The 57,671-nt window shown below is 64.4% G+C and carries 51 protein-coding genes and 1 tRNA gene (2 of these 52 only partly in view); 21 read left to right on the top strand and 31 right to left on the bottom strand.

What is annotated here, in order from left to right; translation table 11 throughout:
* From ISM_RS02875 to ISM_RS02890, 4 genes are all read right to left on the bottom strand, one after another.
* Positions 1-676, bottom strand: partial view of a molybdopterin-dependent oxidoreductase gene (locus ISM_RS02875; RefSeq protein ID WP_009812606.1) — the beginning only. Its footprint begins 1,565 nt before the window's first position; the window shows 676 of its 2,241 coding nt (coding positions 1-676); its start codon is at positions 674-676; the stop codon falls past the left edge of the window.
* Between the two features lie 121 nt (positions 677-797).
* On the bottom strand, positions 798-2,126 hold the full coding sequence (locus ISM_RS02880; protein WP_040617794.1) for an aspartate aminotransferase family protein: 1,329 nt from the start codon (positions 2,124-2,126) through the stop codon (positions 798-800).
* Positions 2,123-2,881 carry a beta-keto acid cleavage family enzyme gene (locus ISM_RS02885; protein ID WP_009812608.1) on the bottom strand — a complete coding sequence of 253 codons (759 nt, stop codon included), beginning with the start codon at positions 2,879-2,881 and terminating at the stop codon, positions 2,123-2,125. The genes ISM_RS02880 and ISM_RS02885 overlap by 4 nt, the downstream gene beginning before the upstream one ends.
* A 3-nt stretch (positions 2,882-2,884) precedes the next feature.
* A complete protein-coding gene (locus tag ISM_RS02890; protein ID WP_040617795.1) occupies positions 2,885-5,275 on the bottom strand; it encodes a GcvT family protein in 2,391 nt (796 codons plus the stop codon).
* A gap of 157 nt (positions 5,276-5,432) precedes the next feature.
* On the opposite strand from ISM_RS02890, the gene ISM_RS02895 reads away from it, so the two are divergent.
* The 4 genes from ISM_RS02895 to ISM_RS02910 all read left to right on the top strand — a co-directional run bounded on the left by ISM_RS02895 (position 5,433) and on the right by ISM_RS02910 (position 10,521).
* The gene (locus ISM_RS02895) at positions 5,433-6,320 is read left to right on the top strand and encodes a MurR/RpiR family transcriptional regulator (protein WP_009812610.1); all 888 of its coding nucleotides are present in this window, start codon (positions 5,433-5,435) and stop codon (positions 6,318-6,320) included.
* A gap of 92 nt (positions 6,321-6,412) precedes the next feature.
* Positions 6,413-7,384 (top strand): TAXI family TRAP transporter solute-binding subunit, encoded by a 972-nt coding sequence (locus ISM_RS02900; protein ID WP_009812611.1) that lies wholly within the window; start codon positions 6,413-6,415, stop codon positions 7,382-7,384.
* A gap of 96 nt (positions 7,385-7,480) precedes the next feature.
* Positions 7,481-10,096, top strand: a complete 2,616-nt coding sequence (locus ISM_RS02905) for a TRAP transporter permease (protein ID WP_009812612.1) — start codon at positions 7,481-7,483, stop codon at positions 10,094-10,096.
* Positions 10,093-10,521: a universal stress protein gene (locus ISM_RS02910; protein WP_009812613.1), complete on the top strand. Its 429-nt coding sequence runs from the start codon at positions 10,093-10,095 to the stop codon at positions 10,519-10,521. Before ISM_RS02905 ends, ISM_RS02910 begins: the two co-directional genes overlap by 4 nt.
* Before the next feature lie 129 nt (positions 10,522-10,650).
* Here ISM_RS02910 and ISM_RS02915 read toward each other — a convergent pair whose 3' ends face one another.
* Both ISM_RS02915 and ISM_RS02920 read right to left on the bottom strand, forming a co-directional pair.
* A complete protein-coding gene (locus ISM_RS02915; protein ID WP_009812614.1) occupies positions 10,651-11,412 on the bottom strand; it encodes an ABC transporter permease in 762 nt (253 codons plus the stop codon).
* Complete coding sequence (locus ISM_RS02920) at positions 11,409-12,338, bottom strand: ABC transporter ATP-binding protein (RefSeq protein ID WP_009812615.1); 930 nt, start codon at positions 12,336-12,338, stop codon at positions 11,409-11,411. The genes ISM_RS02915 and ISM_RS02920 overlap by 4 nt, the downstream gene beginning before the upstream one ends.
* Before the next feature lie 224 nt (positions 12,339-12,562).
* Between ISM_RS02920 and ISM_RS02925 the strand changes: the two genes are divergently transcribed.
* Positions 12,563-13,543: a DMT family transporter gene (locus ISM_RS02925; RefSeq protein ID WP_009812616.1), complete on the top strand. Its 981-nt coding sequence runs from the start codon at positions 12,563-12,565 to the stop codon at positions 13,541-13,543.
* 94 nt (positions 13,544-13,637) lie between these two features.
* Here the strand turns inward: ISM_RS02925 and ISM_RS02930 are convergent, their stop codons facing one another.
* The 3 genes from ISM_RS02930 to ISM_RS02940 form a co-directional block, all read right to left on the bottom strand.
* Positions 13,638-14,012, bottom strand: coding sequence for a cupin domain-containing protein (locus ISM_RS02930; protein ID WP_009812617.1), 375 nt, complete (start codon positions 14,010-14,012; stop codon positions 13,638-13,640).
* Between the two features lie 30 nt (positions 14,013-14,042).
* Complete coding sequence (locus tag ISM_RS02935) at positions 14,043-15,284, bottom strand: NAD(P)/FAD-dependent oxidoreductase (RefSeq protein WP_254655637.1); 1,242 nt, start codon at positions 15,282-15,284, stop codon at positions 14,043-14,045.
* 121 nt (positions 15,285-15,405) lie between these two features.
* A complete protein-coding gene (locus ISM_RS02940; RefSeq protein WP_083780885.1) occupies positions 15,406-16,185 on the bottom strand; it encodes an IclR family transcriptional regulator in 780 nt (259 codons plus the stop codon).
* A 256-nt stretch (positions 16,186-16,441) separates the two neighbouring features.
* Between ISM_RS02940 and ISM_RS02945 the strand changes: the two genes are divergently transcribed.
* From ISM_RS02945 to ISM_RS02955, 3 genes are all read left to right on the top strand, one after another.
* Positions 16,442-17,440, top strand: coding sequence for a taurine ABC transporter substrate-binding protein (locus tag ISM_RS02945; protein ID WP_009812620.1), 999 nt, complete (start codon positions 16,442-16,444; stop codon positions 17,438-17,440).
* Between the two features lie 109 nt (positions 17,441-17,549).
* Entirely contained in the window at positions 17,550-18,356 is an 807-nt protein-coding gene (locus ISM_RS02950; RefSeq protein WP_040617797.1) for a taurine ABC transporter ATP-binding protein, read from the top strand.
* Positions 18,353-19,627 carry an ABC transporter permease gene (locus tag ISM_RS02955; RefSeq protein ID WP_009812622.1) on the top strand — a complete coding sequence of 425 codons (1,275 nt, stop codon included), beginning with the start codon at positions 18,353-18,355 and terminating at the stop codon, positions 19,625-19,627. The genes ISM_RS02950 and ISM_RS02955 overlap by 4 nt, the downstream gene beginning before the upstream one ends.
* Before the next feature lie 137 nt (positions 19,628-19,764).
* Here ISM_RS02955 and ISM_RS02960 read toward each other — a convergent pair whose 3' ends face one another.
* A complete protein-coding gene (locus ISM_RS02960) occupies positions 19,765-20,697 on the bottom strand; it encodes a LysR substrate-binding domain-containing protein (protein WP_083780886.1) in 933 nt (310 codons plus the stop codon).
* Between the two features lie 95 nt (positions 20,698-20,792).
* On the opposite strand from ISM_RS02960, the gene ISM_RS02965 reads away from it, so the two are divergent.
* The 5 genes from ISM_RS02965 to ISM_RS02985 all read left to right on the top strand — a co-directional run bounded on the left by ISM_RS02965 (position 20,793) and on the right by ISM_RS02985 (position 26,632).
* A complete protein-coding gene (locus ISM_RS02965) occupies positions 20,793-22,076 on the top strand; it encodes a TRAP transporter large permease (protein WP_009812624.1) in 1,284 nt (427 codons plus the stop codon).
* 32 nt (positions 22,077-22,108) lie between these two features.
* Positions 22,109-23,089 (top strand): TRAP transporter substrate-binding protein, encoded by a 981-nt coding sequence (locus tag ISM_RS02970; RefSeq protein WP_009812625.1) that lies wholly within the window; start codon positions 22,109-22,111, stop codon positions 23,087-23,089.
* A 25-nt stretch (positions 23,090-23,114) separates the two neighbouring features.
* Positions 23,115-23,648, top strand: coding sequence for a TRAP transporter small permease (locus ISM_RS02975; RefSeq protein WP_009812626.1), 534 nt, complete (start codon positions 23,115-23,117; stop codon positions 23,646-23,648).
* An 87-nt stretch (positions 23,649-23,735) separates the two neighbouring features.
* Complete coding sequence (locus tag ISM_RS02980; protein WP_009812627.1) at positions 23,736-25,214, top strand: N-acyl-D-amino-acid deacylase family protein; 1,479 nt, start codon at positions 23,736-23,738, stop codon at positions 25,212-25,214.
* A complete protein-coding gene (locus ISM_RS02985; protein ID WP_009812628.1) occupies positions 25,211-26,632 on the top strand; it encodes an amidohydrolase family protein in 1,422 nt (473 codons plus the stop codon). The genes ISM_RS02980 and ISM_RS02985 overlap by 4 nt, the downstream gene beginning before the upstream one ends.
* 121 nt (positions 26,633-26,753) lie before the next feature.
* Here the strand turns inward: ISM_RS02985 and ISM_RS02990 are convergent, their stop codons facing one another.
* The 11 genes from ISM_RS02990 to ISM_RS03040 all read right to left on the bottom strand — a co-directional run bounded on the left by ISM_RS02990 (position 26,754) and on the right by ISM_RS03040 (position 40,339).
* Positions 26,754-28,175, bottom strand: coding sequence for an AMP-binding protein (locus ISM_RS02990; protein ID WP_009812629.1), 1,422 nt, complete (start codon positions 28,173-28,175; stop codon positions 26,754-26,756).
* Entirely contained in the window at positions 28,168-29,013 is an 846-nt protein-coding gene (locus ISM_RS02995; RefSeq protein ID WP_009812630.1) for a hypothetical protein, read from the bottom strand. The genes ISM_RS02990 and ISM_RS02995 overlap by 8 nt, the downstream gene beginning before the upstream one ends.
* On the bottom strand, positions 29,010-30,341 hold the full coding sequence (locus ISM_RS03000) for a hypothetical protein (protein ID WP_156783298.1): 1,332 nt from the start codon (positions 30,339-30,341) through the stop codon (positions 29,010-29,012). Before ISM_RS03000 ends, ISM_RS02995 begins: the two co-directional genes overlap by 4 nt.
* A complete protein-coding gene (locus ISM_RS03005; RefSeq protein WP_009812632.1) occupies positions 30,338-31,438 on the bottom strand; it encodes a BtaA family protein in 1,101 nt (366 codons plus the stop codon). The genes ISM_RS03000 and ISM_RS03005 overlap by 4 nt, the downstream gene beginning before the upstream one ends.
* Positions 31,425-33,887, bottom strand: coding sequence for a PEP/pyruvate-binding domain-containing protein (locus ISM_RS03010; protein ID WP_009812633.1), 2,463 nt, complete (start codon positions 33,885-33,887; stop codon positions 31,425-31,427). The genes ISM_RS03005 and ISM_RS03010 overlap by 14 nt, the downstream gene beginning before the upstream one ends.
* On the bottom strand, positions 33,887-34,795 hold the full coding sequence (locus tag ISM_RS03015; protein ID WP_009812634.1) for a UbiA family prenyltransferase: 909 nt from the start codon (positions 34,793-34,795) through the stop codon (positions 33,887-33,889). Before ISM_RS03015 ends, ISM_RS03010 begins: the two co-directional genes overlap by 1 nt.
* Positions 34,792-35,979 carry a hydroxymethylglutaryl-CoA reductase gene (locus ISM_RS03020; protein ID WP_254655639.1) on the bottom strand — a complete coding sequence of 396 codons (1,188 nt, stop codon included), beginning with the start codon at positions 35,977-35,979 and terminating at the stop codon, positions 34,792-34,794. The genes ISM_RS03015 and ISM_RS03020 overlap by 4 nt, the downstream gene beginning before the upstream one ends.
* Before the next feature lie 605 nt (positions 35,980-36,584).
* Positions 36,585-36,661, bottom strand: a tRNA-Arg gene (locus ISM_RS03025).
* 70 nt (positions 36,662-36,731) lie between these two features.
* A complete protein-coding gene (locus ISM_RS03030; protein ID WP_009812636.1) occupies positions 36,732-38,123 on the bottom strand; it encodes an ATP-binding protein in 1,392 nt (463 codons plus the stop codon).
* A gap of 46 nt (positions 38,124-38,169) precedes the next feature.
* Positions 38,170-39,588 (bottom strand): dihydrolipoyl dehydrogenase family protein, encoded by a 1,419-nt coding sequence (locus tag ISM_RS03035; protein WP_009812637.1) that lies wholly within the window; start codon positions 39,586-39,588, stop codon positions 38,170-38,172.
* Between the two features lies 1 nt (position 39,589).
* A complete protein-coding gene (locus tag ISM_RS03040) occupies positions 39,590-40,339 on the bottom strand; it encodes a TVP38/TMEM64 family protein (RefSeq protein WP_009812638.1) in 750 nt (249 codons plus the stop codon).
* Between the two features lie 327 nt (positions 40,340-40,666).
* Here ISM_RS03040 and rpmH point away from each other — a divergent pair, with 327 nt between their 5' ends.
* From rpmH to yidD, 3 genes are read left to right on the top strand one after another with little or no spacing between them, the layout of a single operon-like run.
* Entirely contained in the window at positions 40,667-40,801 is a 135-nt protein-coding gene (gene rpmH / locus ISM_RS03045; protein WP_005980833.1) for a 50S ribosomal protein L34, read from the top strand.
* A gap of 28 nt (positions 40,802-40,829) precedes the next feature.
* Complete coding sequence (gene rnpA, locus ISM_RS03050) at positions 40,830-41,225, top strand: ribonuclease P protein component (protein WP_040617799.1); 396 nt, start codon at positions 40,830-40,832, stop codon at positions 41,223-41,225.
* A gap of 4 nt (positions 41,226-41,229) precedes the next feature.
* Entirely contained in the window at positions 41,230-41,448 is a 219-nt protein-coding gene (gene yidD / locus ISM_RS03055; RefSeq protein ID WP_009812640.1) for a membrane protein insertion efficiency factor YidD, read from the top strand.
* A gap of 81 nt (positions 41,449-41,529) precedes the next feature.
* Here yidD and ISM_RS03060 read toward each other — a convergent pair whose 3' ends face one another.
* The 9 genes from ISM_RS03060 to coxB form a co-directional block, all read right to left on the bottom strand.
* Positions 41,530-42,114 carry a GNAT family N-acetyltransferase gene (locus ISM_RS03060; protein WP_009812641.1) on the bottom strand — a complete coding sequence of 195 codons (585 nt, stop codon included), beginning with the start codon at positions 42,112-42,114 and terminating at the stop codon, positions 41,530-41,532.
* Positions 42,114-43,376 carry a M16 family metallopeptidase gene (locus ISM_RS03065; RefSeq protein ID WP_040617800.1) on the bottom strand — a complete coding sequence of 421 codons (1,263 nt, stop codon included), beginning with the start codon at positions 43,374-43,376 and terminating at the stop codon, positions 42,114-42,116. Before ISM_RS03065 ends, ISM_RS03060 begins: the two co-directional genes overlap by 1 nt.
* Positions 43,373-44,761, bottom strand: coding sequence for a threonine synthase (gene thrC / locus ISM_RS03070; RefSeq protein ID WP_009812643.1), 1,389 nt, complete (start codon positions 44,759-44,761; stop codon positions 43,373-43,375). Before thrC ends, ISM_RS03065 begins: the two co-directional genes overlap by 4 nt.
* Complete coding sequence (locus ISM_RS03075; protein ID WP_009812644.1) at positions 44,758-45,444, bottom strand: SURF1 family protein; 687 nt, start codon at positions 45,442-45,444, stop codon at positions 44,758-44,760. Before ISM_RS03075 ends, thrC begins: the two co-directional genes overlap by 4 nt.
* Positions 45,445-45,549: 105 nt before the next feature.
* Positions 45,550-46,350, bottom strand: coding sequence for a cytochrome c oxidase subunit 3 (locus ISM_RS03080; RefSeq protein WP_009812645.1), 801 nt, complete (start codon positions 46,348-46,350; stop codon positions 45,550-45,552).
* A gap of 23 nt (positions 46,351-46,373) precedes the next feature.
* Entirely contained in the window at positions 46,374-46,955 is a 582-nt protein-coding gene (locus ISM_RS03085; protein WP_009812646.1) for a cytochrome c oxidase assembly protein, read from the bottom strand.
* Positions 46,955-47,140 (bottom strand): hypothetical protein, encoded by a 186-nt coding sequence (locus ISM_RS03090; RefSeq protein WP_009812647.1) that lies wholly within the window; start codon positions 47,138-47,140, stop codon positions 46,955-46,957. Before ISM_RS03090 ends, ISM_RS03085 begins: the two co-directional genes overlap by 1 nt.
* Entirely contained in the window at positions 47,127-48,068 is a 942-nt protein-coding gene (gene cyoE, locus ISM_RS03095; protein ID WP_009812648.1) for a heme o synthase, read from the bottom strand. Before cyoE ends, ISM_RS03090 begins: the two co-directional genes overlap by 14 nt.
* A gap of 151 nt (positions 48,069-48,219) precedes the next feature.
* Positions 48,220-49,104 (bottom strand): cytochrome c oxidase subunit II, encoded by an 885-nt coding sequence (coxB, locus tag ISM_RS03100; RefSeq protein WP_040617802.1) that lies wholly within the window; start codon positions 49,102-49,104, stop codon positions 48,220-48,222.
* A 221-nt stretch (positions 49,105-49,325) separates the two neighbouring features.
* On the opposite strand from coxB, the gene tldD reads away from it, so the two are divergent.
* The 4 genes from tldD to ISM_RS03120 all read left to right on the top strand — a co-directional run bounded on the left by tldD (position 49,326) and on the right by ISM_RS03120 (position 55,841).
* The gene (tldD, locus tag ISM_RS03105) at positions 49,326-50,747 is read left to right on the top strand and encodes a metalloprotease TldD (protein ID WP_009812651.1); all 1,422 of its coding nucleotides are present in this window, start codon (positions 49,326-49,328) and stop codon (positions 50,745-50,747) included.
* A 382-nt stretch (positions 50,748-51,129) separates the two neighbouring features.
* The gene (gene dprA, locus ISM_RS03110; protein WP_083780888.1) at positions 51,130-52,299 is read left to right on the top strand and encodes a DNA-processing protein DprA; all 1,170 of its coding nucleotides are present in this window, start codon (positions 51,130-51,132) and stop codon (positions 52,297-52,299) included.
* A gap of 173 nt (positions 52,300-52,472) precedes the next feature.
* Complete coding sequence (gene topA / locus ISM_RS03115) at positions 52,473-55,079, top strand: type I DNA topoisomerase (RefSeq protein WP_009812653.1); 2,607 nt, start codon at positions 52,473-52,475, stop codon at positions 55,077-55,079.
* Positions 55,080-55,256: 177 nt separating this feature from the next.
* Positions 55,257-55,841: a L,D-transpeptidase gene (locus ISM_RS03120; RefSeq protein WP_040617803.1), complete on the top strand. Its 585-nt coding sequence runs from the start codon at positions 55,257-55,259 to the stop codon at positions 55,839-55,841.
* Positions 55,842-55,858: 17 nt separating this feature from the next.
* Here the strand turns inward: ISM_RS03120 and ISM_RS03125 are convergent, their stop codons facing one another.
* Positions 55,859-56,800 (bottom strand): DMT family transporter, encoded by a 942-nt coding sequence (locus ISM_RS03125; RefSeq protein ID WP_009812655.1) that lies wholly within the window; start codon positions 56,798-56,800, stop codon positions 55,859-55,861.
* 176 nt (positions 56,801-56,976) lie between these two features.
* Here ISM_RS03125 and ISM_RS03130 point away from each other — a divergent pair, with 176 nt between their 5' ends.
* Positions 56,977-57,671: the 5' portion of a CoA transferase subunit A gene (locus ISM_RS03130; protein WP_009812656.1), read on the top strand. Its footprint extends 1 nt past the window's final position; only the first 695 of its 696 coding nucleotides appear in the window; the start codon lies at positions 56,977-56,979; its stop codon straddles the right edge of the window (only 2 of its three bases are visible, at positions 57,670-57,671).

A 57,671-nucleotide genomic window follows, 5' to 3' on the forward strand; every position in this document is an offset into this window, starting at 1 on the left:
CGCCCCGCTGCGGCGCCACCAGCACGAGCTTCATCCCCTGCGCGATGAACCCCTCGCACCAGCCCCGGGTCTGATGCCGCGTCACCCCGCCCATATTGACCTGTGAATTCTTCGGATTGATGCCGCCGAACATCACCAGCGTCTCGGTATGATCGCGGATGGTGGGCCAGCTGTTCTGATAGCCATAGGTGAGTTTGAGGAAATTCTCGCCAAGGACATGCGGCATGATCGCCTGCGCCGCTCCGGTCGAATAGCTGCCAAAGGATTTCACATAGCCGCCGATGCAGTTGAGAAACCGGTGCACCTGGCTCAGCGCATGGTGAAACCGCCCCGCCGAGGCCCAGCCATAGGAGCCGCCGAAAATCGCCTCATTGCCATGGGCATCGATCACCCGGCGCAGCTCTTCCGCCGCCAGATCGAGCGCCTCATCCCAGGGCAGCTCGACATAGTCATCGGTGCCGCGCCCGTCGCGCCGCCGCCCCTCGAGCCAGCCGCGCCGCACCGAAGGCCGCAGCACCCGGTTCGCGTGATGCACCGCCTGCGGCAGGATGTTCGGAATGGGCGACGGATCGGGATCGGCGGCAAAGGGGGCCACATCGACGATACGGCCGCCTTCGGTGGTCACGTCAAAGGCGCCCCAATGGCTGGTGGTGGTGCGGGTCTGTCTGTCGCTCATGGCGTCCTGTCCTCTGTGCCGCCCGCCACCGCTTGCACGCAGCGGGCCGCCCAGAACTGGCACCGGTTTCATGCTATCTCAAGCCCTAAAATGTACCCCATACATGGGCGCGCCTACCCCGTCACACAGAGGCAAGCACCCGGTCCACCGCCCGCCCCAGCGCGTCGAGCGCACCGTCAAGCTCGGCCTCGCTGGCAATGAACGGCGGCGCGAGCAGCACATGATCGCCCTGCCGCCCATCCCGCGTCCCCGCCATCGGGTAACAGACAAGCCCCTCGTCAAACGCCGCTTTCTTGAGCTTGCCCGCCACGCCCAGCGCCGGATCAAAGGGCGTCTTGCCGTCGCGCTCGGCCACGAACTCGATCCCCCAGAAAAGACCCCGCCCGCGAATATCGCCGACATGGGGATGCTGGGCAAACCGCGCCCGCAGCGCCGTCTCGAAATACGCGCCCCGCGCCTGCACCTGCGCCACCAGATCCCGGTCGAGCAATTCCTGCAGCACCGCAAGCCCCGCCGCCGCCGCCACCGGATGCCCCAAATAGGTATGCCCATGCTGGAAAAACCCGCTACCCCCGGCAATCGCGTCATAGATCGCCTTGCTGCAGAGCATCGCGCCAATCGGCTGATAGCCCGCGCCAAGCCCCTTGGCGATACACAGGATATCCGGCGCGATCCCCTCCGCCTCGCAGGCAAAGAGATGCCCGGTCCGCCCCATGCCGCACATCACCTCATCAAGGATCAAGAGCACGCCATACTTATCGCAAATCTCCCGGATGCGGGCGAAATACCCCGGCGCCGCCGGCACCGCCCCAAGCGTCGCGCCGACCACCGGCTCGGCGATAAAGGCCATAACCGTTTCCGGCCCAAGCCGCAGGATCTCCGTCTCGAGCGCATCGGCCGTGCGTTGCCCATAGGTCTCGAGGCTCTCGCCCTCGCGCCGCTCGGCATATTCATAACAGGCGTCGATATGGCTCATCTCGGTCAAAAGCGGCGCGAACTGCGCCCGCCGCCAAGCGTTGCCGCCCGCCGACAGCGCCCCGAGCGTGTTGCCATGATAGCTCTGCTTGCGCGCGATGAGATGCCGCCGCTGCCCCTCGCCCCGCTCGAGGTGGTACTGCCGCGCCAGCTTGATCGCGCTTTCCACCGCCTCCGACCCGCCGGAGACGAAGAACACCCGGTCGAGATCACCGGGCGCGTGCGCGATCAACAGATCGGCCAGCGCCTCGGCCGGCTCGGAGGTGAAAAACCCGGTATGGGCAAAGGCCAACCGCTCCACCTGCGCCTTGATCGCCGCCACAACCCGTTCGTTGGAATGCCCGAGACAGGACACCGCCGCCCCGCCCGAGCCGTCAAAATAGCGCTTGCCGCTGGCATCGATGAGAAAACAGCCGTCGCCGCCCACCGCCACCGGATTGTCGCTCTTGCAGTGCCGGGGAAATACATGGCTCATGATTTGTCTCCTTCGATCGTTTGCAGCAACCGGCGCACCGAGGCCGCGTTATCCGCATGGGGGACGCCCTCGGCATCCACCAACGCGTTTTCAAACCCCACCCGCAGCGCGCCGCCCAGCCGGGCCGCCTCTGCGAGACAGGCATGTTCCGCCGCGCCAAAGGCGCAGATCATCCAGTCACCCACCCCCGGCAGCGCCTCCAGAAACGGCGCAATCCCCTGCGGTGTCGAGGCCGGGCCATCCTCATAGCGACCCAGGACAAAGATCACGCTCTCCTTCCCCGGCCGCACGGTGCCCCGCGCCTGCCAGTCGCGCAACAAAGCGGCATCCGCCGTGTCGTAAAGGATATGCTGTATCTCGATCCCTTCGTCCGCACAGAGCCCATAGAGCCGCTCGGCAAGCTCCGGCGCCCGCGCCATCTCGCGCACCGAGACCGAGGCCCAGCCCGGCCGCAGCGCCTCGAGACAGGCGAGCTGATCCGCCACCTCGAACATCCCGGCCGATTCCGTGGTGATCTGCACCCGCATCTCCGGCAGCACCCGGGCCATCTCGGCCAACGCCTCGGCATAGAGCCCGGGATCGAGCGCATGCCGCCCCGCCGCATCGCGCACATGCAGGTGCAGCGCCGCCGCACCCTCGGCATGACAGGCCGCCGCCGCCGCCACCGTCTCTTCGATGCTCACCGGCAGGGCGGGATGATCCGCCTTGCCGCGCCGCGCCCCGTTCGGGGCGACCATGATAAAGGGTTTCTCCATGGCTCAGCCTTTCATCCATTGTCCCTCGGGATCGACCAGCGGCCCCCGCGTCACCGTCGCATCAAAAAGCTTGCGCGCAATATCCACCTGCACCCGCGCCCCAGAGGCGAGCGTCCGCCCCACATGCGCCAGCGCCACGGGCCGGCCCACCCGGTGACCAAAGGCACAGGTGGTGGTCTGGCCGATGAGCTCGCCGTCGAGATAGATCGGCTCATGGCCCAGCGGCTGCGCCTCCACATCGTCAAGCGTCAGCGAGATCACCCCGTTGACCGCCCCCTTGGCGCGGCGCGCCTCCAGCGCCTCGAACCCGGTGAACCCGCCCGCTTTACGGCAGGCAAACTCGAGCCCCGCCTCGATCGGCGACACATCACTGTCGAGCTCATGCCCCATGGCGCAGAACCCTTTTTCCACCCGCATCGCCGTCTGCGCATAGAGCCCGGCAGGCACCGCCCCCGCCGCGGTCAGCGCAGCATAGAGGGCCGGCGCCTCCACCGCCGCCACGGTCAACTCCCAGCCCGCCTCGCCGACATAGGACAGCCGCGCCCCGCGCAGCGCGATGCCCGCCAGCGTCGCCATCCCATGTTTGAAATAGCCAAGCTCGCATAGCGCCTCGCCGCCAAGAGCACGGGCGATCTCCACCGCTTTCGGCCCCATCAGCCCGAGCACCGCCCAATCCTCGGTCACATCGGAGACCGAGACATCGAACCCCTCGCTGGCGCGGCTGAACCAGGCCAGGTCCCGCTTGATCGCATTGGTGCCGGTGAACAGGCGATAATGATCCTCCGCCAGCCGCTGCGCGGTGATGTCGCTCTCGAACGTGCCCCGCGCGTTGAGCACGGCACTATAGATCACCGACCCCGGCTTGCGCCCCATATAGCCGGCACAGGCTTGCAGCAGGAAGGCCTCGGCCTCCGGGCCGCGCACATCGATCTTGCCAAAGGGCGAGGCGTCGAAAATCGCGGCCCCCTCATGGGCGGCGCGCACTTCGGCGGCGACATTGCCGAACCAGTCGGGCCGCTCAAAGCTCATCCGCGGCTCGGCGGTCTTGTTGAAATAGAGCGGCCGCTCCCAGCCATAGACCTGCCCGAAATGCGCCCCCGCCGCCCGGTATTCGGCGTCAAGCGGCAGCGCCCGCAGATTGCGCGCGGTGGCGAGCTGACGACCGGGATAGGCGATCTCGTAATGGGTGCCGAGGATTTCGGGCGCCCGCGCCATCAGATGATCGAGCGAATTGAACACCGGGGCAAAGCGCTTGGCATCCGCCTCGCCAAGATCATAGGCGGTGTGGCCATGCACGATGCAATGCGCCAGGTTCATCCCGGCGCCGCCACCCGAGGCCATGCCGACCGAATTGAGCCCACAACCGAGAAACAGCCCCCGCGTCTCCGCCGTCTCGCCGAGCATGAACATGCCATCGGGGGTAAAGCTCTCGGGCCCGTTGAGCAGCATCTTGACCTCGGCCGTCTCCAGCGCTGGCAGCCGGTGCAGCGCGTTCATCATCATCGGCTCGAAATGGTCCCAATCCTCGGCCAGAAGACCGAATTCGAAACTCTCGTCGAGAATGCCGGGCGCGATCGGCTTGCCCATCGGTTCGAAACAGCCGACCAGCAGACCGCCGCTGTCGTCCCGGATATAGAGATGGTTGTCATGATCGCTGAGCGTCGGCGTGTTGCCGACAATGCCCTCGATGGGCTTGGTCAGCAGGTAGAAATGTTCGCAGGCCAGCGCCGGAACCTCGGCCCCCGCCATCGCCCCCGCCTCGCGCGACCAGAGCCCGGTGCAGAGCGCAATCGCATCGCACATGATCGTGCCCTGGCTGGTCTCGACCCCGACGACCCGTCCGTTCTCGGTCAGGATGCCGGTGACGCCCGTATCCTCGAAAATCTTCGCGCCAAGCCCCTTGGCCGATTTGACCAGCGCCGCGCAGACATCCGAGGGCGACACCCGCCCGTCATCGGGCGACCAGACCGCGCCGATCACATCCTCGGCATTCATCAAGGGCCAGCGTTCCTTGGCCTCGCCCGGGCTGATCGAGCGTGCATCGATCCCATAGGCATGGGCCAGCGCCTCTTGCCGCAGGATATGGGTGAGCCGCCCCTCGCTGGTGGCAATCGACAGGCTGCCCTTCTGAATCCAGCCGACATTCTGCCCGGTTTCCTGTTCGAGCTGCGCATAGAGATCGACGGAATACTGGATCATCCGGGTCAGGTTGCGCGAATGGCGCAGCGCCCGCACCTGCGCCGCCGAATGCCATGTGGTGCCGCTGGTGAGCTTGTTGCGCTCGACGAGCACCGCATCGGTGACCCCCATCTTGGCAAGGTGGTAGAGCGTCGAACACCCCATGATGCCGCCGCCGATGACGACGACCGAAGCGTGCGAAGGTAATGCGGCCATGTCGGATAATCCCATTGAATTCATGTGTGCGGGCCACCGCCTGTCGACCGACCCGGATTGCGTGTATTTACCCTTGATCGGATTACAAATCCGGTCAACTCTCACATAAAATAACAGATGTTATGAACACTCGAGACCGCGAAAGGCGACGATTCCCATGGACCCGGCCCAGAAAACCCGAACGATTTCAGCCCTCAAGGAGGCGCTCCCCGACCTCTCGCCACGGCTGCGCATCGTCGCCAAATACATCGTCGACCATCCCTCGGACTTCGGACTCGACCCGATCCGCGAGACCGCGCGCAAATGCGGGGTGAGCACCTATACCCTCGTGCGCATGGCGCGACGCATGGGGTTTGGCGGCTATGAGGAGCTGCGCGAACCCTTCCGTCAGTCGCTGGTGCTGTCCAATGTTCTGGTCGAACGGCCCGGCTGGCTGGAAGAGCTGCGCGAACGCGGCACGCTCGGCCGGGTTCAGGCCGATGCCGCGCTCAATTCCATGGCCATCGTCCAGCGCTCGCTGCATCAGCAATCGCCGGCCCAGATGGAACGGGTCGCCGCCATGCTGCTCGAGGCGCGCCATGTCTATCTCACCGCCGTGCGCGCCAGCTATGCGCTCGCCTATTACTTCCATTATGTCGGGCGTATGGCCCTGCCATCATTGCAATTAATTCCGCGTCACATGAACAGCGCCATCGACGAGCTCAACTACGCCAGCGATCAGGACGTGATGATCGCCATCACCTTCACCCCCTATTCGCGCGAAACCATCGAGGCCTGCAAATTCGCCCGCGCCAAGGGGGTCAAGCTCATCATGCTCTCCGACAGCGATGTGATCTCGCCCGAATTCAGCGCCGATGAAACGCTCATCGCCTCGGTGCTCTCGACCCATCATTTCGGCTGTTACTCCGGCGCCTCGGCGATTATTGAGACCCTTCTCGCGCTGCTCGTCGAACAGGGCGGGAGCGACGCGGTGCGTCGAATCAAATCGTATGAGGACTTACGGATCAACAACAACGCCTACTGGATCGCGCAAAAAAAACATTAGTTTTCAGGTGACAATGAAAATAACTTCATCGACCCTCGCAAGACGCAATCCAGTCGTGGATTCGAGTGACGACTTCAGGGAGTAACCAAACAATGCACATCAAACACACTGTCTTTGGCGCGCTGACCGCCGCGGCCCTCGGCCTCGTCGGCACGGTAGCCGCTGCCGAACAGCGCTTCATCACCATTGGCACCGGCGGTGTCACCGGCGTCTATTACCCCACCGGCGGCGCGATCTGCCGTCTGGTGAACAAGGGCCGCAAGGAACACAACATCCGCTGCTCGGTCGAATCGACCGGCGGCTCGGTCTACAACGCCCGCACCATCCGCCAGGGCGAGCTCGATTTCGGCGTGGTTCAATCGGACGTGCAATTCGCCGCGCTGCAAGGCACCGGTGCCTTTGCCGAGGACGGCGCCTTCGACGGGCTGCGCGCCCTCTTCTCGGTCCACCCCGAGCCGATGCATGTGATGGCCCGCGCCGACAGCGGCATCACCGACACCGCCAGCATGAAGGGCAAGAAGGTCAACATCGCCAACCCCGGATCGGGCACCCGCGTTCTGGCCGAAACCCTGCTGAAATACGAAGGCATCTCGCCCGATGATTTCGCCCTCGCCGCCGAGCTGAAATCCTCCGAGCAATCAGCGGCGCTCTGCGATGGCAAGATCGACGCGACGATCTGGGCCGCCGGCCTGCCCAATGGCTCGAGCCAAGAGGCCACCTCCTCCTGCGAGGTCACGATCATCCCGCTGCAAGGCGAAGGCATCGACAAGCTGCTCGCGGAAAACCCGGCCTATGCCAAGGCGACCATCCCCGGCGGCATGTATCCCGGCAACCCCGACGACATCCCGTCCTGGGGCCCCAAGGCGACCTTCGTGACCTCCGCCGACACGCCCGATGACGTGGTCTATGCGCTGGTCTCGGCGATCTTCGAAAACTTCGAGGATTTCAAACGCCTGCACCCCGCCTTCTCCAATCTCGTCGAAGCCGAGATGATCAAGGACGGTCTCACCGCGCCTCTGCACCCCGGTGCCGAGAAATACTATCAGGAACGCGGCTGGAAGTGAGCCGTGCCTGCTAGGCAATGATCTGGCCTTGGGCGCCCTCGCCGGTGCCCGGGGCCTTTGCGTTTCAGATAACAAGTAAAAAAATGGGAGAGGGACATGGGGAAACCGCTAGATAACGGCACCGGGGATACCGGGCCGGACGACACCAACCTCGAAGATTTCGTCGCCGACAGCGACACCGGCGGCCGCCAGCCACAGGACGCATTCGGCCGTGCCGCGCTCTGGTATATCCCGCTGGTCTGGTCGCTCTATCAGCTCTGGATTGCCTCGCCGCTGCCCTTCATTCTCGGCGTTGGCGTGTGGAACGACACCCAGACCCGCGCCATTCACCTCGGCTTTGCCGTGCTCCTGGCCTTCCTCGCCTTTCCCGGCCTGAAATCGAGCCCGCGCCACCATATCCCCGCCGTGACCTGGGTCGTGGCGATCATCGGCGCGCTGGCCGCCTCCTATCTCTTCTACGCCTATAGCGGCGTCGCCGCGCGTTCCGGCGCGCCCAACACCACCGACATCATCGTCGCCGTGATCGGCATCGTGCTGCTGCTCGAAGCGGCCCGGCGCTCGCTCGGCTTCCCGCTGATGGGGGTGGCGCTCTTCTTCCTCGCCTATGTCTTCTTCGGCTCCTGGTCGGGCCTGCCCGAAGTGGTGCAGTGGAAAGGCGCCTCGCTCGAAAAGGCGATGTCGCATATGTGGCTCACCACCGAAGGCGTCTTCGGCGTGGCGCTCGGCGTCTCCTCGGGCTTTGTCTTTCTCTTCGTGCTCTTCGGCGCGCTGCTCAACCAGGCAGGGGCCGGCAATTACTTCCTGAAACTCGCCTTCGCGGCATTGGGCCACCTGCGCGGCGGCCCGGCCAAGGCGGCCGTCATCGCCTCGGCGGCGACCGGGCTGATCTCCGGCTCGTCCATCGCCAATGTGGTGACCACCGGCACCTTCACCATCCCGCTGATGAAAAAGGTGGGCTTTCCCGCGACCAAGGCGGGCGCGGTCGAGGTCTCGAGCTCGATCAACGGCGTGCTGACCCCGCCGGTGATGGGGGCCGTGGCCTTCCTGATGACCGAATATGTCGGCATCTCCTATGTCGAGGTGGTCAAGACCGCCATCGTCCCGGCGGCGATCTCCTATATCGCGCTGGTCTATATCGTCCATCTCGAAGCGCTCAAGATGGGCATGACCGGCACCAGCCGGATGCACCCGCTCAAATTCATGCTCGGGGCGATCTTCATCATCGCCATCTCGATCGTCATCGCCGGCGGCACGCTCTTTCTCTGCGGCGTGATCGTCGATGTGATGCAATCCCTGCTGGGCGAGGCCTCGACCTGGGTGATCGTGGTGCTCATGGCGGTGGCCTATCTCGCCGCCGTGCGCTTTGCCGCCAAGGGGCCCGATCTCGACGCCAGCGCCGAGAGCATGGAATCGCTGCCCCCCACCGGCGAGATCTTCAAGACCGGCATCCATTACATCATGCCGATCCTGCTGCTCATGTACCTGCTGATGATCGAGCGCAAATCGCCCGGCCTCTCGGCCTTCTGGTCCTCCATCGCGATGCTGGTGATCCTCGCCACGCAAAAACCGCTCAAGGCCTTCTTCCGCGGCCAGACCGACGTCATGGCGCGGCTCCGCGAAGGCTATGACGACATCACCGAAGGTCTGATCATCGGCGCCCGCAACATGATCGGCCTCGCCGCCGCCATGGGCGTCGCGGGCATTATCGTCGGCGCCGTCACCCTCACCGGCATCGGTCAGGTCATGGCGGAATTCGTCGAATTCCTCTCCGGCGGCAATCTGCTCGCGATGCTGTTCTTCGTGGCGCTGATCTCCATCGTCCTCGGCATGGGCCTGCCGACCACCGCGAACTATATCGTGGTCAGCTCGCTGATGGCCGGGGTGGTGGTCGAACTGGGCGCGCAGAACGGGCTCATCGTGCCGCTGGTGGCGGTGCATATGTTCGTCTTCTACTTCGGGATCATGGCGGATGTGACGCCGCCAGTGGGGCTGGCAAGCTTTGCCGCCGCCGCGATCTCCAAGGGCGATCCGCTGCGCACCGGCTTTCAGGCCTTCTTCTACTCGATCCGCACCGCGCTGCTGCCCTTCCTGTTCATCTTCAACACGGATCTGCTGCTGATCGACGTCGGCCCCTACAAGGCGGTGTTCATCTTCGTGGTGGCCACCATCGCCATGCTGCTCTTCGCGGCGGGGACGATGAACTATTTCCTGGTGCGCTCGCGCCTCTGGGAAAGCGCGGCGCTGCTCCTGGTGGCCTTCACCCTGTTTCAGCCGGGCTTCTTCCTCGACCGGCTGCAGCCTGAATTCGCCACCCGCGCCCCGGGCGAGATCTTCACCCTGGCCGAACAGGCCCCCGATGGGGCCTCGGTGCGGGTGCGCCTGATGGGCGAGGACCTCAACGGCGACCCGGTGGATGCGCGCTACCTGCTGCCGCTGGGCGAGGCCGGCGGCGATGGCGCGACCCGCCTCTTCGACGGGGCCGGCATCGAATTCCGCGAGGAAGACGGCGATCTCTTCGTCGACAACCTCAACTTCGGCGGCCCCTCGGAACAGCTCGGCATCGACTTCGACTGGCAATTGGCCGAACTCGAAGTCCCCGCCGACCGGGTCTACAAGGAGGTGTTCTACCTCCCGGCCCTGCTGCTTCTGGGCCTGATCGTCCTGCTGCAGCTGCGCCGCAAACGCCACGCGCCGGAAGGAGTTCCCGCATGACCAAACACATCCTCTGCGCCGTCGATCTGTCGCATATCGACACCGAAGACAAACTGCTGCGCGCCGCCGCCGATCTGGCCAAATTCTACGGCGCCTCGCTGAGCGTGGTGAGCGTGGTGCCCGATTACGGTATGTCCATCGTCGGATCCTATTTCCGCGATGGCACGATGAAAGAGGCGGTCGCCGCCGCCGACCAGCAGCTGCATGATTTCGTCCGCGACACCCTGCCCGATTTCGGCCGGGTGCAGCATATCATCGAGGTCGGCACGATCTATGAAATGATCCTCGGCGCGATCAAGAAGTCCAAGGCCGATCTCGTGGTGGTGGGGGCGCATAAACCCGACCTCATCGACCGGCTGCAAGGCCCGAACTCGGCCCGCGTCGCGCGCTACGCGCCGTGCTCGGTGCTGGTCTACCGCGGCTGATCCACCGCCCCACAACCGCAAAACGCCCGGCGCCTCTCAGGCTTCCGGGCGTTTTCTTTTGCCGCGCCTTCTTCTGGCCAGATACATCCCGGGGGAGGCCGCAAGGCCGGGGGCAGCGCCCCCAGACCCTCAGCTCCGGATGCGATAGCCGGTGCGGAAAATCGCATAGACCGCCAACAGGCACAGCCCGGTGAAGATCGCAATCGCCGCAAGGCTCGCCGCCACCGGCACATCCGCCATGCCAAAGAACGCCCAGCGGAACCCCGAGACGAGATAGACCACCGGGTTGAACAGCGTCACGGTCTGCCACGCCGGCGGCAGCATCGAGATCGAATAGAACGCGCCGCCGAGAAACACCAAAGGCGTGATCACCAACAGCGGGATGAGCTGCAATTGCTGGAAATTCTCCGCCCAGATCCCGATGATGAACCCAAAGAGCGAAAACGACACGCAGGTCAGGATCAAAAAGGCCAGCATCGCCCCGGGATGCGCGATCCGCAGATCGACAAAGAACCACGCGGTCAGCAGGATCACCACCCCGATCATCAGCGCCTTGGTCGCCGCCGCCCCGACATAGCCGATCACCACTTCGAGGAAATTCACCGGCGCCGACAAGAGCTCGAAGATCGTGCCGATGAATTTCGGGAAATAGATGCCAAAACTGGCGTTGCTGATGCCTTGGGTCATCACGCTGAGCATGATCAGACCCGGCACGATGAACGCGCCATAGCTCACCCCTTCCACCTCGGAAATCCGGCTGCCGATGGCCGCGCCAAACACCACGAAATAGAGCGTGGTGGAAATCACCGGCGACAGCAGGCTCTCCATCAACGTGCGAAAGAACCGCTTCATTTCATAGACATAGATCGCCCAGATCGCGTGCCAGTTCATGCCCCGCCCTCCTTGATGAGCCCCACGAAAATATCCTCAAGACTGCTCTGCGTCGTCGCCAGATCGCGCAGGCCGAGCCCCGCGGCGCTCAGATCCTGCAAGAGCCGGGTGATGCCGGTCCCCTCGCCTTGCGTGCTATAGGCATAGATCAACGTCTCGCCCCCCGCCCCAAGCCGCAGATCCCACCGCGCCAGCGCCTCGGGCAGCGCCGCCACCGGCTCGGTCAGCTCGATGGTCAGCTCCTTGCAGCCCATCCGCCGCATCAGCGCCGCCTTCTCCTCGACGAGCAGGATTTGCCCGCCATTGATCACCGCCACCCGGTCGGCAATCGCCTCGGCCTCTTCGATGTAATGTGTCGTCAGGATGATCGTGACGCCCTGCGCCTTGAGCTCCGCCACCACGTCCCACATGTCGCGGCGCAGCTCGACATCGACCCCCGCCGTCGGCTCGTCGAGAAACAGCACCCGCGGCTCATGGCAGAGCGCCTTGGCAATGAGCACCCGCCGCTTCATCCCGCCCGACAGCTCGCGGATCCGGGCATGACGCTTGTCCCAAAGGCTGAGCTGACGCAGGATCCGCTCGATGAGCGCCTCATCCTTGCCGTAGCCAAACAGACCGCGCGAAAACCGCACCGTGTTGATCACCTTCTCGAACGGCTCGAGCGCCACCTCCTGCGGCACCAGCCCGATCATCGCCCGCGCGCCGCGATAGTCCTCGACCACGTCAAACCCGCCGACCCGCGCCGTGCCGCCCGTCGGCTGCACGATGCCACAGAGCGCCGAGATCAGCGTCGTCTTGCCCGCCCCGTTGGGACCGAGCAGCGCCAATATCTCGCCCTCTTCAATGGCGAGATCGACACCCTTGAGCGCCTGAAACCCGCCCTTATAGGTCTTGGTCAGACCCGAAACCTCTACGATCGCCGTCATGGCCCTGCTCCTGCTGTGCTGCCAAAGGCCTAAGCCATCCGGTCGATGCGCGAAAGAGAGGATGTCGCAGGGGTCACCGTGCAGCCCTGCACAGATCCCCGCTGCTGATCCCACCTGTCAGCAGCCTCCCTTAGGCCCGCTCAGACCCGGGCCGCCAGACCCCGCCCACTTGCCGCGTGACAGCCCCGCCACCCCCGCCTAGTGTGACCGCGAAAGGAGCCCCCATGCACAGCGACGCGCCCAACCCCGCCATCGGCATCGCCTTCATGCTGATCGGCATCACCGCGATCTCGGTCAATGACATGCTGATCAAGTTCCTCTCGGGCGGCTACCCGCTGCATCAGATGGTCTTCACCCGCTCCGCCATCGGCATCCTCTTCAGCCTCGCGCTGGTCCGCTACGAAGGCGGCTGGCACCTCCTGCGCACCAAACGCCCCGGCCTGCATATCCTGCGCGGGCTGATGATCGTGACGGCCAACATGTCCTTCTTCACCGCGCTGGCGGTGCTCGATCTGGCGGAAACAACCGCGATCTTCTTTATCTCGCCCTTGCTGATCACGCTCCTGAGCATCCCGTTCCTGGGCGAAAAGGTCGGCCCCTACCGGATCGGCGCGGTGGTCGTGGGCCTCATCGGCGTGATCATCGTGACCCGGCCCTGGGCGGGCGGCGCCGAACGTGACGCGCCCTTCTTCGTCTATCTCTTGCCGGTGATCGGCGCGCTCGCCTATGCCATCACCCAGCTTCTGACCCGCAAGCTCGGCGTCACCACCCGAGGCTCGGCCCTCGCGGTCTATCTGCAAGGCATGTTCCTGATCGTCGGCGCGCTCTTCTGGCTCGTCGCGGGCGATGGCCGCTATCACGACATGGTCGAGGCCGAGAGCCTGCGCTTTCTCCTGCGCCCGTGGATCTGGCCCGAGGGCAATGACCGCTGGCTCTTCCTGACGCTGGGGCTTGTGGCGGGGGTGGTGGGCTATTCCATGTCGCAGGCCTATCGCCTCTCGAACGCCGCCACCGTCGCGCCCTTTGAATACACCGGCCTGCCGCTGGCGATCTTCTGGGGCTTCATGATCTTCGGCAATCTGCCGGGGCTGAGCACCAGCCTCGGCATCGCGCTGATCCTTGGCGCGGGGCTTTTCGTCTTCCTGCGCGAACGCCGTCTTGGCCGCCCCATCGCCGCCGCGCGCCGCACGCAAAAACGGCTCTGAGAGGTCTCGCAGGGGCACCGACGCGATACCGACGTAGTACCGCCGCGCTGCCGATGCCCCGTTTTCACCGGGTTTTCACCGGGGAGGCATCGCCTCAGACGAGGCTGCTCACCACGAAGGATTTGCGGATATAGCGCGGCACATGCCACTCCATCTCGAGCCCCGCCTGCATCACGAAACTGTCGCCCGCCTTGACGGTCCGGGTCTCGCCACTGGCCAAAACGGTGATCTCCGCCTCGCCCTCGAGGATGTGACAGAACTCGGTATAGCCCTCCATGGTGACCCGGAACCGCCCCTCGGTACAGTCCCACTGACCGAATTTCGACCCGGTCTGCGCATCGTCACAATAGAGCCAAACGCCCTCTTTCGCCTCGCCCGACACGAGCCGCTCGGTCGTCGGTTTCGTCACCTTCTCCACCTCGGGCTGCCCGAAAAGGACAAAGGCAGGTGCTGTCGCTTGATCTTTCATCTCACTGGTTTCCTTATGTAAATCGCGGGCCTACCGCGTTTCCAGATAATCCATCATCTTCATCGTCCAGATCGCCGGCCCCATGCCGAGCCGCTTGATCCCGCGCCACGGCACAGGCCGGATCGGCGTCACCGGAAAGGCCAGACTCTCCGCCGGCGCGCCAAGCGCCCGCTCCGCCAGAACCCGCCCCATCACCGACGACAGCGCCACGCCCCGCCCGTTATAGCCGAACCCCGCCAAGAGCCCCGGCTGCGGCTCATGCAGATGCGGCAGGTGATCATCGGTGAGCGCGATATGCCCGCCCCAGCGATACTCCCAGCGCACCCCCTTCAGCATCGGATAGACCCGTTCGGCATCGCGCCGGAGCCAGTCGAACCCGGCAAAGACATCCGGCTTCACCAGCCGCCCCATGCTGCCATAAACGATCCGATTGTCCGGCTCTCTGCGGCCAAACATGATGACCCGGCGGCTGTCGGAAATCGTGTGGCCTTGCGGCAGTATCTCATTGATAACACTGTCTTCCAGAGGCTCGCTGGCGATCTGCACCGGCGTCGCGGGCAGAAGCGAGCGGCGCAACCCGGGCACCAGATCGCTGCTATAGGCGTTGGTCGCCACGATCACCATCGGCGCCCGCACCACCCCCTCTTTGCTCCGCAGCTCCCAGACACCGCCAGAGGCCCGGCTGAGATCCGTCACCGGGCTCTGGCCAAAGATCCGCGCCCCATGTCGCCGCGCCGCCTCGGCAAAGCCCTGCGCCAGCATCAAGGGCTGCACCGCGCCGCCGCGCGGGCTCACCACCCCCGACCGATAGGCCCGCGTGCCCGCCATCGCCCACAGCGCCTCGCCCTCGACCAGCTCGAACTCCGCCCCCATCGCCCGCCACGCCGCCACATCGCGCAGCGCCGCCTGATGCGCCTTGGCCGAATGGATCACCCGGAGCCAGCCGTTTTGCCGCGCCTGACAGTCGATGCCATGCCGCGCGATCGTGTCAAAGAGATCATCCGCTGATTTGAGCGAGGCCTCCGCCAGCCGCTCGAAATGCTGCGCCCCGAGCAGCTTGCGCAGCTGTTCCGGCCCGTTGAACGGCATCATCGGGTTGACCTGCCCGCCATTGCGCCCCGAGGCACCCCAGCCGACATCGCCCGCGTCCACCACCACCACGTCGCTGCCCGCCTGCGCCAGCTCCAACGCCGCGCGCAAACCGGTGAACCCGGCGCCGATGATGGCCACATCGGCCCGTTGCTCTCCCTCGAGCCGGGGACTCGGGGCCACGAAGGGCGCGGTGGCCCGCCAAAGCGACTCTGGCCAGGGGCCTGCGATCCGGGGCGCTGCCATGATGATCTCTCACATTGCGGAACTGCCCTATCATTATGTGAGAGTTACCGGCTTTGCGTCAAGCCTCTTCCTCTTCCGGTGCCCAGCCGATCTGCTGCGAGATCCGCTTGACCCCGTCGAGCAGATCCCCCGCCCGCGCGATCACCGCCTCGGGGCTCGCATCCCGGTCCAGAGACCACAGCGACACGGCCGCGATCACATCGCCTTTTTCGTCCCGAACCGGGGCCGCCATGCCGGTGATCTGCAGGAACTCTTCGCGCAGCGCCGTGCCATAGCCCCGCGCCTGCGTCAGCAGCAGATCGCGCTCCACCTGCTGCCGCGAGGTGAGCGTATATTCGGTATATTTATCATAGGTGATCTGCCCCAGAAGCTCGTCCCGCCGGGCCGGGGGCGCAAAGGCCAGAAACACCTTGCCCGCCGCCGTACAATGCAATGGCGCATGGTCTCCCGCCCGCGCCGCGAGCCGGATCGGCACATGGTCTTCGGTGCGCAGATAGAGGATCGAATTGCCGTCCAGAATGGACAGCGCCGCGTTGAGCCCGGTCACGTCATTGAGCCGCAGCATCTCGTCCCCCGCGAGCTTTTGCAGATCGATTCGCCGCCAGGCCGAACGCGCCCATTGATGCAGCCGCGTCCCCGTCCGATAGGTGCGATTCGCCGTGTCATATTCCGCCAGCCCCTCGCTGATCAGCACCGCGAGGATGCGGTGACAGGAGGATTTTACGAACCCCGTAGCTTCGACGACTTCGGAAAATTGCATCGGCGTTTTTGCGACGGACAAAACATCCATCACCTTGGCGCATTTGCTGACGATTGAACTGCTTGGTGCTTTTGCCATGACATCGACCTCCCGTAATACGGAACTACTGGACATATGATTTCCTGACAAGTGGGTATTTAATGATGCCAGTTTTACGATTTCACTGCTCAAGTCGCCCGGCGTCTGCCCCAACGGCATTGACGGCGCTAACAGCGACAAACTAATCTCGCCCATCGGAATAGCATTCCGCAATGCGAAATAACAGATCGGGTCCTCCGGTGCGTGCCATGCGGCACAATCACCGGGCAAGCCCAACAGGAGAGAGAGAATTAACATGAAAAAATTGATGTCCGCCCTCGTGGCCGGCACGGCGCTGACCCTGTCGATGCAGGCCACCACCGCCCAAGCCATGGAAGAACTCACCGTCGGCTACTTCCTCGAATGGCCGATGCCCTTCCTCGCCGCCAAGGCCGATGGCTCCTATGACGAAGCCCTCGGCATGAAGGTCAACTGGGTGAGCTTCGAGACCGGCACCGCGATGAGCGCCGCCATGGCCTCGGGCGATGTCCAGATCTCGGTGAGCCAAGGCCTGCCGCCCTTCGTCGTCGCCACCTCCGGCGGCCAGGACCTGCAACTGGTCGACGTCGCGGTGAGCTATGCCGAAAACCAAGGCTGCGCCGTGCGCAAAGACCTCGAAATCACCAAGGACTCCGCTGGCGAACTGGCGGGCAAGAAAGTGGCCGTGCCGCTCGGCACCGCCGCGCATTACAGCTTCATCCGTCAGATGGACCATTTCGGCGTGCCGCTCGACAGCCTGCAGATCGTCGACATGCCGCCGCCCGAAGGTGGTAACGCGCTCGCTCAGGGCGCCGTTGACTTTGCTTGCGGCTATGGCGGCGGCTGGGCCACCATGCGCGAACATGGCGACGTCCTCCTCACCGGCCCGGAAAAGCAGGAAATCGGCATTCTCGTCTTCGACGTGACCTCGGTTCCCGCCTCCTTTGCCGCCGAAAACGGTGAAACCCTGGCCAAATTCCTCAAAGTGACCGCCGACGCCAACAGCGCTTGGAACGACGGCAAGAGCGACGAGATGCTGGCCGTCATCGCCGAGCAATCGGGTATGGATCTCGAAGCCGCGCGCAGCGCAATCGGCACCATGTCCTTCCCGACCATCGAAGAGCAGCTCTCCGAAGCCTGGCTCGGTGGCACCGCTGCGGGCTTCATGAAAGGCGTCGCCGATGTCTTCGTCGAAGCCGGCTCGATCGACTCGGCTCTGGACAGCTATGAAGGCGCGCTCAACATCGAGCCCCTGAAAGCCGCCCAAGGCATGTAAGGCCAAACCCACCGGCACCGGGTCTCCCGGTGTCGGTGACACCCCAACATACGGATGCGGGGGCCGCCTCGCCCGGGACGACTATAAAACGGAAACAGGTGGGGCCTTTATGACCGGACTTTCCATAGAAAACCTTTCCATGCGCTTCGAGCTGCCCGACGGCAGCGCGGTCCAGGCGCTCAAGAATGTATCGCTGCACCTCAAAGAAGGTGAGTTAATGAGTGTGCTCGGCCCCTCGGGCTGCGGCAAGACCACGTTGTTGAATATCGTGGCTGGGTTCCTTGCGCCCACCGAAGGCAAGCTGGTGATGAACGGCCACACGATCTCTGGCCCCGATGCCGAACGCGGCATGGTGTTCCAGAAGGGCGCGCTGTTCGAATGGATGTCGGTGCGCGAAAACGTGGGCTTTGGCCCCTCGATGAAGGGCATGCCCAAATCCGAGAAAGACGAGATCGTCAATCATCTGCTCGATGTCGTGGGCCTTCAGGACTTCAAGGAAAAGGCCGTCTACGAGCTTTCGGGCGGGATGCAGCAGCGCGTGGCGCTGGCCCGTTGCCTCGCCAATGACCCGGACGTGATCTTGATGGACGAACCGCTCGGCGCGCTCGACGCGCTGACCCGCGAAAAGATGCAAAGCCTCGTGCTCAAGCTCTGGAAAGAGACCGGCAAGACCATCATCCTCATCACCCACTCGGTGGAAGAGGCGCTGCTCTTGGGCGAACGGCTGGTCGTCATGGCCCCGCGCCCCGGCCGCATCCACAAGGAATACCGCCTGCCCTTCGCAGAGCTCGGCGTCGGCGCCGACCTGCGCGAGGTCAAGAAACATCCCGATTTCGGCCCCAAACGTGAGGAAATCCTCTCGATGATCTGGGACATGGAAGAGGAAATCATGGGCCGCACGGAGAATGCAGCATGACCGGGTTTTTCGTTCTCGCCATTTATGTGGGCATTTTCGTCGGCGCCTATCTGATTGTCACCAAGGTGATTCAGCGCGCCACCCTGCGCGACTACACCTCGCTCAAGACCGTGACCTTCGGCGATGAAAGCGCCGTGCGTCCGAACCGGGCGGCCGGGATCATCTCGATCTTCACCATCTTCTTCATCTGGGGCATGTTCACCGGCTCGAGCCTGCTGCCTCGCTTCCTGCACGCGCCCGCGCCTTTTGTCGGCACGGCCGAGTTCACCTACACCGCCGAGGCCAATGGCCAGCGCGATGACGCCACCGTCACCGTGGTGGTCTATCCGCGCGACGAAAAGGTCGACGCCCCCGAGGTCGATCCCGGCGACGGCTTTGCCAAGAACGATTCCGAGGCGATGGCGCAATGGCGTTCCGGCCTGATCCGCGTCGATGCCAATGACGAGATCAGCAAGAGCGACGGCGCCGAAGTGGTGGCCATCAACGGCCAGCCCATCACCCGTGGCGGCACCGTCAAGATCGACAGCGGCACGGTCACCCTCTCGGACAAGGGCACGCCCAACTATGCGCCGAGCCGGGGCTGGCAGATGGAGCCGCTCTACCTGCCGCCGCCCGAAGAGGTCTGGACCCGCACCATCCGCGTGCTCGACGAAGGCTTCCGCAACTTCACCCTCTGGGAACATCTCGGCTATTCGCTCTTCCGCGTGGTCGTGGGCTTCTTGATCGGGGCGCTGGTCGGCATCCCGCTGGGCTATGCCATGGGGCTGAGCAACTGGTTCCGCGGCTGGTTCGACCCGATCGTGGAATTCATGCGCCCGGTGCCGCCGCTTGCGCTGATCCCGCTGGTGATCATCTGGTTCGGCATCGGTGAGGCGGGCAAGATCATCCTGCTCTTCCTCGCGGCGCTCTGGATCATGGCCATTGCCGCCCGCTCCGGCGTGTCCGGCGTGGCGATCTCCAAGGTGCATGCCGCCTATTCGCTCGGTGCGAGCAAATGGCAGATCATGCGCTATGTCATCATCCCCAACTCGCTGCCCGAGATCTTTACCGGGGCGCGGGTGGCGATGGGCGTCTGCTGGGGCACCGTCGTGGCCGCCGAACTGGTCGCCGCCGAACAGGGCGCCGGCATGATGATCATGGTCGCCTCGCGCTTCCAGAACACCGATATCGTGATCCTCGGGATCATCCTCATCGGGGTCATCGGCTTTGGCATCGACATGCTGATGCGCTGGGCCGAACGGGTGCTCGTCCCCTGGAAGGGCCGCAGCTGATCCAACCGGTATCACGAGACAGCAAAGGCGGCCTCCGGGCCGCCTTTTTTATGTTCTCGCCCCCCGATTTGCGCACAGTCGCAAGACCGACGTGTTACCGACGCACTGCCGACAGGCCATTTTCGCGGCTTGTCCCCTCAGGCCGGCGCCCCGTCCCAATCCCTGAGCAGGGCCCGCAGATGCCCGACAAAGCTCTCGGCGGCGATCGACCGCTCGGATTGCGCATGGAATATCGCTGAAATATCAAAGGTCAGCTCATGGCTGAGCGGCCTCAGCCGCAGGCTCGGCACCGGGTGGTTAAAGGCCGTGTACTCATCCACCACCACCGCCCGCCCCAAGGACGCCGCCAGATAGGGCGCCGTGAACAGCGAATGCCCCATAATCTGCCGATCGAACGACAACCCCCGCTCCGCCAGCGCATCTGACAGGACTCGCCCGATCGGCCCCCGCGCGGTGAGATTGACCGTCGGCCGGTCGCAGAGATCCGCTAGATCAATCTCGGCCTTTTCCGCCAGACCCCAGCTCTCGGGGATCAGCGCCATGAGCCGCCCCTCCCCCAGCTTTTCCGACTGGATATCCGAGGTGAACACACCACCCGCCGCCAGCCCGATATCCACCTGACCATTGCGCAAAACCGAAAGCTGCTGCGACAGAATGCCGGTGTTGACCGAGAAATCCAGCGCCGGCATGTCCCGCAAAAGCCGCAAAATGGCCTGCGGGATGAAATAGGGCATCATCAGCGTCACCCCCATCACCGCAAGCCGCATCCCCGAGCCCTGCCGGATCGACGCCACCCGGCTTTCCAGCCGCGAAATCCCCTCGTCGAGAAACCGGCTGCTGTCATAGAGCGCATCCGCCGCCTCGGTCGGGACAAGCCTGCCCTTGTCCCGCAGAAACAGCGTGAGATTCATCACTGCCTCAAAATCATGCAAATGCCGGCTGACCGTAGGCTGAGACAAAAACATGTCCCGCGCCGCCTGCGAGATCGAGCCCGCTTTGTAGACCGCGCAAAACACCTGCAAACGTTGAAGAGTCACGCCTTTCATAGGCCGATGTCCCAGATAACCCATAGCAATATGCTATGGGACTACCAAAAGTTTTCTATTTTGTCATGCGCCACTTCCTCGCAGGCTCAAGCAACACTTTCCCAGGTCTGGATCCCGCCTTGCCCGTCTCCTTCATTCTCTTCGGCACCGCCGTCGCCCTCTTCGCCGGAACGGCCATCGCCTATCTGATCGGCGCCTCGGCGATCCTGACCTTCGTCGCCGTCGACAAGGCCCAGTTCATCGCCGTGCTGCCCCAGCGGCTCTTTAGCCAGCTCGACAGTTTCGCCTTCCTCGCCATGCCGCTTTTCATCTTTGCGGGCGATTTGATGAACCGGGGCGGTGTCGCCGCCGCGCTGATCGATTTCTGCATGTCGCTCTTCGGACGGCTCAAGGGCGGGCTCGGCCATGTGAACATCGCCACCTCGGTCTTTTTCGCAGGCGTCTCCGGCTCGGCCACGGCGGACGCGGCCGCGCTCGGCAATTCCCTCGTCCCCGAGATGGAGCGCCGCGGCTATACCCGCGAATATGCCGCCGCCATCACCGGCGCCTCCTCGATCATCGGGCCGATCATTCCGCCCTCGTCGATCATGATCTTCTACGGCGCGCTGATGGGCACCAATGTCACCGCACTCTTTGCCGCGGGCATCCTGCCGGGCCTCCTGCTGGCCGCGGTGCTGATGGCGATGAACGCCTATTTCGCCCATCGCGACGACCATCCCGGCGGCAAGGGCATGGACCTGCCGGCGCTCTGGCCGTCCTTCCGCCGCGCCGTGCCGGCGATGCTGCTGCCGGTGATCATCCTCGGCGGCACGCTCTTTGGCATCATGACCCCGGCCGAGGCCGCCGCCGTTGCGGTGCTGGCGGCGCTGCTGATCGGCATTGGCTATGGTCAGCTCAAATGGGCCGACATCCGCGAGAGCCTGGTGCGCACCGGCGTGATGCTCGGCGGCGTGTTCATCCTGCTCTGCGCGATCTCGACCTTTTCCTATATCGCCGCACTCCTGCAATGGCCGCAGGCCATTCAGGCCGTGGTCGAACGCTGGGGCCTTGGCCCGCTCGGCTATCTGATGCTGATCAACGTGATCTTTCTCGGCGCCGGCATGGCGATGGACGTCAAGGCCGCCGTCGCGCTCTTTGCGCCGATCTTCGTGCCCGCCGCGCTGCTCATGGGGATCGACCCGGTGCATCTCGGCATCGTGATCTGTTTCAACATCACCGCCGGGCTGCTGTCGCCCCCCTTGGGCGCGGTGCTGCTGATCCTGTCGACCGTGGTCAACATGGATTACTGGCGGCTGATCCGCGCCACCTTGCCGTTCTTCTTCGTCGAAGTCCTGATCCTCATCGTCCTGACTTTCGTCCCCGAAATATCCCTCGCACTGCCACGCGCGCTGGGATTGCGCTGACCCCGAACCAACAGAGAGAGAAAGAGAAAAAAATGAAACTGCTCAACACTTTGACCGCCATCGGGCTGACCATGATGACCGTCGCCCCGCTGCAGGCCGCAGAGATCAAGATCGCGATGAACTCCGTCGACGATCCCACGGTAAGCGGCGAGGCCGCCTTTGCCCAAGGCTTTGCCGCCGCTCTTGAAGGCACCGATTTCACCGTTGAAATGTACCCGTCCAACACGCTGGGCAAGGAAAAGGAACGGCTCGATCAGGTCGCCCAAGGCCTGCTCGAGGTCAATCTCGCGGCGGCCTCCACCGTCTATTCCATGTCGCCGCTGCTCAAGGGCGTGATCCTGCCCTTCTATTTCGCCTCGGATGCCGAAATGGATGCGACCATCGAGGCCGGCAAGCTGATGGATGAGTTCAACAAGCCGCTGGTGGAAAGTGGCATCCGCCTCGTCGGGCTCAACTACATCGGCACGGCCATGGGCATCCACAACTCCAAAATGCCGATCAGCACGATGGACCAGATGGCAGAGCTGCGCTTTCGCGCGCTGAACCCCGAACAGATCAAGCTGCAAGAGGCCATCGGCAGCAGCGGCACCGTCATCGCCTGGGCCGAGGTCGCCAACGCGATCCAGACCGGCGTCGCCGACGGCTATTTCAACCCGCCCAGCTCGGCCATCCGCAACGGGCACACCTCCTTCCTGAAATACTACACCCCCGCAGATCTCTGGCCGTCGTCGCGCGCCATCGTGATCTCTGAGGATTGGTATCAGACCCTCTCGGACGAGGAAAAAACCCAGATCGACGCCGCCGTTGACGCGGGCCTCGCCGCCAACCGCGACTGGGTGGCCGAATGGTCGACCTCGGTCACCGAGAAACAGGTCGAGCTGGGCGTGACCATCACCCCGCTGGCCGAAGGCGAACGCGACAAGATCATCGCCGTCGCGAAACCGCTCTGGTCCGAGACCCTGACCGCCGAACAGCTTGCCCTCTGGGATCAGGCCAAAGCCGCGGCCCAGTAAGCCGCTCACGAAAAGGACGCGCGCCATGACAGGCAAGATACAAACCACAGTTCTGCGCATCAGCGGGGCGATCGACGTGGTGGCCAGCATCATCACCTCCTTCGCGATCATCGTCTTGGTCGCTGCGGTGCTGTTGCAGGTCGTGGCGCGCTATATCTTCCAACAGCCCCCGCCCTATACCGAAGAGCTCGCACGCTATGCGATGATCTGGGCGGGGCTGATCGGCGCCAGCATGGCGTTCAAACGCCGCTTTGACCCGGCCTTGATGAACGGCGTGAAAAACGGCCCGCCCTGGATGCAGGTCGCGGCCGAGATCATCCGCTCGGCGGTGGTCCTGACCTATCTCGTGCCGATCCTGATCTATTGCTTCTACGGCCCCGGCCTCAACCCGGCGCGCAGCTTTCTGCTCCGCCACAGCAAGACCATGGCCGAGGCGCTGCCCATCACAACCGTCTGGGTCGCCATCGCCGTGCCGCTGATGATCCTGATCATCCTCGTGCATCTTCTGGCCCGCTGGTGCGGCGACGGCTGGGACACGCGCCGCGCCGCACCCGACTGACCTGCCCCGACTGACCTGCCCAGACTGACCGGCCCAGACTGACCCGGCTGACCCGACCACCATCACGTGACCCAAAGGACCTGTCCCATGCAGGCTGATCTGATCCTCCACGGCGCCGAGATCATCGACGGCACCGGCGCCCCGCGCTACGCCGCCGATCTCGCCGTGTGCGATGACCGCATCACCGCCATCGGCGATCTGTCGCGCTGGCAGGCCGGGCGGCGGATCGACGGCAGCGGGCTCATCCTCGCGCCGGGGTTTATCGATCCGCATGTGCATCACGATGCCGCCGTCCTGACCGATCCCGACATGCCCTTCATGGTCAGCCAAGGGGTCACCACGATCATCAACGGCAATTGCGGCTTTTCCATCGCCCCGATCACCGCCGAGACCGCCCTGCCGGTGCAGCTTCGGATGATCATCGGCGACGCCCTGCCGCGTTTTGCCCGCTACCGTGACTATCACGACCGGCTGATCCAAGACCCTCCGGCGGTCAACACGGCCTGCCTCATCGGCCATTCCACGCTCCGCGCCAACGCCATGGCCGATCTCGATCAGCCCGCCTCGCCCAGCCAACTCTCCGCCATGGCGCAGCAACTCGAATCCGCGCTGGCCGACGGCGCCATCGGCCTCTCCACCGGCACCTTCTACGCCCCCTCCCGCGCCGCGCCTCTGGCCGAGCTGACCGCGCTCGCCCGCATCGCCGCCGCCGAGGGCAAGCTCTACGTCACCCATATGCGCGACGAAGGCGACCGCGTCATCGAGGCGCTGGAAGAGACCTTTGCCGTCGGCCGCGACGCCTGCTGCGACGTGCATGTCTCGCATCACAAATGCGCAGGCCTGGCCAATCACGGGCTCTCGACCCGCACCTTGCAGATGATAGAGGACTTTGCCGCCACGCACCGCGTCGGGCTCGACACCACGCCCTGGATCGCCTCCTCCACCGTCCTGAACTCGGGCCGCCACCGGCAGGCCACCCGCGTCATCGTCGCCGAGAGCGAGCCCTACCCCGACATGGCCGGGCGCGACCTCGCCGACATCGCCGAAGGCTGGGGCTGCGATCTCGACGCGGCGGTCGACCGGCTGATGCCCGCCACGGCGATCTTCTTCATCATGGATGAGGCCGACGTCCAACGCATCCTGAGCTATCGCCAGACGATGATCTGCTCCGACGGCATTTCCGGCGGCAGCCACCCCCACCCACGGGTCTGGGGCACTTTTCCCCGCGTTCTCGGCCACTATGCCCGCGACCTCGGGCTCTTCTCCCTCGAAGAGGCGGTGCAACGCATGACCTCCCTGCCCGCCGACCGCTTTGGCCTCGGCGGACGCGGACGCATCAGCATCGGCGGCTTTGCCGATCTGGTGCTGTTCGACGCGGCCACGATCCGCGAAGGCGCAACATTTGAAACCCCCATTCGACCCGCCGAAGGCATCAGACATGTCTTCGTCAATGGCCGCGAGGTGTGGGCCGAGGGCCGTTCCACGGGCCAACGCCCCGGCACGGCGCTGGTCAAGACCGCCCCCGGCCGGGTCGTCTCAGTATCGGACAGAAGGAAAGACCAATGAGCTACGATGTGATCCTCAGAGGCGGCCATGTGGTCGACCCCGCCAACGGGCTGGATGAAATCACCGATATCGCCTTCAAGGACGGCAAGATCGCGGCCCTCGGCGCGGACATCACCGGCCCCGCCAGCCGCGAAGAGGACGCAACCGGCCTGCATGTGCTGCCCGGGCTGATCGACGCCCATGTCCATGTCTCGGGCTGGATGGGCGGCGCGGCGGGGCACAATATGCTGGCGCTGGCGGGCGTGACCACCGCGCTCGACATGGCCGGACCGATCGAGAGCGTGATGGACATCGCCGCCGCGACCGGCACCGGGCTGACGCTGGCCTGCGTTGACTACGTCCGCCCCGGCCACACGGTGAGCACCACCAATCCCCAGATGGACGAGCTGACCGAGGCGTTGGCCAAGGCCCGCCGCGCCGGTGCCGTCGGCCTCAAGGTTCTGGGCGGGCATTTCCCGCTCACCCCCGAGGCCTCGGCCCGGGTGATCGAGCTTTGCGGCCGCGAAGGCGCCCATGTCGCCTTTCACGCCGGCACGCTGGAGACACCGCAGAACCTGCGCGGTCTGGCCGAGGCTTGCGAGCTTGCCGCCGGCAACCCGCTCCACATGCCCCATGTCAATTCCTACGCCCGTGGCTTTGAAGGCCCGCCGCTTCTCGAGGCGCAACAGGCCGCCGACATGCTGCTCGACTATCCCAACATCTGGTCCGAGAGCTATCTCGCCCCGATCAACGGCAATTCCGCGAAATGTTCCAACGGCATCCCCGAAAGCGTCGCGACCCAGCGCAATCTCACGGCCGGTGGCTTTGCCGCCAACCGTGAAGGCCTCGCCGAGGCGATCCTCGCCGGCTGGGCGCATATCCACGTCTCGCGCGATGGGCTGACCCGCCTCGAAACCGGGCCCGAGGCGCTCGCGGCATGGCAAGAGGCCGAGACCAACATCGGCATGAGCTTCTACGTCAACCCGTCCGAGACCACGATCCCGCTCGCCATGCTGAAACGCCCCGACGGCAGCTTTGCCATCGACGCGCTCGCCACCGACGGCGGCGGCTTGCCCCGCAACGACCTTTGCGAGCGCGGGCTGGCGCTGGTCCATCTGAACGCGCTGACCCTGGCGCAATTCGTCCAGAAAACCTCCATCGCCCCGGCCCGGATGATGGGGCTCGGCACCCGCAAAGGCCATCTCGCCCCCGGCGCCGATGCCGATGTCACCGTGATCGATCTCGACGCCCGCCGCCCGGTGATGAGCTTCGGCTCCGGCAAGCCCATCCTCATGCGCGGCGAGGTCGTGGGCTCGGGCACCACGATGATCGTCCCCCCCGAAGGGCTCGACGCCGCCACCTCCCGCGGCCTCACCCCCCTCATCGCCGCCCCCGGCAGCTTCCACCCCACCCGCCACCCCGCCCCGAGCGCGGACTAAGCGACACGCGCCACGCCCAGCCGCAACCGGCTGGGCGTGTTCGCCATCTGACATTTTCTCAAAAAACTCAATGACTTCAAAAGCGCACCGCAGGTGACGCCTCCCGCAAAACCTCTGCCACTCACGAGCCCAAGAATTGCAAGAGCTTTGCCCGATCGACCTTCGATCTGTGGCGCTTGTCCATAGGGATTTTCTTCAGATAGAGCACGTCGGACACGCCAAAACCCTGCGCCAAGTGACGCCACTCGCTCAGTTGGCCCTCGTCACCTTCAATGCACAAGACAGGGCGTTCGTCGAGGCAGATGAGTGCGCTCTGCTGCACCCCTGACCACTGCCGTGCGGCGACTTCGACCGCGAAGGGAAACATGCGCCCCCCCGGCGTTTTCACATCACTCCCCAACCGACCCCAGAGCCACAACCGCCCCTGCGCGTCCAGCCGCCCCGCGTCGCCCGTGCGATGCCAGATCGTGCCGCCCTCTTTGATCTTGTTCTCCTCGCAATGCGCCGGATCGAGATAGCCATCATTGACATGATCCCCCGCCACCTGAACTTCATCGTCCCGAATGCGGAGTTTGATCTGAGAAACCGGCCGCCCAACCAGAAGCCCCTTGCCCGCAGCCATATCCCGCAGGTCACGATCCGTGATGTCGCGCGCCTCTAGATGGGCAATCGGTTCGGCTTCGGTCGAGCCATAGACACAGACCACCTCAAGACCCGGCTTGCCGAGAAGCCTCTCAATGAGATCCGGAAAGACCGGCCCGCCGCCGGTGAAAACCCTGTGCACCGGCCCAATACCCTCGCAACGCGCCAGCGTCTCGCACAAGGACGGCGGGATCAAAAGCCGCGTCACCTGCTGCTGCGCTATCCAACCCGCGAGTTTCTCGGGCGAGAGCCGATCCAGCTTGTTCATCTTCCAATTGGGCAAAACAGTCGTGCGTCCCGCCGCCAGATTGATCAGGGTAAACACCGGAAACGCAACCAGATCCCGCTCGGCCAGATCGCTCTCGAGAACCGGCGCGATGGCGTCATGCTGCGCCATGAGAAATGCATGACTGCGCGGAATGGCTTTGGCCTGACCTGTGGTGCCAGACGTAAAGGAAATGAGCGCCGTATCCGCGTCCTGCACCAAGGCGATCGGCTCATCGCCCGGGGCGCCGCCGGGAAGCAAGAGCCGCAGCCGCATGAGCTCTGGCACCACGAACCCCAGAAGCGCGAACAGCCCCGCCGCGCAAAAGGCCTTGGGTCGGGTCGTTCTCGCAGCATGACGCAACCCTGCGAGACCCATCGCGGGTTCCGGCAAGACCACCGTCGCCCCCAGAGACCACAAACCCGCCAGACTTGCGTAGAGATCGGCGTTGACCGGCATCGCCAGCAAGACGCGATCGCCATGGGCAATCCCTTTGCGCCGCCATTTCCTGGCAAACTGCTGCGCCCGTATCTGCAACTCACGATAGGTAATCTCGCGGCCATCGCCGCCAATGATCGCTGTCCGCTGCGGGTGCCGTTCAACCGCCGCGGCAAACTGGTCCAGCAGATTAGCCATCCAGACGCAGCCCCAACAATTCATACCGCCGAAACACTGTGGCCCCTTCGGCAACGCTGCGCTCGGCGGATTGGTTGTCATCATGGATCAGTGCGTGAATGGCCGTCTCAAACCCGAGCTGCAGCGCGGATTTGTGAAAATGACTGGCCAAATGGCGCCCCGCGCCTCGCTCTAGACTGGCATAGGTCTTCAGGATGGCGGCAGAGGGGTTTGGCCCTTCCGCATAGTTGGGAATGCCAAACAGGAACCCCGCCAGGGATCCATCCGGGCGACGGGCAAAAAAGATAAGCTCGCGCTTCAGCATCGGCACCACAGGCATATACATCGCCAGAAAATCGCTCTCGGAAATCGGCTTGTAAAAGGCGTTTCGGGAAAAGGCTTCGACCGAAAGCGCATAAACCTGCCGGAACAGCGCTTCGGGGTTGCGCCCGTCCCAGGCCTCGATTTCGAACGCCTCACTTGCGGCCGGGGACGCCTGCGCCGTTTGTGCCAAGGCGACCCGCGCCGAGAAATACTTGCTGATGACCGAAAACCCTGCCGCGCGAAACAGCTCGGCCTCATGCGGCTTGTGCGTCGGCTCCATCAGAAAGGCGGCAGACCCGTCGCTCTCGGACACGACCCGATAGCTGTGCCAAGTATCCCCGGACATCGGCCCGATGACCCGATCCCCCCCGGCATCCCGGATGTGCTCAATCGCCCTTCGCAGAACCTCTCGTCCCGCCTCTGGCGTCTCGCAGGAGAAATCGCCAAGCGTCGCGCTCGGCGCGCCCTCCCACTCGGGCCCCTCCAGATAAACAGTCAGCTTGGCCCCCTCGGTCCGAATGATATGCGTCGTCATGAGATACCTCCACCGACGATCCCGACGCCGACCTCCCCCAGAAAGGACCAGACGTAAAAGCTCAGCGGCGGCATCAGCGCTAATAGCCCGAGCTTCGCCACACGATTGGTTCGAAACATCTGCGAAAACACCGACGGCACAACGGCCATGATCGCGAGCGAAACAAGCGACAGCGCGGTCAAAGGCTCGGCCCAGTTCGAAAAGTCAGAGTTCTGCGACACGGCCCAGCTCCGGATGAGGAACAAAAGCGTGGCAGCCAGAGGAATCGCAACCGTCAAGGCCCGCCGCGCCACCGCGATGAACCCCATGGCCAACCCCATGGCGCTGAGCCCGAAAAAGCCGACCCCATCCAACCCCGTCGCATGCCCCGCCGCAAGCCAGCCAAACCCCAAGAGCCCCAAGGCCGCAACGACATCGAGCTCGGGGAATTTGCTGTCACACGGCGACGCAGTCCGCGCCCAACCATGCGCCGCAAGCACCATGATCGGCAGAAGCGTGTTCTGAAACTTCGCCGCCGCCAATAGCAAGAACACCGCCACGACATAGACCCGCGTCGTGTGTTTGCTCAGGTTGACTAGGCTCCCCACCACGCCGAAACTGGCCAGAGAGACTAGGAACAAAAGAGCCAATATCGCCAGTTCCGCCACGGAGCTGTCATAATGCACCCTCAGAAAAATCAGCAGGCCAAGCGGCAGGAACAGGTTGTCAAACCCGCGCCAGCTCTGCGCTTCGACCAATGTGCCGAACGCCGCAACCATCAGGCACAACATCAAGATGTTGAGCGGCGGCAAGCTCGACAAGAACAAGAAGCAGATGATCGCAACCAGCAGTGTGATGACAAAAAACACCACCGAGCCTTCGAGGCTCTTTTCGCCATCCTCCACCACATAGCGCTTGGTGCCATAGGCTGTCCCGGCCAGCGCGGCGGCGGCATCGGCCAATGTCAAAACGGCGATCGGCAGCACGTAGAACAGGGTGTTTTCACCGGCCACGAGAAAGCAGATCCCGACGGAAAGCGCCAATAGGAAATCCCCGTAGGACCTGCGCTCCACACTGTGAAGCGTGGCCCCCAGTCCCTGCGAAAACCGGGGCAGACGCAGGATCAGCATGACGACCATCGTCACCCCGATCAGCATGTAAACCGGCCAGCCCTGCGGAAAAATCCACGGCAGAGCCAGCGTAAAAAGCCCGGTCCCCACATGCATCAGCTTGCGCTGCACCTCTGCGTTCAGGCCGATCTGTCGCGCCACGCGCCGAACCACGGCCATCAATCCCAACAGTGCCGCGACACAGGCCAAGGCCAGCAGGATCGGGGGCGCTACGCTCACGCACGCACCTCTTCGACGACAAAATCTGAATAGAAAAACGCCATATCGCGCGCCTTCAGCTGATCCTCGATCCTATCAAGCGTTTCGACCGCACCGCTATAGGCTTTGGGCACCCGGCGTGGTGCCATCATGTTCCAATAGACCAGACGGGCCTTGGGCGCGGCCGCCGACAGAACCGATCCATAGACCGCTTCAAACGTCTCGGGCGACATATATTCAAAGATATCAGACAGGTTGAACCCGTTGGCTTTTTCGCCGGTCGAGACAAAAGCCTCCAACGATCCCGGCCGGATATCGAGACGATCGAGCCGGGCGCGGATCGTGTCAAAATGCTCGGCCCGCCACGCCATCGGCAAGGCCGCGCCATGCGTGCCCTTCAAAATCCAGTGCAGATAGGGGTTTTGCGACGGGTCGGTCGCAACCCCTGCATGGCGAATGCGTCGGGCCACATGCTGGGCGGGGCTGCCCTCGACATGATCGAAAAACGCCTTGTCACGCCCCATGCGTCCCATCACGAACCGCGAAAAGAACATATTGAGCAAGAGCCGCCATCGGAACGTGTTGAACCGCGTCTCAAAGAAGGCTTCGCGCGCCTCGGGTGTGCGCGGGGTAAAGACCTCATCAATCCTGCGCCGGGAATGCACCAAGGGCAAAAGCCACGTGCGAAAGATGCGAAAATACCGCTCGAACTTGCCGATGCCACCGATCCCATGACGGCTCACCTCGGGAAGGAGACCCGTCCAAAAGGCATGCGTCTCTGCGTCAACGCCTTGCAACGCCCGCGCCAGCAACTCCGCGCGCCGCTTGCTCGGCCGCGATCCGGTCAGCTCCAGAAACTCGGAATGTGTCAGGGCTCGATAGGCCCCGATCCTGAGCCTCAAACAGGCGATCTGTGCCGGCGACAGATCAACCACCACCACTTTCGCCGGATCAAGCGTCAGCATGGCGAGCGCATTATCCCCCGCCGAACAGATCGACACCAGCGTGCCCCCGGCGCAATCGCCCAACGCCTCGGTCAGAACATCGGCATCTTCCCACAGCTGGGCATAGCGGATGTGATCGAAATCAGCCTTGCCTTCGATTTCACTCCTCCCCATCGCACCGCTCCACCTTGCCGCTTGCCCCGTCCACCGACAGGGTCTCGCCATCCTTGATCCATTGGGTCGCCCCTTTCAGGCCCACGACACAAGGAATACCCAACTCGCGCGCCACAATCGCCGAATGCGACAAAAGCGACCCGCGCTCCACGACGATGGCCGACGCATTCGAAAACACCGCGATCCAGCCCGGATCGGTGTGACGCGCCACGAGGATATCCCCCGGCTGCAGCGCCTCTGTCCGCGGATCACGGATCACCCGCGCCTTTGCGGTCACCTGCCCCGCCGAACAGCCGGTGCCGGTTTTCACCCGCTCCGGATCCTCCTCGGCCCCCTCGGCCTCGGCCCAGACCGGCGCAATGGCGGGGCCGCGGATCTCTATCCGCTCTGGCGGGTCCGGACGTCGGGCGGCAGCCGCATCTTCGCCCTGACGCTGTGCGACGATAGCCCTGAGATCGGGCGACAGGCTGAACCCTTCGACCGCCCCCAAGACCTCGGAGGTCGTCAGGTGAAACACGTCACGGGGCTGGGCCAGCAACCCCCGCGCGGCAAATTCGCGGCCGATGCCTAGAAACACGCGTCTGGCATGGCCAAAGATACGGGTGCGTTCAAAGCGCAGGTTTTCGCGGTCCCGCACCCGCGCCTTGGCCCATCCAACGATCCATTTGGCGAGCTGCCGTTTCAACGGATTGCCGGGGAAGAGCGCCCTCCAGTCCGGGTCGCTCCCCGCATGCCGCGGGCCTTCGGGACGGGCGGCGCTGGCGGCCACAGCCATCAGCAGGCTGCTGGGATCATCGCGCAACGGGATGCTTTCGAGCTTGAGCTCCTCGGTGCACCGATCCCCGAACTTCTCCAAATAGGATCGGATTTCCGCCGCGATCTCAGGATAGGGCGCAAGGGTCTCTACCCGGCACTCCGCGCCGAGCTGATCCGCAATCCCGGCCTCGCGCACCAAACGCGCCATATGGGCAATCCGCTGCGCCGGCTCGGCCGAGACGATATCCCCCTGGCCGATCATGACATCATTATGGAGCAGCGCCCCCCTCTCGCCCAACCACCTCTGCAGCAGGTTGCGCGAGGCCCCAAACGCGATCATGCACAGGAAATCATTGACCAATGGCGCGTCCCAGCGATCCAAGAGCGTGCTTTCGATATGGCGATACTCGGCCGCGAGTTCGGTCGCATTGGCCGCCTCGATGTCGAAATCGCGCTCCAGAACCCCGTTCAGCCGCGCATAGAAATTGCGCCGGGTCCGCGGCAACCGCACCGCCTGCCAGATCAATCCGCCCGCCACCGCAACCAGCTTGCCATATTCCAAAACCTTGCGCGCGCCTGTGGCCGGAGCAGGCCCAATTGCCTCGGTAATCTCGCGCGGCATAGGCTCGGACACGCCCATCATCGTTTCCATATAATCGCGGTTGAGCGAAAACCCCGGCAAGAGCGCCAGCGCCCGATACCAATTGACCAGATTGTAATAGACGCGCCCATCCACGCGTCCGAGAAGATTGTCAAAGATCGCCGCGTTCGCCGCGACCGTTTTATCTGACACCCCCAGAAGCCGCACAAAGGCGCGATAGACCCGCGCATAGACATGCAGGGCAAAGGAATAGGTCAGCGGGCTGACCATGCCCGGATAGCTTTCGACGATGTTGGAATTGTCAAAGATAGTGAGCGCCTGATCCGGCAGCGGCTCGGGTCGCAGCTCGGTGGTGATGGGACGTGCCTGCAGGATGTGCAGCCCCTCCGCATCGAAGGCCCATTCGATGTCTTGCGGCGCGCCAAACGCCTCTTCCGCCCGCCGCGCCAGCATAGCGATCTGTTGCGCCTGATCCGCCGTCAAAACCCGTGGCGATACTTGCCCAGATTTGGCCGCGCCAGAGGGATCGACGGTCCAATCCTCGCCGTCCACCTCCCCCGCCACCAAGGCATCCCCCAAACCTTCGACCGCAGACACAACAACCCGGTTGCGCTGTCCCGACACCGGATCCGCCGAAAAGGCCACACCGGCGGCCGTTGCCGCGATCATCCGCTGCACGATGATCGCCGGGGCTTCGGCCTCGCCCCCGGATTTGACCGCTCGATAGGTGGCGACTGTGTCCGCAAACCCCGATTGCCAGACCTGCTTTGCCGCCTGCAACACCTTGCTGCCCGCGACATTCAGCACCGTATCGAACTGCCCCGCATGGCTGTGCTCGGCACCATCTTCGGCCCGGCCGGAACTGCGCACTGCATAGGGCCCCGGACCCAGCGCCTCGAGCGCCGCAGCAAGCGCCTCGCGCAGCCCCGAGGCCGCGATCGGCCCCGCCTTGCCCGCCCGAAACGCGGCATCGCTGATGACAAAGAACGCCGGCGGATTGAACCCGTGACGCGCCAGCTCTGCCAGCGCCGCGGCTTTGCCGCCCACCACGCTGGGATCAACCGCCTCGGCTTGTGGAACGATCACTCTCATCAGAAACCTCCGACCAAAAAGGGGAGAAACCCAGCGGTGGCATAGCAAAAGAACACCCAAAGCCCCGCGACGGTATCCATCCTCTCCTGGGCCTTGGGGCTCGGCGCCCGCATATAGCTGCGCGCCGCAAGACCACAGGGCAGAACCGCCGCGACCCCAACCCCAAGGGTCAGCCAACCCACGCCCGTCGCAAATCCCGTGGCTACCAGAAACACCAAAGACAGCGCCACACAGCCGAGCCAGAGCGTCGCGGCGCGGCGATGCCCCCAGAGGCCTGAATAGCTGTCGACCCCGTCGATCTCATTCTCTGGCGACCAAAGCTTGCGCCCGATCTCAAGCACACAGCCATTCACGAAGGACAGCGTCAGAAACAGCCACAGCTCTGCGGCGGCCCCTCCGGCGGGTCGCCACTCGATGCTGGTCAGCAACAGATCGATTAGCGGCATGATCGCCATATGGCTGACGAGATAGAGAACCGGCCGCGCCTTGAGCCACGCTGGCACCCCGAACTCCGCCGTCATCGCCGCGAGCCAAACCCACACCAGCAAGAGACACCACAGAACCGGGGGCGACCACGCCCAGGCAGCGGCCACAGCCAGCGGCAGGGTCAGCAACCCAAGCCCTAATACCTCCGCCGGCGACACCAGCCCCCGCGGAATCGGCCGCTCGGGGCGATAGCGCCGGTCGTCCTCGGCATCCTTGAACTCGTCGCACACGCGCATCTGGAAAAACAGTGCCATCGCCAACACGAAGCCCACCACAAAGGCAGGCCACTCCGGCAATGGCCGATCGGCAAGCCGGGCCGAGACACAGATACTCGCCGCAGAGAACACCAGCAAAAGCGGCACGGTCTTCTTCAGCGGAAAGCGTTCGGATTGATAGATCCACAGGCGCGCCAGCAAAGTCATCTGTGGCGGGCCAAGCTCTCATGGGCCCGGGTGAAATGCCCCGCAGCGATGGCCGCAACAATCGAAATCTCGCCGCAAAGACATAGCGCGGCAGCCACCTCGGCCAGGGCCGTCCCATGACCCGCGCCCTTCAGCCCGAGAATGTTCAACGCAGCACTCTGGCTCGGCAGGCCGGTGCCGCCGCCCACCGATCCCACAAGGATATTCGGCAGCGTCACCGAGCAGAAAAGATCCTCGCCCCGGGGCTCCATCCGCGTCACCCCCACCGCGCTTTCCGCGACGCAGGCCGCGTCCTGCCCGGTCGCAATGTAGAACGCGGCCAACCCGTTGGCATAATGCGCCTGCGCCCCCAACTGACCCGAGAGATGCGCCCCGAGATTGGCCACCCGCCCATAGGCGAGCATGGCCTCCACGCTGGTGCCAAGCGTCTTTTCCACGACGCCCGCCGGCAGGGTGATCGAGGCGCTGACCTTGCGGCCCCGCCCCGTCACCATGGCCAGCGCCGAGGCCTTCTTATCGCCCGAGAAATTCCCCTCGATATACCAGCTCTCGATGGGCACGGGGCAGTCCTTGGCAATCGCCCGGCACAACGCATCGGTTGCGATGGTCACCATGTTCTGCCCCGCCGCGTCGCCGGTGGTGTAACGGCAAATCAGAAAGACGATATTCGTGTCGATGAACGGCTCGAGCGACACCAGCTTGCCATGCCGCGTCGTGGCCTCCGCCACCGCCTGCAGGGCCTCGACATTGCCGACCACCCAATCCACGAACTGACCCGCCTGCAGCAGGCTTTGAAACACAAAGGCCGGCGTCCGCAACACCCCTTCATATAGCACAGCCGTGCTGACCCCGCCTGCCCGTCCCGCGGCAAAGGCCCCGCGCGCATACGAGGCCACAAGCGCAGCCTCGGTCGTCGCCAACGGCACATAGAAATCGCCATTGGCGTTCATCCCGTTCAGGCGCAACGGCCCGACAAGGCCAACCGGCACTTTCACCGTTCCTATGAAATTCTCGATATTGGCGCTGTAGGTTTCAGACGCCGCGACCGTCGCCGGATCTGCGATCTCCGCTTGATCCGCCTCGCTCGCCTTGGGCTTCAGATGCTCCCAAAACCGCGCAACCGTCTTGCTGTCAGCCGTTCGAGACGGGCGCAAGGGCAAGAACCCCTCGCCTTTCGGGGACATCTGCTGAGGTGTGCGGTCAACATCATAGCGCGCTTTGATACGCCGCAGCATCTCCCGCACATGAAAGGGAATAATCAAGACGCAACTCCGCAAAACCACGATACACACCAACCGCAGATGAACGCCTGCGCTGGCTCCACTCTACCAAGACGACCTGCAATATCCAGCGAATACATCCGCTTGGCACCTGCCCCCGATTCCCCCCTTGCACTGACCCGCCCTTCTGACGGTCCTCCCGCGGACCACGTCGGGCACGCAAAAGATCAAGGCGCAGGAATTATCCCTAAATTTCAGTAATTTGAAAAGTTCAGAAGAACGCGCTTGTCCTTGGCGCGCTGACCAACGGACCGTTAAGGCAGTCCGCCCCCGTCAGCGACCGCCGAACCTGCCTCAAACTTAAGTGTCTGTGTCAGGGACCGCGCAAACCCCACAAGAGCGCCCAGCAACGCCCACACATTCCAAGCATAGGGCATGACACAAGAGCGTCGAGAAATGACAATTCGGGCCTGATCTCCGGCCTGATCTAAGAGGCTATTTGTGCAAACTGTGAGATATCGCCCGGACAGCGCCGCCACCTAAACTTCCAGAGTGTGGAAGGTTTATAGTGGCGGACCGAGGAGGATTCGAACCCCCGACCCCTTGATTCGTAGTCAAGTACTCTATCCAGCTGAGCTATCGGTCCGTAGGGCAGGCATCTACCGATAGTGGCCGGGCATTGCAAGGGGCGGCGGGCGAGAAATTTGGATTTTTTCTCAGACCGGCGCCAGCGCGCCTTTCGGCAGGGTGATGAGAAAAATCGTGCCCTCCGCATCGCTGCGTTCGAGCTCGAGCGTGCCGCCATGACCACGGATCAGCTCGGACGAGATCGACAGGCCAAGCCCGGTGCCGCCCTTGCGCGTGCCGCCCTGGAACGGCGTGAAGAGATGCGTGCGCGCCTTCTCCGGCAGGCCCGGCCCGGTGTCGCAGACCCGCAGGAACCACGCATGATCATCCTCCTGCGCCTCGATGCGCACCTCGCCCGCGATGCCCTCGGCGCTCATCGCCTGCCGGGCGTTGCGCACAAGGTTCGACAGCACCCGGTGCAGCTGTTCCGCATCGGCCCGCAACTCGAGCGTCGGCGGCACGATCTCGCGCAGCTCGATCGGCTCATCCGCGCCAAGCGCCAGCCGCTCGCCGAGCATCACATCCTCCACCAGATCCGCCAGCCGCAGCATGGTGAGCCGTGGCGCGGGCTCCTCCGCCTTGCCAAAGGCGAGGGTCGATTCACACAGATGCACCGCCCGCGTGATCGAATTCACCAGCTTCGGCGCCAGCCGCCGCACGGTCGGGTCCTCGCTCATCTCGATCCGGTCGGTAAAGAGCTGCGCCGAGGTCAGGATATTGCGCAGATCATGGCTCACCTTGGCCACCGCCCCGCCGAGCTGGGCCAGCCGCTCTTTCTGGCGCAGCGACTGGGTGAGCTGCACCTGCATCACCTGCAGCGTCTCTTCCGCCTCGCGCAGCTCGATCACCCCGGCCGAGGGCGTGATCACCCCGCGCACATCCTCGGGCGCCTGCGAATAGGTCTTCATGCTGCTGACCACCCGCTTGATCGGCTTCACGATGAACCGCCGCACCGCAAAGAAGAGCATCATCGCCGTGATCACCGAGATCACCGCCGACAGGATCAAAATCCGCAGCCCGTAATCGATCATCGCCATCCGCAGCTCGCCGGTGTCCATCGCCACCTCGATGAGCAGCCCCGCCATATGCAGAGGCTCGCCGATGACCCGGATCACCTCCGGCTCGGGCTTGGCCAGCCGCATGAGCGCATCGCGGATGAGAACCATCGCCGACGGGTCGCGCATGTCGAAAGTCTTGGAAATCGGCGCCGGCACCGGCGCGTCGAGGATCAGCTGCCGCGCCTCATTGCGGCGCAGCACGATGTTATAGACGCCCGCGTTCTGCAACAGCTCTTCCTGCAGATCCTCGTCAATCGCGTCATTGGCCAGTAGCGCCAGCGAGGCGATCTGCGACCGCTCCAGCCGCGACAGCAGGTAATCCTCGCGGAACCGCGCCACCGAGGGCACGAAGATCAGGATCTCGGCCAGCATCACAAAGATGGTGGTCAGGATCAAAAAGCGGCCAGACAAAGAGTTCAGCATGGGCATTCCGGGTGCGGGTCTCGCCCGCTCTTATACGCGGCCCCCCTCACGGCAGCCAGCGTTGAACCGCGCCAACCACCCGTTTGACCATCGCATTTTCGAACAGGCGGGGCGAGAAATACGCACCGGCCGCCCGCTTGTTGATCTCGCCAATCGTCGGATAGGGCGCGACCATATTGGCCACATGTTTCATCTTGAGCCCATTGGCGATGACCAGCGACCAGAGGCTGATCAGCTCTCCGGCCTGATGGCCCACGATCGAGGCACCCACCGGCCGCCCCTTGACCACCATCACCTTGATGAGCCCCGTCGTCTTGCGCTCGGCAATGGCGCGGTCATTGTGATGATACTCGAACCGCACCACCTCGAGCGCCGCGCCATGCGCCTCGCGCGCCGCCGCCTCGGTCAGGCCGACCTGCGCAATCTCGGGGTCGGTATAGGTCGCATAGGGGATGTGATCCGTCCGCGTCTTGGCCGGCAGACCAAACAGCGCCGAACGAATGACGATCCCCGCGTGATAGCCTGCCACATGGGTGAATTGCAGCCCGCCCGCCACATCGCCGATGGCATAGACCCGGCGATTGCTGGTCTTGAGGCTGGCATCGACCTTGATCCCCGCCTTGGCAGTCTCGATCCCGGCCTTGTCGAGGTCGAGCCGCTCGATATTCGCCTTGCGCCCCACCGCCATGAGCAGATGCGAGCCCTTGAACACCCTTCCATCCTTGGCCTCGATCTCAATCGCCCCGGCCTGCCCGCGCACCTCCTGGGCGAGCGCCTCTTCGGCGATCTCGATCCCCTCACCGCGCAGCCGGTCGAGGGCAATCGCCGCCAGCTCCGGGTCATCCTTGCCGAGCGCACGCGCGCCTTCGATCACCGTCACCCGCGATCCGAGCCGTCGATGCGCCTGCGCCATCTCCATGCCAATCGGCCCGCCGCCCACGATCAGCAGATGCTCGGGCTTCTCGCGCATCTCAAAGAGCGTCTCATTGGTCACGTAAGGCACGCTCTCAAGCCCCGGAATCGGCGGCACCAGGGGCAACGATCCGGTGGCGATGACGATGCGCCGGGCACGGATCACATGCTCGCCCGCCTGCACCTCATCACCCGAGAGAAACCGGCCATACGCGCGGATCACCTTGACGCCGAGCCCCTCGAACCGCTCCTGACTGTCGACCGGCGCGATCTGGGCGATCACATCGCTCACATGGCCCATCGCGGCGGCGTAATCGACCTGCGGCACCACATCCGCCACGCCATAGCGCGCTGCATGGGCCTGGGCCTGGGCCGCCTTGCCGCTGGCGATGAGCGCTTTCGAGGGCACACAGCCATAGTTGAGGCAATCGCCCCCCATCTTATGCCCTTCGAGCAGGATCACATCGGCGCCCATCTGCACCGCCCCCGCCGCCACCGACAGCCCGCCAGAGCCCGCACCAATGACCAGAAGATCCGTTTTCAACTGTGCCATGTCACTCACCTGCCTTGCGGCCGCGCAGGGCCTTGATCACGATGGGCAGCGCCGCCAGCGCGCTCAGCCCCAGAAGCGGCGCAAGGATCTGCGGCTCCCACAACAGGCTCAGATCCGGGCTCTCTCCGCGGTCGAACACCTCGCCCAGCCCGACCCCGATCCAGGTAAAGACCAGCGCCCCGGGAATGATCCCGAGCACCGTGGTCAGGGCGAAATTGCGAAACTTCACGCCGACCAGCGCAGGCAGCAGATTGGCCACGAAAAACGGCACCGCCGGCACCAGCCGCAAGAGGAACAGCACGCTGATCTCGTTTTCCTCAAGACCCTTGCGGAGCTTGGCCACCGTGCCCTCGCTCGCCGCCATCTTGGCGGTCAGCGCCTGACCAAGGCCAAGCCGCGCCGCCCAGAAGATCGCGCAGGCCCCGATCGAGGCCGCGACCACATTGAACAGCGTCCCCAGCACCAGACCAAAGAGAAACCCGCCAGTGACCGAGGCCACCGCCGCACCGGGCAGCGAAAACGCCACGATCACGATATAGAGCGCCACGAACCCGCCCGCGAGCAGCAGGAAATGATCATCGCGGAACGCCAAGAGCGCCTCGCGGTTGTCGCGCAGCGTGTCAAAGCTGAGATAATCGCGCAGGGTAAACGCGCCGAGCACCGCCACCCCAAAGATGAGCGCCAGAGGAATATGCCGGGTCCAGCCCCGCTTTTCCGCCGCTGCATCGACCTTCGTTGTCACCTTGTCCATGTCCCGTCTACCGCCTTTCAATGGCTTTGCCTCGTGCATTTACTACATGCGTGGAACCGGCCGCCGATGATAGGTGCCTCACGCGGGGTTGAACCGGGGTGATCCCCAGAGCGAGACGAAAGGCGAAAACAGGGGCAAAACACTGGTTTACTCACGCCCCTCTTAAAAATTTGTAACATCTCCCGGTCAAACTGCCATATTTTTGTTGCGAGCGCCCCGTCGGGGGTTTGACTTGCCGCAAGACCCCCTCTATAGACCGGGCTTCGAGTTACATGAGAGCGATCCGCGATTCCCGCGTGGTCCGCCACGATTATCGGAGACGGAGCGATGAAACGCACCTATCAACCCTCGAACCTGGTTCGCAAACGCCGCCACGGGTTCCGCGCACGCATGGCCACCAAAGCTGGCCGCAAGATCCTGAACGCACGTCGCGCCCGCGGCCGCAAGTCGCTCAGCGCATAATCTGACGCGACCGACAGGTTCTGACGACATGACACCGCCGGAGGCCCCCGACTGTAATGCGGGGAACACGCCCCCGGCGGTTTCGTCATGTCTGCGTGTCCTCCAGACCCGCAGCCAATTCCTCGCCGCCGCCCGCGCCACCCGTCAGGGCACCCGCTCGATGCTGGTGCAGGCGCGCAACCGCCGCGACGACGACCCCGCCATCGGCGTGGGCTTCACCTGCTCCAAAAAAGTCGGCAATGCGGTGGCCCGCAACCGGGCCAAGCGCCGCCTGCGCGAAGCCGCCCGCGCCGTGCTGCCCGATCTGGGTCGGCCGGGCTGGGATTACGTGCTCATCGGCAAGGCCGAGGACACCGCCGCCCGCCCCTTCGAGGCGCTCAAGGGCGATCTCGCCTTCGCGCTGTCGAAACTGCACCGGTCCTGATCCGATGAGCCCGCTCGCGCGTCTCGTCGCCCTGCCCGTCCGGGCCTATCGTCTGCTGTTTTCGCCCTGGGTCGGCCATGGCTGCCGCTACCACCCGACCTGCAGCGCCTATGCGCTCGAGGCTCTGGAAAAACATGGCGGTCTCAAAGGCGGTTGGCTCATGCTGCGGCGCATCGCGCGCTGTCACCCATGGGGCGGCTCGGGCATCGACAACGTGCCCTAACGGGCCATCACGCCCCCCAAAATCCACACTGTCGCTTTACCGTCGTAAGACCGACGTCTCACCGACCCGCCAATTCAGGCCTCAGCCGACGTCCGTCCGGCCCCGCCGATCCATCCGCAGCGCGGCATAGAGAACATGGTTGCGCCACCGCCCATCGATCTGCAGATAGCTCTGCGCCACGCCCTCATATTTGAACCCGCATTTCTCCAAGAGCCTGCGCGACGCGGTGTTTTCCGGCAGGCAGGCCGCCTCGATCCGGCTCAGGTCGAGCCGGTCAAACGCGTAATGCACCACCGCCTCGATCGCCTCACGCATATAGCCCTGGCGGGCATAGCTCTGCCCCACCCAATAGCCCAGCGTCCCGGCCTGCGCCGGACCCCGCCGGATATTGTCGAGCGTGATCGCCCCGAGCAAAACCTGATCCTCGCGCCGCACCAGGAAAAGCGGCATGGCCGAGCCATTGTTAACCGACCGCTGCGCCCAATAGACCCGGCTGTGAAACGCCTTGCGCGTCAGGTGATCGCGCGCCCAGGCGGGCTCCCACTGGGTGAGAAACTCGGCGCTTTCCCGGCGCAGCGCGGCCCAGGGCAGGTGGTCGGCCATGACAGGCTGGCGCAAGGTCAGACGCTCGGTCTCGATCTTTATCTTGCGCCGCGCCATGAACATCAGGCCGCACGCCTTTGCTGCAGGGCCTCCAGGCTCGGGGCCTCCGCCACCGGCCCATAAAGCGCCAGCGCCGCCGGCGCCTCGGCCGCCGTCTCTTCGGCAAGGCGGCGCACATCGTCGAGCGTCACCGCGTCAATCCGCGTGATCACTTCGTCGAGCGGCGGCACCCGGCCCCAGATCTGCACCATCCGCGCCAGACGCTCGGCGCGGTTCGACGGGCTCTCGAGCCCCATCAAAAGCCCCGCTTTCATCTGCGCCCGCGCCCGCTCGATCTCGTCGGGGCGCATGTCCTCTGCGGCACGTTTGAGCTCGTCAATCGTGATCTCCGCCAGCCCCGCCAATTGCTCGGCCGAGGTGCCCGCGTAGATCGTCATCATGCCGGTATCGGCATAGGCCCCCGCCGAAGCATAGATCGAATAGCACAGTCCACGCTTCTCGCGGACCTCCTGAAAGAGCCGCGACGACATGCTGCCGCCCAAGGCGGTGGCATAGATCTGCGATGCGTGGATGCGGCTGTCGCAATAGTTCGGGCTCTCGAAGGCCAGCGCGAAATGCGCCTGTTCGAGCTGCTTTTCATGGCGGCTCTCACCGCCTGCGAACTTGGCCGGGCTGATCGCCTCGGCCTCGCCACGGGTCATATCGGCAAAGAGCGCCTCGGCCTGTTGCACCAGGTCGTCGTGATCGACCGCGCCTGCTGCCGACAGGATCATCTGCTGCGGCTGATACTGCTCGGCCACGAACCGTTCGAGATCGGCCCGGTTGAAACTGCGCACCCGCTCTTCCGGGCCAAGGATCGTCCGGCCCAGCGGATGATCCGGATAGGCCTGTTCCTGCAGCCAGTCAAAGATCACATCATCGGGCGTGTCGAGCGCCTGACCGATCTCCTGCAAGATCACCCCGCGCTCGATCTCGATCTCTTTCGGATCGAACACCGGATTGCGCAGAATATCCGCCACCACATCGAGCGCCAGCGGCACATCCTGCTTGAGCACCCGCGCGTAATAGGCCGTGACCTCGCGGCTGGTGTAGGCGTTGATATAGCCGCCGACATTCTCGATGGCCTCGGCAATGTCGAGCGCGCTGCGCGTCGCCGTGCCCTTGAACGCCATATGCTCAAGGAAATGCGCGATGCCGTTCTGCTCGCGATGCTCGTTGCGTGCCCCCGCCAGAACCCATATGCCGATGGCTGCGGATTGCAGCCCCGGCATATGTTCTGTGACGATGCGAAACCCGTTGGAGAGTTCGGTCAGTCTGACGTTCAATTCCCGGTCCGTTCCCTGATCAGTGCCTCGATCGCGCCAAGGTCGTTGCCGACCCGCGTGATCCGTTCCGGCCGCTCATACAGGTCCGACATATGCGGAGGCAAGGGGGGCCGGACACCGCTGGCCGCTTCCACCGCGTCAGGGAACTTGGCCGGATGCGCCGTCGCCAGCGTGATCATCGGCGTGCCCGTCTGCCGCTGCCGATCCGCCACCGCCGTGCCAATGGCACTATGCGGACACAGAAGCTCGGCACTCTCGGCCTGCTGACGGGCGATCTCGGCGCGGGTCTCGTCCTCGCTCACCCGGTCGCTGTCATAGCTCTCGCGCAGCGCCTCACGGGCGCCCTGGCTCACGCTGAACCCGCCGGATTTGAGCTCTTCCATGAGCTGCGCCACCGCCGCCCCGTCGCGGCCATAGGCCTCGAACAGCGCCCGCTCAAAGTTGGAGCTGACCTGAATATCCATCGACGGGCTGATCGACGGGATCACCCCATCGGGCTTGTACTCGCCGCTCTCGAGGCACCGGTGCAGAATGTCGTTCTGGTTCGTCGCCACCACCAGCCGCTCGATGGGAAGCCCCATGCGCTTGGCGATGTAGCCCGCGAAAATATCGCCGAAATTGCCGGTGGGCACGGTAAAGCTCACCTTGCGATGCGGCGCGCCAAGGCTCACGGCGGAGGTGAAGTAATAGACCACCTGCGCCAGAACCCGCGCCCAGTTGATCGAGTTCACACCGGCAAGCCCAACGGCATCGCGGAACTCGAAATCGTTGAACATATCCTTCACGCGCGCCTGGCAATCGTCGAAATGCCCATCCACCGCCAGCGCATGCACATTGTCCTCCGACGGCGTCGACATTTGCCGCCGCTGCACCTCGGACACCCGCCCATGCGGATAGAGGATGAACACATCCACCGCCTCGAGCCCGCGAAACGCCTCGATCGCCGCGCTGCCGGTGTCGCCGCTCGTCGCGCCCACGATACAGACCCGCTTGCCCGACCGTTTGAGCGAGAACTCGAACAGCTGCCCGATGAGCTGCATGGCGAAATCCTTGAAGGCCAGCGTCGGCCCGTGGAACAGCTCCAGCAGGAAATGCCCCGGCGCGAGCTGCTTGAGCGGCGCGCGCGACGCCACCGCAAACCCGTCATAGGCCCGCGCGATGATGCCGCGAAACTCTTCGTCGGTGAAGGCGTCGCCCACATAGGGCCGCATCACCCGAAACGCCACCTCCTCATAGGGCAGCCCCTCGAATGCCGCGATCTCGTCCGGGCTGAGCGTCGGGATCGTCTCGGGCAGATAGAGCCCCCCGTCCCGCGCCAACCCGGTTAGCATGGCCTCTTCGAAACTCAGCGTCGGGGCCGTGCCCCTGGTCGAGATATATTTCACCGTATCGTGCCCTTGTCTGGACGCCTCTGGCGCCACAGGAAGTAAACGGTCATCGCGGCCCAGATCACGGCCAGCGAAAACCAAGTGATTGCATATTCCAAGTGATCGTTCGGGATGCCCGAACTGTCCAGCCCCAGCGGCGTCGCCAGCGGTTCTGATTGCGACACGGCGCGCGCCACCACCAGAATCGGCCGGGTGTCGAGATGCGCCGCCATCGCCTCGACATCGCGGGCAAACCAGATCCCCGCGCCGAGATCCGGCTCGGGCGTATAGCCATCGACCTCGTCAGGCCAATGTAGATTGCCCTGCACCGTGACGCCTTGGGCCGCCGCCGGCGCGGCCGTCTCGCGCACCGGGACAAAGCCGCGATCGACCATGATCCGCCCGGCCTCGGTCTCCATCGCGGTGATATAGCGATAGCCCGCGCCAATCTGCTTCTGGCTCACCAGAACGCGAATGCTGTCGCCGGTGAGATCGCCGGTCACTTCCACCGGCAGGTATTTGTCGCGCGCCGGATCCGGCACCTCGGGCAACGCCCCGGGCTCGGCCCCGATCCGCGCGTCGATCTCGGCCAGCACGGCCTCTTTCTCGGCCAGCCGCCGCACCTGCCAAGTGCCCAGCGACAACAGAATCGCCACCCCGACGATCCCGAACAACAGCGGTATGATCTGCTTGGCTCGCATTCGCACCCCCCGGTGCATTTCATCCCTTGAAATGGAAAGTGCGGAGGCTTCCCCCCGCACGTCCCGATATCTTGCGTCAGCTCATGCGCCCGCAGGCGCGCTGCTTCAGCCGCCCCAGATGTAGACCGCCAGGAACAGGAAGAGCCAGACCACATCGACGAAGTGCCAGTACCAGGCCGCCGCTTCGAACCCGATATGTTTCTCGGGGGTGAAATGGCCGCGCGTCAGACGGATCAGGCAGACAAAGAGAAAGATCGTCCCGATGACCACATGCGCGCCGTGGAACCCGGTCGCCATAAAGAAGTTCGCGCCATAGATATTGCCCGAGAAGCCAAAGGCCGCGTGGCTGTATTCATAGGCTTGGAACGCAGTAAAGATCACGCCGAGACCGATCGCGATGATCAGACCCCATTTCATGTCCTTGCGGTTGTTCTCATGGACGAGCGCATGGTGCGCCCAGGTCGCCGCCGCACCCGAGCAGAGCAGGATCAGCGTGTTGATCAGCGGCAGGTGCCACGGGTCAAAGGTCTCGATCCCTGCGGGCGGCCAGACGGCATCCTTGAGCGGGCTGTCGGGACCCATCGGATAGATGGCATGCTTGAAAAAGCTCCAGAACCAAGCCGCAAAGAACATCACTTCGGACATGATGAACATGATGAACCCGTAGCGCAGACCGATCCGCACCACCGGGGTGTGATCCCCGGCGCGGCTTTCCTTCACCACATCGGCCCACCAGCCGAACATGACGTAGAGAACGCCGACGAGACCGATCAACAGCATCCAGGGGCCGTGATCGTGGAAGAAGAGAACTGCCCCGAAGAGCATGACAAAGCCAGCGACCGCGCCGAGGAACGGCCAGATCGAGGGGCTCAGAATGTGATAGTCGTGATTTTTTGCATGTGCCATTTAGGTATCCCTCGCATGAAGGCTCAGTTCACGTTTTTATATTTTTCGCCGTCCTGCACAAGGGCTGCTTGCGCCTCGGGCAGGTCGATTTCGTAGAAAGTATAAGAGAGCGTGATCGTATGCGTGTATTTCGCATCGCGGTCGGTCACGATCTCCGGGTCCACGAAGAAGCTTACCGGCATCTGCACCCGTTCGCCGGGTTGCAGAACCTGCTCCTCGAAGCAAAAGCAATCCACCTTCACGAAGAAACTGCCTGCTTCATAGGGCGTGACGTTATAGCTCGCCTGCCCTGCCACCGGACGGTCGGTGGGATTATACGCCTCGTAAAAGGCCAACCCGTCTTCGCCGATGCGCAGCTCCATCTCGCGCGCCATGGGTTTGAACTCCCACGGCATGCCGCGCTCTTTGCTGGCGTCAAAGCGGATCTTGATCGTCTGGTCGAGCATCTCGGACGACCCGGTTTCGGCGACATTGGTCTCGCCGCCATAGCCTGTGACGCGGCAGAACCAGTCATAGAAGGGCACCGAGGCCCAGGCGAGACCGCCCATCAGAACGACCACGCCGGCCAATTGGGCCACTGTCTTTGTCTTCGGATCCATCGCCATCACTCGGTCCTTTCGATCTTTTCGGAATTTGGCACGCTGAACTCTTCGTTGGTGACCTTGGCGATGGTCAGCCCGAAAATCAGCGCGACAAAACCGCCCAGAACCAGCCCGAGGCCAAGGTTCCGGCTGAACCGGCGTTTGTGCATTTCATGGTCGCGGCCAAGCCCCATCTCACCAGCCCCCAAGGCCGAACCGGCCAAGCATCGCCTCGGCGAGGATCGCCAGGAAATGACCAAAGAGATAAAGGAGCGAGAGGGCGAAAACCCGTTTTTCCGTGCGGTATTGATCGGACTGCGCGGCCTCTTCGTCGCGCCGCCAGATGTCCCACGCGCCCTTCAGGAACGCGAGGTTGAGCAGCACCGCCACCGCCATATAGATCGGCCCGCCGATCGAGGTGACGCCGACCGCGAGGGCCACGGGCACCAGCAACAGCGTGTAGACGAGGATATGTTTGCGGGTCGACTTGCGACCATGGGTCACGGTCAGCATCGGCACGCCCGCATTCTCGTAATCCGACTTCATGAACAGCGCCAGCGCCCAGAAATGCGGCGGCGTCCACATGAAGATGAGCGCGAACATCAGCACCGATTCGACGCTGATCCCGCCGGTGGCCACAGCCCAGCCGATCATCGGCGGAAACGCCCCCGCCGCACCACCGATCACGATGTTCTGCGGGGTCCAGCGTTTGAGCCACATGGAATAGATGACGACATAGAAAAAGATGGTGAAGGCAAGGATCGCCGCCGCCATCAGATTGGCCGCCAGCGCCAGCATGATCACCGACATCACCGCCAGCGTGATGCCAAAGCCAAAGGCCTCGCCTTCGCTGACCTTGCCCGCCGGGATGGGCCGCGACTGGGTGCGTTTCATCACCCGGTCGATATCGGCATCCCACCACATGTTGAGAGCGCCCGAGGCGCCGCCGCCCACGGCGATAAAGAGGATCGCGGCAAAGCCCACCACCGGATGCACCGGCACCGGCGCGGCCAGCAGCCCGACAAAGGCCGTGAACACCACCAGCGACATGACCCGCGGCTTCAGCAGCGCAAAGTAATCGCCAAAACCGGCCTCGCCGGTCCCGCTCTCGCTGGCATGTAGGCTTGCGTCGCTCATTCAGCTCTCCGTCGTGACGGCGGCGCGCCCCATCCGGGCCGAGGCCTCGGGGCGCGCTTGCCTGCCGTATCTCGTCTGGCCGCTCCGCATCCGGCTCGCGGCCACCCCTCGCTTGGGATGGCCCCCGCTCCGATGCGCCCGCGGCGCGCGCTTACTGGGCCGAAGCCACGTCATAGCCCGCGGGCGTGCCGGCATATTCCTCGATCGCGCCCTGCAGCCACTCTTCATAGGCCTCTTCGCTGACCACTTTGACGGTGATCGGCATATAGGCGTGGTCCTTGCCGCAAAGCTCGGAACACTGACCGAAATAGACGCCTTCCTTCTCGGCCTTGAACCAGAGCTGGGCAAGACGGCCCGGCACGGCATCCTGTTTCACGCCAAAGGCGGGGATGGTCCAGCTGTGGATCACATCGGCCCCGGTCACGGTCATCACCACGGTCTTGTTGACCGGCACGACAACGGCGGTGTCGGTGGCCAGCAGGAATTCATTGCGGCTATAGCCCGCCTCTTCCAGCGCCGCCTCGACCTCATCGGTCAGAACATAATTGCCCACGGTGGCCGGCTGACCGATCATGTAGCTGTCAAAGGCAAACTCGTGGTCGGTATACTCATAGCCCCAGTACCACTGATAGCCGGTGACCTTGATGTTGATCTCGCCCTCGGGGATCTCCTGCTGCTTGAACAGCACCGGCAGCGAGAACGCCCCGATAAAGACCAGCACGATGATCGGGATGATCGTCCACGCCACTTCGACCGGCGAGTTATGGGTAAAGGTCGCGGGATTCGGGTTGCGGCGGCGGTTGTAGATGAAAATACACACCGCCATCAGCGCCACCACGAACAGAACGATGGCGGTGATGATCACCAGGAGCATACTATCGAGCCAGTGAATATCGCTTGCCAGCTCGGTGGCGGCTTCCTGAAACCCGATTGCGCCCGGCGTCGGTGCACCAATGATTTCAAGCCCATCCTGGGCCACGGCGGGAAGAGCGGTCACAGCGGCCAGCCCGGCCAGCATCTTGGAGAAAAGTCGCATTCATGCACCCTGATCGGTTGTCTCGTATGTCATCTCAACGGGGCTTTTCGACGCGCCGCGCCGGAATCCCATTGTTTCAATGCCGGTTAAAACCATATTCTGCCCCCACAGACAAGAAAGACCATTGCGGCAAAGAGACGCTTTTTCGCTCCGCCCCGTAAAACTTGGGCTTTTTCGCCCGCGCCATGCCGCGCCGGATGGCCCCGACACAGGAAATACCCATGACCGACACGCCCTTCCGCCCCTTCGAGACGCAGATCGACCGCGAAACTGCCCTGCAATCGCTGCGCCGCGCGACCGAGGGCGCCGACGATGGCGAATTGTTCCTCGAACGCCGCCGCTCCGAGGCGCTGGTCTTTGACGATGGCCGGGTGAAAAACGCCAGCTACGACGCCTCCGAGGGTTTCGGCCTGCGCGCGGTGCGCGGCGAGGTCACGGGCTATGCCCATGCCACCGAGCTGAGCCAAGCCGCCATCGCCCGCGCCGAAGCCACCGCCCGCCTCGCCGTGGGCGACGGTGGCGGCACGCTGTCTGACGCGCCGCGCGCCACCAACACACATCTTTATACGGACGCCGATCCCATCGGCGGCACCAGCTTCCCGGTCAAGCTCGACACCCTGCGCGAGATCGACGCCTTCGCCCGCGATCTCGATCCCCGCGTGGTGCAGGTCTCGGCCTCCATCGCCGCCAGCCTGCAAGAGGTGGTGATCCTGCGCCCCGACGGCCATGAGGTGAGCGACACCCGCCCGATGACCCGGGTGCAAGTCTCGATCATCGTCGAAGAGAACGGCCGCCGCGAAAGCGGCTCCGCGGGCGGCGGTGGCCGCATCGGGCTCGACGGGCTCATCGCGCCCGAGAACTGGCAGGCCAAGGCCCGCGAGGCGCTGCGCATCGCGCTCGTCAACCTGCGCGCCGAACCGGCCCCGGCGGGGGTCATGGATGTGGTGCTCGGCCCCGGCTGGCCCGGTATCTTGCTGCACGAAGCCATCGGCCACGGGCTCGAAGGCGATTTCAACCGCAAGCAAAGCTCGGCCTTCGCCGGTCTCATGGGCCAGCGCATCGCCGCGCCCGGGGTCACCGTGCTCGACGATGGTACCATCCCCGACCGGCGCGGCTCGATCACCATCGATGACGAAGGCACCCCCTCGGCCAAGAACGTGCTGATCGAGGACGGCATTCTTGTGGGCTATATGCAGGACCGCCAGAACGCCCGGCTGATGGGCGTCGCCCCCACCGGCAATGGCCGCCGCGAGAGCTATGCCCACGCGCCGATGCCCCGGATGACCAACACCTATATGCTCGGCGGCGACAGCGACCCCGCCGACATCCTGGCTGATCTCAAGGACGGCATCTATGCGGTGGGGTTCGGCGGCGGTCAGGTCGACATCACCAATGGCAAATTCGTCTTTTCCTGCACCGAGGCTTACCGCGTCAAGGATGGCAAGGTCGGCGCCCCGGTCAAAGGCGCCACGCTCATCGGCGACGGCGCCACCGCGCTGCAGCAGATCCGCGCGCTGGGCAATGACATGGCGCTCGATCCCGGCATGGGCAATTGCGGCAAACAGGGCCAATGGGTCCCCGTCGGCGTCGGCCAGCCCACCGTGATGATCGGCGGGCTCACCGTCGGCGGCTCGGCCACCTGACGAGAGCCAAAGGCCCGGAACAAGGTGCGCAGCACCGCCGGGCAGCGCCCGTCCGCCCCCCGGGCGGGCGCTCCTGCACCCTCTCTCCCCCCCAAGGCCCGGATCAGCCGCGCAAGCGGCCCGGGCAGCGCCCGACCGCCCCCCGGGCGGGCGCTTCTGCACCCTCTCCCCCCAATCACACCTCAGAATCCGCAGCACGATAAACTGCCCAGAACACCCGATGCCGATGCCCCCCCGCGGTCGGGCCCCGCCCTCGTCTCCCACCTGATCCCAAGGCCGTCCCCAAACTTCCCGCCAATCCCTCGCGAAATTTCTTGGAACGCTTTACCGGGCATTAACCAACCGTGCGCTACACCTGTCCTTGCAACTAGGCGGAGGCACGATGGCCGTGGACATACATCCTTCCACTCACCCCCCTCTCCCACCCACCACGGAAGATGCGCGGTTGTCGTGGCTTCGCCTGTTGCGCTCTCGCCGGGTCGGCATCACCACATTCTACCGGCTCCTGGCGAAATTCGGCACCGCCGAAAACGCGCTCGCGGCGCTGCCTGACATTGCCCGCGCCGCCGGTGTCACCGATTACATCCCCTGCCCCGAAGGCGTCGCCCATATAGAAATGCGCAATGCCGCCCGCCACAAGGCGCGGTTTCTCGCCATCACCGATGCCGACTACCCCGCCGCGCTGCGCGACATCCCCGATCCGCCGCCCTTTCTCTGGGTCACCGGCGACATCTCCGTTCTCTCTCGCCCGATGATCGCACTGGTTGGCGCACGCAACGCCTCCTCGCTCGGCATGCGCATGTCGCGGGCCTTGGCCTCGGATCTGGGCCGCGCCGGCTATGTCGTGGTCTCCGGCCTCGCCCGTGGCATCGACACCGCCGCCCATCGCGCCGCGCTCGACAGTGGCACCATCGCCGTCATGGCGGGCGGCGTCGATGTCATCTACCCGGTGGAAAACGACCGGCTCGCCGTCGATCTTCTGGCCCATGGGCTGCGCCTGTCGGAAAATGCCATGGGGCTCGCCCCGCAGGCCCGCCATTTCCCCCAGCGCAACCGCTTGATCAGCGGTCTCGCCCGCGCCGTCGTCGTGGTCGAGGCCGCCGCCAAATCCGGCTCTCTCCTGACCGCGCGCAATGCGCTCGATCAGGGGCGCGAGGTGCTGGCGGTGCCGGGCCATCCCTTCGACGCCCGCGCCGCAGGCTGCAACATGCTCATCCGCGATGGTGCCCGCCTGGTGCGCGATGCCCGCGACGTGCTCGAACTTCTGACCGAGGAGGCACCAGCCCGCGCCGCCACGCCCGAGCCGCCCACCCCTGATCCCACTGTGGCCCCCGACATCCCCGCAGCCCCGCCCGAAAAGCGCAGCCTGCGCGACACCGCCCAGCTCCACAGCCAGATCCTCAACCGGCTCGGCCCCTCGCCGCTGCCCGAGGATCAGCTCATCCGCGACATGGGTCTCGGCGCCAATGCGGTGGCCCCCGCGCTCGTCGATCTCGAGCTTGCGGGCCGCATTCAGCGGCAGGCAGGCGGGCTTTTGTCGCGCAATTCCTAAGCCCTCTGAAGGGCAAAAATCCCCACAGTCGCTTTACCGACGCGATACCGACGTGCTGCCGACCCGCCATTTGGCGGGTCGAAAACCGTCAAAAACCTCTGCATTGACAAAGCCCCCCGTCGCGACACATGTTCCGCCGCCACAGCCCATTCCATGAGTCGAAAGGTTAATTCATGCCCGTTGTTGTCGTCGAATCTCCGGCCAAGGCCAAGACAATCAACAAATATCTGGGCTCGGATTACACCGTTCTGGCCTCTTACGGACACGTCCGCGACCTGCCTCCCAAGGACGGCTCGGTCGACCCCGAGGCCGATTTCGACATGAAATGGGAGGTCGGCAACGACAGCAAGAAACATATCAAGGCCATCGCCGACGCCCTCAAGGACGACAACGCCCTGATCCTCGCCACCGACCCCGACCGCGAAGGCGAAGCCATCTCCTGGCACCTCGAAGAAGCCCTGCGAAAACGCAAGGTTATCAAGAAAGACACCCCCGTCAGCCGGGTCGTCTTCAACGCGATCACCAAAGCCGCCGTGACCGAGGCCATGCAAAACCCGCGCGAAATCGACACCGCGCTGGTCGACGCCTATCTCGCCCGCCGCGCGCTCGATTACCTCGTGGGCTTCAACCTCTCGCCGGTGCTTTGGCGCAAGCTCCCCGGCGCCCGCTCGGCCGGGCGCGTGCAATCCGTCTGCCTGCGTCTCATCGTCGAACGCGAGATGGAGATCGAGGCCTTCAACGCCCGCGAATACTGGTCGGTCAAGGCGCTGCTCGGCACCCCGCGCGGTCAGGAATTTGAGGCCCGCCTCGTCACCCTCGCCGGCAAGAAGCTCGACAAATACGACATCGAGAACGCCACCCAGGCCGAGCTCGCCGTGCAGGCCGTCTCCTCCCGCGATCTCTCGGTCCAGTCGGTCGAGGCCAAGCCCGCCTCGCGCAACCCGTCCGCCCCCTTCATGACCTCGACCCTGCAACAAGAGGCCAGCCGCAAATTCGGCATGGGCGCCCGCCAGACCATGAGCGCCGCCCAGCGTCTCTACGAGGCCGGCCACATCACCTATATGCGGACCGACGGCATCGACATGGCCCCCGAGGCGGTCACCGCCGCCCGCGACGCGATCACCGATCGCTATGGCGCCGAATATGTCCCCGGCAGCCCGCGCATCTACAAGAACAAGGCCAAGAACGCGCAAGAAGCCCACGAATGTATCCGCCCGACGGATATGACCCGCGACGCCGCCGCGCTCAAACTCACCGACGCCGATCAGCGCAAGCTCTATGATCTGATCTGGAAACGCACCCTCGCCTGCCAGATGGAGAGCGCCCGCCTCGAACGCACCACCGTCGAAATCGGCAGCCAGGACGGCCAGGTCGGCCTGCGCGCCACCGGTCAGGTCGTGCTCTTCGACGGCTTCCTGCGCGTCTATGAAGAGGGCCGCGACGATGACGTGACCGAGGATGACGACAAGCGCCTGCCGCAGATCGCCCAGGGCGACGCCATGGCCAAACGCGACGTCACCCCGGAACAGCATTTCACCCAGCCACCGCCGCGCTACACCGAGGCGACGCTGGTCAAACGCATGGAAGAGCTCGGCATCGGCCGCCCCTCGACCTATGCCTCGATCGTCACCACGATCCAGGAACGCGAATATGTCACCAAGGACAAAAACCGCCTGATCCCCGAGGACAAGGGCCGCATCGTCACGATCTTCTTGCTGAATTTCTTCCGCAAATACGTGGGCTATGAATTCACCGCCGATCTCGAAGAAGAGCTCGACGTCGTCAGCGCCGGCAATGCCGATTACAAACAGGTGCTCGCCCGCTTCTGGCGCGACTTCTCGGTGGCCATCGCCGAGACCTCGGAACTGCGCATCACCGAAGTGCTCGACGTGCTCGACGCCGCGCTCGCCCCGACGCTCTACCCGCCGCGCGAAGACGGCTCCGATCCGCGCATCTGCCCGCTCTGCGGCGAGGGCAAGCTGCACCTGAAAACCTCGCGCTCCGGCGGTTTTGTCGGCTGCGGCAACTACCCCGAATGCCGCTACACCCGTCCCATCGGCGGCGAAGCGGGCGACAATGGCGACCGGGTGCTGGGCGAGGACAATGGCGACGAGATCAGCCTACGCTCGGGCCGGTTCGGCCCCTATGTGCAACGCGGCGAGGCCACCGAGGAAAACAACAAGAAACCGCCCCGCGCCTCGCTCCCCAAGGGCTGGCAGCCCGCCGAGATGGATCTCGACAAGGCGCTGCTGCTCCTGAGCCTGCCGCGCGAAGTCGGCCCCCACCCCGAAGATGGCGAGCTGATCGAGGCCGGCATCGGGCGCTATGGCCCCTTCGTCAAACATGGCCGCACCTATGCCAATCTCGAATCCGTCGATGAGGTCTTTACCGTCGGCATGAACCGCGCCGTCGAAGTGCTGGCGCAAAAGGCCGCGCGTGGCGCCGGGCGCGGGGCTGCTGCGAAACCGCTCAAGGAACTGGGCGAGCATCCCGAAAACGGCGGGCCGGTGAACGTGATGCCGGGCCGCTACGGGCCCTATGTCAAATGGGAAAAGGTCAACGCCACCATCCCCAAAGAGATCGAGCCGGAACAGGTGACCATGGAACAGGCGGTGGCGCTCCTCGCCGAAAAAGCCGCCAAGAAGGGCACCCGCAAAAAGGCAGCCCCCAAGAAGGCAGCCGCGAAAAAGCCCGCCGCCAAGAAAACCGCGGCCAAAAAACCGGCGGCCAAGAAACCTGCAGCCAAGAAGGCCCCCGCCAAAAAGGCCGAGGCCGACTAACCGGCCCAATCGCGGGCCAATCGCGGCCTGTCACAAACCGCCAAATATCACGCGCCCGGCCCATAAGCGGTCGGGCGCCGTCATATTCAGGATCGCGCATTTGTGATCGCCCCGGACCTAGCTTCTGCCGCCCATCCCGTCCAGACAGGGCAAAAAACCAGAGCAGAAGGAAAGATCATGACCAGAACACCCCTGACGCGCCGCCTGGTTCTGGGCGGCCTTGCCAGCGGCTTGACCGGCGTCCTCGCGGCCCCGGCCCTGCACGCCGCCCCCGCGCCCACCGTGCTGGCCCCCACCGGCACGCGCCGCAACGCGTCGAGCTTTACCATGCAGGACTGGCGCGACCATTTCGACACGCTCGACCAAGGCGCCATCGTCGCCGACACCGGCAGCCGCGCGCTCCATTACTGGAATGCCGATGGCTCGGATTACCGGATCTACCCGACCTCGGTGCCGATGACCGAAGAGCTGACCAAGCGCGGCTATACCAAGGTCGTGCGCAAACGCGTCGGCCCCGACTGGACGCCCACGCCGAGCATGGTCGAACGCAATCCCGAGCTCAAATACATGCCCCCCGGCCCCGACAACCCGCTCGGCACCCATGCCATGTATCTGAGCTGGCCCGCCTATCTCATCCATGGCACCCATGACACGCGCAAGATCGGCCGCCGCTCCTCGGATGGCTGTATCGGGCTCTATAATGAAAAGATCGAAGAGCTCTATGCGCTGGTGCCCATCGGCACCCAGGTCCGCATCATCTAAGCGAGATCATCCCGGGCCTACCCCGGCTTTGGCCCCGGCGGCACCCCGCCGCCGGTCGCCCCATCCGGGATGGTGGCCGCCCGTGCCCCCGCCCGGCGCTCGCGCAGCATGAGATAAACGCCCGAGGCGATGATCACCACGGCCCCCAACAGCGACCAGCCATCCGGCGCTTCGCCAAACACCGCCCAGGCGAGCACCATCCCCCAGACCAGCGCCGCATAACGAAACGGCGCGATAAAGCTCACCTCGCCCATCTGCGCCCCCCGGATCACCAGCACGAAGGCAAGGCAGAGCGCCGCTCCCGATCCCGCCGCCGCCCCGAGCGCCCGCAGGCCCAGAGGCCGCCACTCCTCGCTGAGCCAGACCAAGGCGCTGGCGATCCCGATGATGGCCAGCGTCGACAAGAGCGCCACATGCACCGGGCTCACCTCGCGCGCGATGCCGCGCGTCACCACATCGCGCGCCGCCATACAGGCCGTGGCCAGCATCGCCAGCAGCGCATGGATCTGCAACGTCTCCGCCCCGGGCCGCACCACCATCGCCACGCCGAGCACGCTCACCAGCGCCGCCGCGCTGCGTTGCGGGCCGGGCCGCTCGCCATAGGCCAGCATGCCGCCCAGCATCAGAAACACCGGCAAGAGCTGATTGACCGCAATCGCCCCCGACAAGGGCATATTGACCAGCGCCAGAACCCATAGGCTCAGCCCGCAAGCCTCGAACGCCACCCGAAGCCGCACCCGCCCCCGCCGCGCCAGCGCCCAGAGTCGCGCGGGCGTCGCCACGCCCCCCAGAAAGGGCGAGAGCAGCGTCAGGAACAGCAGCGCCGCGAGGCTGCGCAACAGCAGCGCCTGCTGCCAGGTCACATATTGGCCGAGCAGTTTGACAAAGGCGTCATTGCTGGTGAAGCAGACCATCGCCAAGGTGATGAGCAGCGCGGCGCGCAGATTGTCGGTGTGCATCCCTGTCCCTCCGGCGGGCGAGTGTGGCCAGCCTCACCGCAACTGTCCAGCCGCCATCGCCCCGTGCAAGGGCGCAGAGCCCGTGGCGTAGAAATACCTAGCCACCGCGCGCCCCGTTGACAGGCTGGCCGCCGCTCGTCACAACCCCTCCATCTTACATGAGAGAGGAGAGTTTCGTGGGCAAGATCTATGGCTCTGCCGCCGAGGCGCTGGATGGGCTGCTCTTTGACGGCATGACGATTGCCGCGGGTGGCTTTGGGCTTTGCGGCATTCCCGAACTTCTGCTGAGCGCCATTCGCGACGCCGGCACCAAGGATTTGACATTCGCCTCCAACAACGCGGGCGTGGATGATTTCGGCATCGGCATCCTGCTGCAGACGCGGCAGGTGAAGAAGATGATGTCCTCCTATGTCGGCGAGAACGCCGAATTCATGCGCCAGTATCTTGCAGGCGAGCTCGAGATCGAGTTCAACCCCCAAGGCACCCTGGCCGAGCGCATGCGCGCCGGCGGCGCGGGCATCCCGGGCTTCTACACCAAGACCGGCGTCGGCACCGAAGTGGCCGAAGGCAAGGAACACAAAGAGTTCGACGGCGAGACCTATATTCTCGAACGCGGCATCTTTGCGGATCTGAGCATCGTCAAGGCCTGGAAGGCCGACGAGACCGGCAACGCCATCTTCCGCAAGACCGCGCGCAACTTTAACCCGCCCGCGGCCATGTGCGGCAAGACCTGCATCATGGAGGTCGAGGAAATCGTCCCCGTGGGCAGCCTTGACCCCGATGCCATCCACCTGCCCGGCGTCTATGTGCACCGCCTTGTCCAAGGCACGCATGAAAAGCGCATCGAGCAACGCACTGTACGGGAGGCCTG

The organism is Roseovarius nubinhibens ISM, from assembly GCF_000152625.1.
GTDB lineage: Bacteria > Pseudomonadota > Alphaproteobacteria > Rhodobacterales > Rhodobacteraceae > Roseovarius > Roseovarius nubinhibens.

What these genes read in the sequence shown, in the direction of transcription:
- ISM_RS02970 (WP_009812625.1), top strand. Translation starts at nt 22,109, where the DNA reads ATGAAACTGCTCAACACTTTGACCGCCATCGGGCTGACCATGATGACC.
- ISM_RS02880 (WP_040617794.1), bottom strand. Translation starts at nt 2,126, where the DNA reads ATGAGCCATGTATTTCCCCGGCACTGCAAGAGCGACAATCCGGTGGCG.
- ISM_RS03020 (WP_254655639.1), bottom strand. Translation starts at nt 35,979, where the DNA reads ATGTCCCCGAAAGGCGAGGGGTTCTTGCCCTTGCGCCCGTCTCGAACG.
- ISM_RS02920 (WP_009812615.1), bottom strand. Translation starts at nt 12,338, where the DNA reads ATGACGGCGATCGTAGAGGTTTCGGGTCTGACCAAGACCTATAAGGGC.
- ISM_RS03075 (WP_009812644.1), bottom strand. Translation starts at nt 45,444, where the DNA reads ATGCGAGCCAAGCAGATCATACCGCTGTTGTTCGGGATCGTCGGGGTG.
- ISM_RS03010 (WP_009812633.1), bottom strand. Translation starts at nt 33,887, where the DNA reads ATGAGAGTGATCGTTCCACAAGCCGAGGCGGTTGATCCCAGCGTGGTG.
- yidD (WP_009812640.1), top strand. Translation starts at nt 41,230, where the DNA reads ATGAGCCCGCTCGCGCGTCTCGTCGCCCTGCCCGTCCGGGCCTATCGT.
- ISM_RS02990 (WP_009812629.1), bottom strand. Translation starts at nt 28,175, where the DNA reads ATGGCTAATCTGCTGGACCAGTTTGCCGCGGCGGTTGAACGGCACCCG.
- rpmH (WP_005980833.1), top strand. Translation starts at nt 40,667, where the DNA reads ATGAAACGCACCTATCAACCCTCGAACCTGGTTCGCAAACGCCGCCAC.
- ISM_RS03060 (WP_009812641.1), bottom strand. Translation starts at nt 42,114, where the DNA reads ATGTTCATGGCGCGGCGCAAGATAAAGATCGAGACCGAGCGTCTGACC.
- ISM_RS02885 (WP_009812608.1), bottom strand. Translation starts at nt 2,881, where the DNA reads ATGGAGAAACCCTTTATCATGGTCGCCCCGAACGGGGCGCGGCGCGGC.
- ISM_RS03035 (WP_009812637.1), bottom strand. Translation starts at nt 39,588, where the DNA reads ATGGCACAGTTGAAAACGGATCTTCTGGTCATTGGTGCGGGCTCTGGC.
- coxB (WP_040617802.1), bottom strand. Translation starts at nt 49,104, where the DNA reads ATGCGACTTTTCTCCAAGATGCTGGCCGGGCTGGCCGCTGTGACCGCT.
- ISM_RS02905 (WP_009812612.1), top strand. Translation starts at nt 7,481, where the DNA reads ATGGGGAAACCGCTAGATAACGGCACCGGGGATACCGGGCCGGACGAC.
- ISM_RS03080 (WP_009812645.1), bottom strand. Translation starts at nt 46,350, where the DNA reads ATGGCACATGCAAAAAATCACGACTATCACATTCTGAGCCCCTCGATC.
- dprA (WP_083780888.1), top strand. Translation starts at nt 51,130, where the DNA reads ATGGCCGTGGACATACATCCTTCCACTCACCCCCCTCTCCCACCCACC.
- tldD (WP_009812651.1), top strand. Translation starts at nt 49,326, where the DNA reads ATGACCGACACGCCCTTCCGCCCCTTCGAGACGCAGATCGACCGCGAA.
- ISM_RS03030 (WP_009812636.1), bottom strand. Translation starts at nt 38,123, where the DNA reads ATGCTGAACTCTTTGTCTGGCCGCTTTTTGATCCTGACCACCATCTTT.
- rnpA (WP_040617799.1), top strand. Translation starts at nt 40,830, where the DNA reads ATGACACCGCCGGAGGCCCCCGACTGTAATGCGGGGAACACGCCCCCG.
- ISM_RS02900 (WP_009812611.1), top strand. Translation starts at nt 6,413, where the DNA reads ATGCACATCAAACACACTGTCTTTGGCGCGCTGACCGCCGCGGCCCTC.
- ISM_RS03005 (WP_009812632.1), bottom strand. Translation starts at nt 31,438, where the DNA reads ATGGGGAGGAGTGAAATCGAAGGCAAGGCTGATTTCGATCACATCCGC.
- ISM_RS02915 (WP_009812614.1), bottom strand. Translation starts at nt 11,412, where the DNA reads ATGAACTGGCACGCGATCTGGGCGATCTATGTCTATGAAATGAAGCGG.
- ISM_RS02925 (WP_009812616.1), top strand. Translation starts at nt 12,563, where the DNA reads ATGCACAGCGACGCGCCCAACCCCGCCATCGGCATCGCCTTCATGCTG.
- ISM_RS03015 (WP_009812634.1), bottom strand. Translation starts at nt 34,795, where the DNA reads ATGACTTTGCTGGCGCGCCTGTGGATCTATCAATCCGAACGCTTTCCG.
- ISM_RS02940 (WP_083780885.1), bottom strand. Translation starts at nt 16,185, where the DNA reads ATGGCAAAAGCACCAAGCAGTTCAATCGTCAGCAAATGCGCCAAGGTG.
- ISM_RS03040 (WP_009812638.1), bottom strand. Translation starts at nt 40,339, where the DNA reads ATGGACAAGGTGACAACGAAGGTCGATGCAGCGGCGGAAAAGCGGGGC.
- ISM_RS02950 (WP_040617797.1), top strand. Translation starts at nt 17,550, where the DNA reads ATGACCGGACTTTCCATAGAAAACCTTTCCATGCGCTTCGAGCTGCCC.
- ISM_RS02960 (WP_083780886.1), bottom strand. Translation starts at nt 20,697, where the DNA reads ATGGGTTATCTGGGACATCGGCCTATGAAAGGCGTGACTCTTCAACGT.
- ISM_RS02985 (WP_009812628.1), top strand. Translation starts at nt 25,211, where the DNA reads ATGAGCTACGATGTGATCCTCAGAGGCGGCCATGTGGTCGACCCCGCC.
- ISM_RS02890 (WP_040617795.1), bottom strand. Translation starts at nt 5,275, where the DNA reads ATGGCCGCATTACCTTCGCACGCTTCGGTCGTCGTCATCGGCGGCGGC.
- ISM_RS02945 (WP_009812620.1), top strand. Translation starts at nt 16,442, where the DNA reads ATGAAAAAATTGATGTCCGCCCTCGTGGCCGGCACGGCGCTGACCCTG.
- cyoE (WP_009812648.1), bottom strand. Translation starts at nt 48,068, where the DNA reads ATGAGCGACGCAAGCCTACATGCCAGCGAGAGCGGGACCGGCGAGGCC.
- ISM_RS03085 (WP_009812646.1), bottom strand. Translation starts at nt 46,955, where the DNA reads ATGGCGATGGATCCGAAGACAAAGACAGTGGCCCAATTGGCCGGCGTG.
- ISM_RS02930 (WP_009812617.1), bottom strand. Translation starts at nt 14,012, where the DNA reads ATGAAAGATCAAGCGACAGCACCTGCCTTTGTCCTTTTCGGGCAGCCC.
- topA (WP_009812653.1), top strand. Translation starts at nt 52,473, where the DNA reads ATGCCCGTTGTTGTCGTCGAATCTCCGGCCAAGGCCAAGACAATCAAC.
- ISM_RS02910 (WP_009812613.1), top strand. Translation starts at nt 10,093, where the DNA reads ATGACCAAACACATCCTCTGCGCCGTCGATCTGTCGCATATCGACACC.
- ISM_RS02980 (WP_009812627.1), top strand. Translation starts at nt 23,736, where the DNA reads ATGCAGGCTGATCTGATCCTCCACGGCGCCGAGATCATCGACGGCACC.
- ISM_RS03125 (WP_009812655.1), bottom strand. Translation starts at nt 56,800, where the DNA reads ATGCACACCGACAATCTGCGCGCCGCGCTGCTCATCACCTTGGCGATG.
- ISM_RS03120 (WP_040617803.1), top strand. Translation starts at nt 55,257, where the DNA reads ATGACCAGAACACCCCTGACGCGCCGCCTGGTTCTGGGCGGCCTTGCC.
- ISM_RS02975 (WP_009812626.1), top strand. Translation starts at nt 23,115, where the DNA reads ATGACAGGCAAGATACAAACCACAGTTCTGCGCATCAGCGGGGCGATC.
- ISM_RS02955 (WP_009812622.1), top strand. Translation starts at nt 18,353, where the DNA reads ATGACCGGGTTTTTCGTTCTCGCCATTTATGTGGGCATTTTCGTCGGC.
- ISM_RS02895 (WP_009812610.1), top strand. Translation starts at nt 5,433, where the DNA reads ATGGACCCGGCCCAGAAAACCCGAACGATTTCAGCCCTCAAGGAGGCG.
- ISM_RS02995 (WP_009812630.1), bottom strand. Translation starts at nt 29,013, where the DNA reads ATGACGACGCATATCATTCGGACCGAGGGGGCCAAGCTGACTGTTTAT.